General features: G+C 59.9%; 57 protein-coding genes and 2 tRNA genes (1 of these 59 cut by a window edge). 32 read left to right on the top strand and 27 right to left on the bottom strand.

Translation table 11 applies throughout. The annotated features are described in order from the left end of the window. The 20 genes from KGB25_RS14540 to recX all read left to right on the top strand — a co-directional run. Nucleotides 1-472, top strand: the 3' portion of a protein-coding gene (locus KGB25_RS14540) for a hypothetical protein (RefSeq protein WP_223435437.1). 53 nt of this gene lie to the left of the window's left edge; 472 of the gene's 525 nt are visible here — the last part of the coding sequence; the start codon falls outside the window, past its left edge; it ends in the stop codon at nucleotides 470-472. A gap of 3 nt (nucleotides 473-475) precedes the next feature. After that, nucleotides 476-1,087, top strand: coding sequence for a phage baseplate assembly protein V (locus KGB25_RS14535; RefSeq protein WP_223435436.1), 612 nt, complete (start codon nucleotides 476-478; stop codon nucleotides 1,085-1,087). A gap of 10 nt (nucleotides 1,088-1,097) precedes the next feature. After that, nucleotides 1,098-1,430: a phage baseplate protein gene (locus tag KGB25_RS14530; protein WP_223435431.1), complete on the top strand. Its 333-nt coding sequence runs from the start codon at nucleotides 1,098-1,100 to the stop codon at nucleotides 1,428-1,430. Beyond that, complete coding sequence (locus tag KGB25_RS14525) at nucleotides 1,427-2,422, top strand: baseplate J/gp47 family protein (protein WP_223435427.1); 996 nt, start codon at nucleotides 1,427-1,429, stop codon at nucleotides 2,420-2,422. Before KGB25_RS14530 ends, KGB25_RS14525 begins: the two co-directional genes overlap by 4 nt. Then, the gene (locus tag KGB25_RS14520; protein WP_223435426.1) at nucleotides 2,419-3,054 is read left to right on the top strand and encodes a phage tail protein I; all 636 of its coding nucleotides are present in this window, start codon (nucleotides 2,419-2,421) and stop codon (nucleotides 3,052-3,054) included. Before KGB25_RS14525 ends, KGB25_RS14520 begins: the two co-directional genes overlap by 4 nt. Then, complete coding sequence (locus tag KGB25_RS14515; RefSeq protein ID WP_223435418.1) at nucleotides 3,055-5,403, top strand: phage tail protein; 2,349 nt, start codon at nucleotides 3,055-3,057, stop codon at nucleotides 5,401-5,403. Then, nucleotides 5,400-5,780, top strand: a complete 381-nt coding sequence (locus KGB25_RS14510; protein WP_223435415.1) for a phage tail assembly chaperone — start codon at nucleotides 5,400-5,402, stop codon at nucleotides 5,778-5,780. Before KGB25_RS14515 ends, KGB25_RS14510 begins: the two co-directional genes overlap by 4 nt. Before the next feature lie 102 nt (nucleotides 5,781-5,882). Next, nucleotides 5,883-6,092: a hypothetical protein gene (locus tag KGB25_RS14505; protein ID WP_008029992.1), complete on the top strand. Its 210-nt coding sequence runs from the start codon at nucleotides 5,883-5,885 to the stop codon at nucleotides 6,090-6,092. Nucleotides 6,093-6,094: 2 nt separating this feature from the next. After that, nucleotides 6,095-7,261, top strand: a complete 1,167-nt coding sequence (locus KGB25_RS14500; RefSeq protein WP_008029994.1) for a hypothetical protein — start codon at nucleotides 6,095-6,097, stop codon at nucleotides 7,259-7,261. Next, the gene (locus KGB25_RS14495) at nucleotides 7,261-7,767 is read left to right on the top strand and encodes a phage major tail tube protein (RefSeq protein WP_008039308.1); all 507 of its coding nucleotides are present in this window, start codon (nucleotides 7,261-7,263) and stop codon (nucleotides 7,765-7,767) included. Before KGB25_RS14500 ends, KGB25_RS14495 begins: the two co-directional genes overlap by 1 nt. Nucleotides 7,768-7,931: 164 nt before the next feature. Next, nucleotides 7,932-8,516: a phage tail assembly protein gene (locus KGB25_RS14490; protein WP_008039304.1), complete on the top strand. Its 585-nt coding sequence runs from the start codon at nucleotides 7,932-7,934 to the stop codon at nucleotides 8,514-8,516. 128 nt (nucleotides 8,517-8,644) lie between these two features. After that, on the top strand, nucleotides 8,645-10,246 hold the full coding sequence (locus tag KGB25_RS14485) for a glycine zipper domain-containing protein (RefSeq protein WP_223435414.1): 1,602 nt from the start codon (nucleotides 8,645-8,647) through the stop codon (nucleotides 10,244-10,246). Beyond that, nucleotides 10,246-10,629: a phage tail protein gene (locus tag KGB25_RS14480; RefSeq protein ID WP_207285798.1), complete on the top strand. Its 384-nt coding sequence runs from the start codon at nucleotides 10,246-10,248 to the stop codon at nucleotides 10,627-10,629. Before KGB25_RS14485 ends, KGB25_RS14480 begins: the two co-directional genes overlap by 1 nt. Beyond that, nucleotides 10,622-10,834, top strand: coding sequence for a tail protein X (locus KGB25_RS14475; protein WP_223435413.1), 213 nt, complete (start codon nucleotides 10,622-10,624; stop codon nucleotides 10,832-10,834). Before KGB25_RS14480 ends, KGB25_RS14475 begins: the two co-directional genes overlap by 8 nt. 9 nt (nucleotides 10,835-10,843) lie before the next feature. Then, nucleotides 10,844-11,857: a hypothetical protein gene (locus KGB25_RS14470; RefSeq protein ID WP_008039296.1), complete on the top strand. Its 1,014-nt coding sequence runs from the start codon at nucleotides 10,844-10,846 to the stop codon at nucleotides 11,855-11,857. A gap of 60 nt (nucleotides 11,858-11,917) precedes the next feature. After that, on the top strand, nucleotides 11,918-12,481 hold the full coding sequence (locus KGB25_RS14465; RefSeq protein ID WP_192228514.1) for a glycoside hydrolase family 19 protein: 564 nt from the start codon (nucleotides 11,918-11,920) through the stop codon (nucleotides 12,479-12,481). Next, nucleotides 12,463-12,999, top strand: a complete 537-nt coding sequence (locus tag KGB25_RS14460) for a lysis system i-spanin subunit Rz (protein WP_223435408.1) — start codon at nucleotides 12,463-12,465, stop codon at nucleotides 12,997-12,999. Before KGB25_RS14465 ends, KGB25_RS14460 begins: the two co-directional genes overlap by 19 nt. 79 nt (nucleotides 13,000-13,078) lie before the next feature. Continuing rightward, nucleotides 13,079-13,579, top strand: a complete 501-nt coding sequence (locus KGB25_RS14455) for a CinA family protein (RefSeq protein WP_008039294.1) — start codon at nucleotides 13,079-13,081, stop codon at nucleotides 13,577-13,579. 83 nt (nucleotides 13,580-13,662) lie between these two features. Beyond that, nucleotides 13,663-14,721, top strand: coding sequence for a recombinase RecA (gene recA, locus KGB25_RS14450; protein ID WP_008030012.1), 1,059 nt, complete (start codon nucleotides 13,663-13,665; stop codon nucleotides 14,719-14,721). 8 nt (nucleotides 14,722-14,729) lie between these two features. After that, complete coding sequence (gene recX, locus KGB25_RS14445; protein WP_192228517.1) at nucleotides 14,730-15,197, top strand: recombination regulator RecX; 468 nt, start codon at nucleotides 14,730-14,732, stop codon at nucleotides 15,195-15,197. Nucleotides 15,198-15,242: 45 nt separating this feature from the next. Here the strand turns inward: recX and KGB25_RS14440 are convergent, their stop codons facing one another. Continuing rightward, nucleotides 15,243-16,361 carry a TIGR00730 family Rossman fold protein gene (locus KGB25_RS14440; RefSeq protein WP_008039292.1) on the bottom strand — a complete coding sequence of 373 codons (1,119 nt, stop codon included), beginning with the start codon at nucleotides 16,359-16,361 and terminating at the stop codon, nucleotides 15,243-15,245. Nucleotides 16,362-16,493: 132 nt separating this feature from the next. On the opposite strand from KGB25_RS14440, the gene KGB25_RS30400 reads away from it, so the two are divergent. Further along, nucleotides 16,494-16,619, top strand: a complete 126-nt coding sequence (locus tag KGB25_RS30400) for a hypothetical protein (RefSeq protein ID WP_259331695.1) — start codon at nucleotides 16,494-16,496, stop codon at nucleotides 16,617-16,619. A 108-nt stretch (nucleotides 16,620-16,727) separates the two neighbouring features. Further along, complete coding sequence (locus KGB25_RS14435) at nucleotides 16,728-16,922, top strand: hypothetical protein (protein ID WP_008030018.1); 195 nt, start codon at nucleotides 16,728-16,730, stop codon at nucleotides 16,920-16,922. On the opposite strand, the gene KGB25_RS14430 is transcribed toward KGB25_RS14435, so the two are convergent. Beyond that, nucleotides 16,923-17,351 (bottom strand): PA3611 family quorum-sensing-regulated virulence factor, encoded by a 429-nt coding sequence (locus KGB25_RS14430; protein ID WP_008030019.1) that lies wholly within the window; start codon nucleotides 17,349-17,351, stop codon nucleotides 16,923-16,925. Nucleotides 17,352-17,537: 186 nt separating this feature from the next. On the opposite strand from KGB25_RS14430, the gene KGB25_RS14425 reads away from it, so the two are divergent. From KGB25_RS14425 to KGB25_RS14415, 3 genes are all read left to right on the top strand, one after another. Further along, a complete protein-coding gene (locus tag KGB25_RS14425; protein WP_223435406.1) occupies nucleotides 17,538-18,281 on the top strand; it encodes a tRNA-uridine aminocarboxypropyltransferase in 744 nt (247 codons plus the stop codon). 209 nt (nucleotides 18,282-18,490) lie between these two features. Then, a complete protein-coding gene (erdR, locus tag KGB25_RS14420; RefSeq protein ID WP_008039285.1) occupies nucleotides 18,491-19,141 on the top strand; it encodes a response regulator transcription factor ErdR in 651 nt (216 codons plus the stop codon). Nucleotides 19,142-19,216: 75 nt separating this feature from the next. Next, entirely contained in the window at nucleotides 19,217-19,579 is a 363-nt protein-coding gene (locus KGB25_RS14415) for a diacylglycerol kinase (protein ID WP_008030027.1), read from the top strand. Here KGB25_RS14415 and KGB25_RS14410 read toward each other — a convergent pair. Next, entirely contained in the window at nucleotides 19,576-20,502 is a 927-nt protein-coding gene (locus KGB25_RS14410) for a LysR family transcriptional regulator (protein WP_008030029.1), read from the bottom strand. The two genes, KGB25_RS14415 and KGB25_RS14410, sit on opposite strands and share 4 nt — an antisense overlap. A gap of 122 nt (nucleotides 20,503-20,624) precedes the next feature. Between KGB25_RS14410 and fpr the strand changes: the two genes are divergently transcribed. Next, nucleotides 20,625-21,404, top strand: a complete 780-nt coding sequence (gene fpr / locus KGB25_RS14405) for a ferredoxin-NADP reductase (protein ID WP_003443014.1) — start codon at nucleotides 20,625-20,627, stop codon at nucleotides 21,402-21,404. Between the two features lie 185 nt (nucleotides 21,405-21,589). On the opposite strand, the gene tsaA is transcribed toward fpr, so the two are convergent. The 6 genes from tsaA to rimO form a co-directional block, all read right to left on the bottom strand. After that, nucleotides 21,590-22,288 (bottom strand): tRNA (N6-threonylcarbamoyladenosine(37)-N6)-methyltransferase TrmO, encoded by a 699-nt coding sequence (gene tsaA / locus KGB25_RS14400; RefSeq protein WP_008039281.1) that lies wholly within the window; start codon nucleotides 22,286-22,288, stop codon nucleotides 21,590-21,592. A gap of 201 nt (nucleotides 22,289-22,489) precedes the next feature. Next, entirely contained in the window at nucleotides 22,490-23,260 is a 771-nt protein-coding gene (locus KGB25_RS14395) for an SDR family oxidoreductase (protein ID WP_008039280.1), read from the bottom strand. A gap of 209 nt (nucleotides 23,261-23,469) precedes the next feature. After that, nucleotides 23,470-23,940, bottom strand: coding sequence for a DUF1456 family protein (locus KGB25_RS14390; protein WP_008030033.1), 471 nt, complete (start codon nucleotides 23,938-23,940; stop codon nucleotides 23,470-23,472). Nucleotides 23,941-24,015: 75 nt separating this feature from the next. After that, nucleotides 24,016-24,726: an rRNA pseudouridine synthase gene (locus KGB25_RS14385; protein ID WP_192228521.1), complete on the bottom strand. Its 711-nt coding sequence runs from the start codon at nucleotides 24,724-24,726 to the stop codon at nucleotides 24,016-24,018. A 188-nt stretch (nucleotides 24,727-24,914) separates the two neighbouring features. Continuing rightward, nucleotides 24,915-25,388 carry a GNAT family N-acetyltransferase gene (locus KGB25_RS14380; RefSeq protein WP_008030037.1) on the bottom strand — a complete coding sequence of 158 codons (474 nt, stop codon included), beginning with the start codon at nucleotides 25,386-25,388 and terminating at the stop codon, nucleotides 24,915-24,917. Nucleotides 25,389-25,501: 113 nt separating this feature from the next. Then, entirely contained in the window at nucleotides 25,502-26,839 is a 1,338-nt protein-coding gene (gene rimO, locus KGB25_RS14375) for a 30S ribosomal protein S12 methylthiotransferase RimO (RefSeq protein WP_008030039.1), read from the bottom strand. A 287-nt stretch (nucleotides 26,840-27,126) separates the two neighbouring features. Between rimO and KGB25_RS14370 the strand changes: the two genes are divergently transcribed. Continuing rightward, on the top strand, nucleotides 27,127-29,028 hold the full coding sequence (locus KGB25_RS14370) for a potassium transporter Kup (protein ID WP_223414436.1): 1,902 nt from the start codon (nucleotides 27,127-27,129) through the stop codon (nucleotides 29,026-29,028). A gap of 236 nt (nucleotides 29,029-29,264) precedes the next feature. On the opposite strand, the gene KGB25_RS14365 is transcribed toward KGB25_RS14370, so the two are convergent. Next, nucleotides 29,265-29,573: a DUF3077 domain-containing protein gene (locus tag KGB25_RS14365; protein WP_223435403.1), complete on the bottom strand. Its 309-nt coding sequence runs from the start codon at nucleotides 29,571-29,573 to the stop codon at nucleotides 29,265-29,267. A gap of 425 nt (nucleotides 29,574-29,998) precedes the next feature. On the opposite strand from KGB25_RS14365, the gene KGB25_RS14360 reads away from it, so the two are divergent. After that, nucleotides 29,999-30,289 carry a hypothetical protein gene (locus tag KGB25_RS14360; protein ID WP_008039275.1) on the top strand — a complete coding sequence of 97 codons (291 nt, stop codon included), beginning with the start codon at nucleotides 29,999-30,001 and terminating at the stop codon, nucleotides 30,287-30,289. 469 nt (nucleotides 30,290-30,758) lie between these two features. Here the strand turns inward: KGB25_RS14360 and KGB25_RS14355 are convergent, their stop codons facing one another. The 4 genes from KGB25_RS14355 to KGB25_RS14340 form a co-directional block, all read right to left on the bottom strand. After that, on the bottom strand, nucleotides 30,759-32,054 hold the full coding sequence (locus tag KGB25_RS14355; protein ID WP_008030041.1) for a virulence factor family protein: 1,296 nt from the start codon (nucleotides 32,052-32,054) through the stop codon (nucleotides 30,759-30,761). Then, on the bottom strand, nucleotides 32,054-34,696 hold the full coding sequence (gene mprF / locus KGB25_RS14350; RefSeq protein WP_008030043.1) for a bifunctional lysylphosphatidylglycerol flippase/synthetase MprF: 2,643 nt from the start codon (nucleotides 34,694-34,696) through the stop codon (nucleotides 32,054-32,056). The genes KGB25_RS14355 and mprF overlap by 1 nt, the downstream gene beginning before the upstream one ends. A 278-nt stretch (nucleotides 34,697-34,974) precedes the next feature. Beyond that, nucleotides 34,975-35,051 (bottom strand) — tRNA-Met (locus KGB25_RS14345). Nucleotides 35,052-35,445: 394 nt separating this feature from the next. Further along, nucleotides 35,446-35,522: transfer RNA gene (locus tag KGB25_RS14340), tRNA-Met, on the bottom strand. Between the two features lie 301 nt (nucleotides 35,523-35,823). Here KGB25_RS14340 and dinB point away from each other — a divergent pair. After that, entirely contained in the window at nucleotides 35,824-36,885 is a 1,062-nt protein-coding gene (dinB, locus tag KGB25_RS14335; protein WP_008030047.1) for a DNA polymerase IV, read from the top strand. Between the two features lie 115 nt (nucleotides 36,886-37,000). Here the strand turns inward: dinB and KGB25_RS14330 are convergent, their stop codons facing one another. The 4 genes from KGB25_RS14330 to KGB25_RS14315 all read right to left on the bottom strand — a co-directional run bounded on the left by KGB25_RS14330 (nucleotide 37,001) and on the right by KGB25_RS14315 (nucleotide 41,774). Then, nucleotides 37,001-37,954 (bottom strand): hypothetical protein, encoded by a 954-nt coding sequence (locus KGB25_RS14330; protein WP_008030049.1) that lies wholly within the window; start codon nucleotides 37,952-37,954, stop codon nucleotides 37,001-37,003. A gap of 17 nt (nucleotides 37,955-37,971) precedes the next feature. Further along, nucleotides 37,972-39,687, bottom strand: a complete 1,716-nt coding sequence (locus KGB25_RS14325; protein WP_008039270.1) for a proline--tRNA ligase — start codon at nucleotides 39,685-39,687, stop codon at nucleotides 37,972-37,974. Nucleotides 39,688-39,817: 130 nt separating this feature from the next. Beyond that, on the bottom strand, nucleotides 39,818-41,377 hold the full coding sequence (locus KGB25_RS14320) for an AmpG family muropeptide MFS transporter (RefSeq protein WP_008039268.1): 1,560 nt from the start codon (nucleotides 41,375-41,377) through the stop codon (nucleotides 39,818-39,820). A gap of 43 nt (nucleotides 41,378-41,420) precedes the next feature. After that, on the bottom strand, nucleotides 41,421-41,774 hold the full coding sequence (locus KGB25_RS14315; RefSeq protein ID WP_223435396.1) for an MGMT family protein: 354 nt from the start codon (nucleotides 41,772-41,774) through the stop codon (nucleotides 41,421-41,423). A 253-nt stretch (nucleotides 41,775-42,027) separates the two neighbouring features. On the opposite strand from KGB25_RS14315, the gene KGB25_RS14310 reads away from it, so the two are divergent. After that, nucleotides 42,028-43,035, top strand: a complete 1,008-nt coding sequence (locus KGB25_RS14310; RefSeq protein WP_008039264.1) for a DUF481 domain-containing protein — start codon at nucleotides 42,028-42,030, stop codon at nucleotides 43,033-43,035. Between the two features lie 183 nt (nucleotides 43,036-43,218). Here the strand turns inward: KGB25_RS14310 and KGB25_RS14305 are convergent, their stop codons facing one another. Then, a complete protein-coding gene (locus tag KGB25_RS14305) occupies nucleotides 43,219-43,428 on the bottom strand; it encodes a cold-shock protein (RefSeq protein ID WP_002554837.1) in 210 nt (69 codons plus the stop codon). 353 nt (nucleotides 43,429-43,781) lie between these two features. Here KGB25_RS14305 and dcd point away from each other — a divergent pair, with 353 nt between their 5' ends. Both dcd and KGB25_RS14295 read left to right on the top strand, forming a co-directional pair. Then, nucleotides 43,782-44,348: a dCTP deaminase gene (dcd, locus tag KGB25_RS14300; protein ID WP_008030058.1), complete on the top strand. Its 567-nt coding sequence runs from the start codon at nucleotides 43,782-43,784 to the stop codon at nucleotides 44,346-44,348. A 107-nt stretch (nucleotides 44,349-44,455) separates the two neighbouring features. Next, nucleotides 44,456-44,665, top strand: a complete 210-nt coding sequence (locus KGB25_RS14295) for a hypothetical protein (RefSeq protein WP_084321795.1) — start codon at nucleotides 44,456-44,458, stop codon at nucleotides 44,663-44,665. A 131-nt stretch (nucleotides 44,666-44,796) separates the two neighbouring features. Here KGB25_RS14295 and KGB25_RS14290 read toward each other — a convergent pair whose 3' ends face one another. From KGB25_RS14290 to KGB25_RS14255, 8 genes are all read right to left on the bottom strand, one after another. After that, nucleotides 44,797-45,561, bottom strand: a complete 765-nt coding sequence (locus KGB25_RS14290) for an ABC transporter ATP-binding protein (protein ID WP_008030062.1) — start codon at nucleotides 45,559-45,561, stop codon at nucleotides 44,797-44,799. A 13-nt stretch (nucleotides 45,562-45,574) separates the two neighbouring features. Continuing rightward, nucleotides 45,575-46,693 (bottom strand): succinylglutamate desuccinylase/aspartoacylase family protein, encoded by a 1,119-nt coding sequence (locus KGB25_RS14285; RefSeq protein WP_008039262.1) that lies wholly within the window; start codon nucleotides 46,691-46,693, stop codon nucleotides 45,575-45,577. 12 nt (nucleotides 46,694-46,705) lie between these two features. Then, nucleotides 46,706-47,416 (bottom strand): ABC transporter permease, encoded by a 711-nt coding sequence (locus KGB25_RS14280; protein WP_008030066.1) that lies wholly within the window; start codon nucleotides 47,414-47,416, stop codon nucleotides 46,706-46,708. Beyond that, nucleotides 47,413-48,141 carry an ABC transporter permease gene (locus KGB25_RS14275; protein ID WP_008030068.1) on the bottom strand — a complete coding sequence of 243 codons (729 nt, stop codon included), beginning with the start codon at nucleotides 48,139-48,141 and terminating at the stop codon, nucleotides 47,413-47,415. Before KGB25_RS14275 ends, KGB25_RS14280 begins: the two co-directional genes overlap by 4 nt. Nucleotides 48,142-48,197: 56 nt before the next feature. Continuing rightward, nucleotides 48,198-48,980 carry a transporter substrate-binding domain-containing protein gene (locus tag KGB25_RS14270; protein WP_008030070.1) on the bottom strand — a complete coding sequence of 261 codons (783 nt, stop codon included), beginning with the start codon at nucleotides 48,978-48,980 and terminating at the stop codon, nucleotides 48,198-48,200. Between the two features lie 320 nt (nucleotides 48,981-49,300). Next, on the bottom strand, nucleotides 49,301-50,989 hold the full coding sequence (locus KGB25_RS14265; protein WP_223435392.1) for an ATP-dependent DNA ligase: 1,689 nt from the start codon (nucleotides 50,987-50,989) through the stop codon (nucleotides 49,301-49,303). Further along, nucleotides 50,986-52,020 (bottom strand): ligase-associated DNA damage response exonuclease, encoded by a 1,035-nt coding sequence (locus KGB25_RS14260; RefSeq protein WP_223435387.1) that lies wholly within the window; start codon nucleotides 52,018-52,020, stop codon nucleotides 50,986-50,988. The genes KGB25_RS14265 and KGB25_RS14260 overlap by 4 nt, the downstream gene beginning before the upstream one ends. Before the next feature lie 200 nt (nucleotides 52,021-52,220). After that, nucleotides 52,221-54,671 carry a penicillin acylase family protein gene (locus KGB25_RS14255; protein WP_223435382.1) on the bottom strand — a complete coding sequence of 817 codons (2,451 nt, stop codon included), beginning with the start codon at nucleotides 54,669-54,671 and terminating at the stop codon, nucleotides 52,221-52,223. Nucleotides 54,672-55,177: the final 506 nt, after the last annotated feature.

Below are 55,177 nucleotides of genomic sequence, written 5' to 3'. Positions count from 1 at the left end.
GCTGCGTGCGGTTGGCCCGGGTTTGAAGGTCGGAGGCCGTCAGGACTTCGACGGCACGTTCGATCAGGCGTGGGTCCTGATCGCCATCGAACGCAATGCAGCCGGCGACCGCGCCCATGACGGGCGCATCGCCCATGTTTTGTCGATCTCGCTGCAAATCATTGTGCCGCCGACCCTGAGTAATCCGGGGTTGGCCGCTGGCGATCTGGCGAGCGTTCTCAAGGGATTGGCCACGGATAACCGCTGGGGCCTGCCGGGTAGTCAATGCGACCTGCCCATGAACATCGATGCCTTGCCGTCGACGCTCATCAGCGGTTCGCAGGAGTACCTCGCCTGGACCCTTTCCTTTACCCAGACGATTTACCTCGGCGCATTGCTGCTGGAGGACCCGTTGGGCATCCCGAAATTCGCCAAAACCTGGGAAGTCTCGAACATCGACGACCCGGACCAATACACCGCACTTGAGGACTGAGCCATGTTCGATGCGCTTTTACGTCAGCAGCTCGGCCCGATCATTGAGCGTCTGGCCGAGATGGAGGCCGAACTTGAAGACGTGCACCGGCGCACAGACAGCCTGTGTCGTATCGGCGTGTGCCAGGAAGTCGATGCGGCCAGCAATACCTGCCGGGTCAGCCACTCAGGATTGCTGACGCCCGCCATCCGTTTTTTCAACCCCAGCGCCGGGGCGCAAAGCGAGTCGCGGATCCCCTCGGTCGGCGAGCAATGCCTGTTGCTGAACCATGGCGGCGGCGAGGGCGGCGCTCAATCCGTGGCGTTGTTCGGGCTTAACGGTAATCGGTTTCCACCTGCCTCGACCCAGGCTTCGCTGACGCGTCGCCTCTATCTGGACGGTACGGAAAGCGGTTACGACGACGCCCTTCATGCCTTGCACTGGAAGAACGGCCCGGCGGCGTTCAATGGCTCACGCGAAGCGCTCGAGTTGAATCTCGGGCCGGCGAGACTTGCGATCACGCCTGAGGCCATCGAACTGCAACTGGGCGCGGTCGGCTTGCGACTCGACGCTTCCGGTGTGCACCTGAGCGGCCCGGTGGTGGATCACCAGGGACGCGTCATCAGTACCGCATAAAGAGTTTCCCATGATCGGAATCGAAAGAAACACCGGGGCGGTGGTCGATGACTGGCCGCAGTTTGTACAGCGCGCAACCCGAGCGCTGACCACGCCGTTGGGTACCCGGCAGAAGCGTCCTTTGTATGGCTCGCTGATCCCGGAACTGCTGGGCCGCAACCTCGGCGACGACTTGCTGATGCTTGCCCAGAGCCACGCGGCACAAGCGTTCTACAACCCGCAGAACGGCATCGATGATTTCCAGCCGCAGGTCATTGTGGCCAGCCGGCAAGGCGCCGGGCTGGTCCTGCGATTCGCCGGCACCTGGCAAAACCGCAAACAGACTTTCGAGGTGGTGACATGAGTATGTTGATACCCGGCCAGAACCAGTTGGCCGAACCATCGATCGTCACCGTCGAAGCGTTCGAGGATTTGCTCGCCGAGTTCAAGACGTTTGTCGTCGAGTACGTCGGCGCCCGCGCTCCCGAGTCGGCGGCAAAGATCAAGGTCAGCCTCGAAAACGAAAGCGAGTTGCTGACCCTGGCCCTTGAGGCCTTTTGTGTGCGCCTGCAAATCCACGAACGCAAATACAACGCCCGCATCAAGCAGATGCTGGCCTGGTGGGCGACCGGCAGCAATCTCGATGCCCGCCTCGCGGACATGGGGCTTGAGCGTCAGTTGCTGGACCCTGGCGACCCGGCGGCATTCCCGCCGATTGCGCCCGTGTACGAAAGCGACGACGACGCCCGGTTGCGTTATTACCTGGCGCCGCACGCACCGGCCGCCGGTTCACGCATGCAATATCGCCGCGAGGTCTTCACCCTCGGCGAGCGTCCAGCGGTGAAGGTGGACACCCATGCACCGGGCGAGGTGACAGTCACGTACACCTTCGACCCGGACGGCTACGCGGCGCAGGTCAAGGACGGCAATGGACGCCGCACCGCGCCCGGTGAGGTGATGGTCACGGTGCTGGCACGGGAGGGCGATGGCACCGCGTCCGATGAACTGCTCGACGGCGTGCGCCGGCACTTCGCCCGGCCTGACGTCCGACCGGAAACGGATCGGGTCACGGTGCAAAGCGCCCATATCAAAAACTACAAAATCCGCGTTGTCGCCCGAATCAACGCCGGCCCGGATTCGGGGCTGACCAAGGTGGCCGCGCAACAGCAACTGCAAGCGTATGCCCAGAGCTGTCATCGACTGGAAGGGCGGATCGATCCGAGCTGGATCGACTACACGCTGCATAACGCCGGCGCGGTTCAACTGGACATTCTCGAACCGGTCGAGCCGATTGTGACGACGGCGTTTGAAGCGCCTTACTGCACCGGGGTCGAGGTCGAGGTGCTCACGCTATGAGTGACCAGACGCCGCGCCCGAGCCTGTTGCCAGCCAACAGCTCACCGTTGGAAAAAGCCCTCGATATCGGCTTCGGTGCATTGCTTGACCGCATCGCGCCGCCGTTCCCCGAGCTGATGAACCCGACCTCGACCCCTCAGGCATTTCTGCCTTATCTCGCAGCGGATCGTGGTGTCAGTGAATGGAGCGCCGAGGCCGCCGAGGCGGAAAAGCGTTTGACCGTTGAACTGGCCTGGCCCACCGCACGGCAGGCCGGGACACGCCAGGCCCTGGAAAACGCCGCCAAAGGATTGCGGTTAATACCCGAGGTGCGTGCCTGGTACGAGCAGACACCGCCGGGCGCGCCTTACAGCTTTTCCGTCAGGGCATTTACCGAGCAACCCTACAGCGAAGAAATCGACGCTCGTCTCGACCGGCGTCTGGCGGACGCCAAAAGCGAGCGCGACGTTCTGTCGGTGTCCGTCGGCTTGAGCGCATTCGGCAGTCACGTCATTGGCGCGGCGACGGTGTGCGGCGAACTCACCACGGTTTATCCGATTGTCATCGAAGGGCTCGAAGCCTCGGGGCAGGCCTTCATGGCCGCCGGGCTCTACGCCGTTGAAACATCCACTATTTATCCTCAGGGGTCCTAAATGGCCGACTATTACACCCTGCTTACCAATGCGGGGATCGCCTACGAAACTGCCTGCAAGGCGGCGGGCGTGCCGATCAAACTGTCGCAGATTTCGGTCGGTGACGGCGGCGGCGCGGTTTACAACCCGGCGGCAACCGCTACGGCGCTTAAACGAGAAGTGTGGCGCGGGCCACTGAACGCCCTGTTCCAGGACGAGAAAAATCCGAGCTGGCTGCTCGCCGAAGTGACTATCCCGCCAGAAGAGGGCGGTTGGTATGTGCGCGAAGCCGGGCTCTGGACCGACACCGGCATCCTCTACGCCATCGTCAAATACCCGGAGTCGTTCAAGCCGGTGCTGGCAACGTCGGGATCGGGCAAAGAGTTCTACATTCGCTCGATTTTCGAGACCAGCAACGCGTCGCTCGTCACGCTGTTGATCGACGACACCGTGGTCAAAGCGACGCGGGCGTGGGTGATGGGTTATCTCGCCGACGAACTGGCGAAGCTCGATGGCAAGCAATCAGTTCGCGTGGCCACCACGGAAAACATCGTGCTCAGTGGCGCGCAGCAAATCGATGGCGTCGCGGTGCTGTCCGGGCAGCGTGTGCTGGTGACGGCGCAAACGCTGGCGAAGGATAACGGCCTTTATGTGGCGGCTAACGGTGCCTGGGTGCGGGCGACTGACGCCAACACCAGCGCCAAGGTGACGCCGGGCCTGACCGTGATGGTCGAGGAGGGCACGGCGAACGGTGATTCGCTTTGGCATCTGGTGACGAACGGGCCGATCACGCTGGGGACTACGGCGCTGAGCTTTGAAATGCTGGCCGGTAGAACGGGGATTCAGGCAGGGACTTACAAGAGTCTGACGGTTGATAAATACGGTCGCGCTACTGCGGGTGCTAATCCGGAAACGCTGGCTGGTTTTGGGATCAAGGACACTTACACCAAGCCTGAAATCGAAGCGCTGATTGCACAGGCTTCGGCACTACCCGTCGGGGCTGTTGTTGCCTTTCCAAAGACCGCAGTGCCAGCGGGCTTCCTTGAAATTGATGGCAGTGTGCAGAGCATCGCGACTTACCCGGATTTGTTCGCGTACCTGGGGACTTCGTTCAATCAGGGCAATGAAGGTACGGGCAATTTTCGTCTTCCCGAATCGCGCGGCGAGTTCCTGCGTGGTTGGGACCATGGTCGCGGGGTGGATGCTGGTCGGTCAATCGGTAGTTGGCAAAAAGGGACATTTCATAGTGTTGGTGCCGGGCCGATTGCTGACGTAATTGCGGACTATGACAATACGAGTGCTGCGCCAGGAGCTTCATTGGCGCACAAAAATTTTGGTCTGGATGATTGCCTGTTGTCGGACTACCCGACAGCAATGATGTCTGTCCAAAATCCGACAGCGATCGTTACCCCGACCAGAAACGATGCTAGCTATGGAGTCACTCGTCCACGCAACTTGGCGGTGATGTGGTGCATCAAGGCCTGGAACGCCCCAATCAACCAGGGGCAGGTTGACGTCGGTGAACTGGTCAAGGAAGTGCAAAAGCTGAAAGCCGCCGTTCCAGTGGGCGCGCTTGTGCCGTTCCCATCGGGCACCGTTCCTCCCGGCTACCTTGAGGCGGATAACAGCCTTTTTGTGGATTCTGTTTATCCCGAGCTGGCTGCGTATCTGGACAAAAAATATAACGTGGCAGGAGATCCCGTCGGATCTACCCGACTGCCTGAGACTCGCGGCGAGTTCCTGCGAGGCTGGGATCATGGACGCGGAATAGATTCCGGTCGCGCTATCGGCAGTTGGCAGAAAGGCACGATGGGGGTTGCTGACACTACAGGTTCCGCAGACGGACTCGTAATGGCCGGCCTAGGCGGTGTTGCTGCTTCTCCGATTTCAACTTATGGGCTTGATTCAATTGCAGTATCAGATTATCCATCGCAAGTTGTTGTGACCGGGTCTGGTGTAGTCACAGGCGCGCTGACCGGTGTTTTTGCGGGTTCTACAAGACCTCGCAACCTGGCGGTGATGTGGTGCATCAAAGCCTGGAACGCCCCGGTCAATCAGGGAACCATCGACGTGGCGGGCCTGGCGGCACAAGTGGGAGGCCTGGAAGCCAGACCACGCGGCGTAGGTGATGGCCAGACCTGGCAGAACGTCACCGCCAGTCGCGTGAGTGGCACCGTCTACACCAACACCACCGGTCGACCGATTCAGGTTCAAGTGGCAATCCAGTCCGGCTCGGTCACAGCCACCTGTGGTGGTGTAACTCTCACGACCACAGGCTTTCACGCCGCCTTCGTTGTCCCGGTCGGAACCACTTATTCCGTGACCCTCTCAAGCCCTGTCAATGCTGTCTGGTCGGAGCTGCGCCCATGAAGTATTTCCACAATCCACAGACCGGTAACGTCAATGCTTATGAAGATGACGCTCCCGCGCACTTTATCTCTGCCGGGTTGGTGCCTATGTCTGATGAAGAGGTTCAGGCGTACATCCAGAGCGCAACAGCGCCCACGACCACGAAAGCGGACGATGAGCGAAAGTGGCGCGATGCCGAACTGGTTTCGCTGATGTGGTTACGTGAGCGTCATCGCGATCAGCGTGAAATCGGAGGGCCCACCACGCTGACCGCAGAGCAGTTCGGTGAGTTGCTTGTGTACATGCAAGCCCTACGCGACTGGCCTCAATCACCGGACTTCCCCGATACCCAGCATCGTTCGGTCGCTCCGTCCTGGATCGCCGAACACACCCAATAAACGCCCCGCACCGCCGGGGCGTTTTCTTATCCGCAACACAAACACACACAACACCCGACAGCCCCTTACCCAAGGGGCTTTTTCGTTTATGGAGAAACAGAAATGGCAGAACGCCAAACGTACACCGTGCTCCTTCCATTCCCTACCGGGGGTGGCCACTGGTCGAGCATCGGCCAGGAACTGCAACTGCTCGATGTGGAGGCCAGTGCGCTACGCAGCGCTGGTCGTCTGGAGCTGAAAAAAGCCGAGGCTGCCGATTCGGCCTCTCCATCCACCGCAGCGAAAAAAGCTGCTGCCAAGAAGGCTGAATAACCATGGCTGAGGTTTTGAACTTCGAGCACAACGGCATTACCGTCAATGCCACCGAATCCCCCGAGGCCATGGGCGGCCTGGGTGATAACGTCATCGGTCTGATCGGCACCGCGCCGAAGGCAGACCCGTTGATTCCACGCAATGCGCCGTTCCGCATCAACAGCTTCACCACCCAGGCGCTGCTCGATCCGACCGGCACCGAGGCAGGCACGCTGTATCACGCGGTCTTCCAGATCCTGAAAGTGGTCAAGGTGCCGGTCTACGTGGTCATCGTCGAAGAAGGCGCGACCCCGGCGGACACGCTGAACAACGTCATCGGCGGTGTCGATCCGCTGACCGGCCGCAAGCTCGGCCTCGCGGCACTGGGCAGCGTGCCGGAAGACCTGACCATCATCGGCGCGCCGGGCTTCACCAGCACCAAAGCCGTGGCCGGTGAGTTCGCCTCGTTCGGCAAGCGCATCAAGGCCCGTGTGGTGCTCGACGGCAAGGATGCCGCGGTCGCCGATCAGGTGACGTACAGCCAGGAACTGGGCGGCGCGGAACTGGGTTTCGACCGCTGCCTGCTGGTGCACAACATGCCATCGGTGTACTCCAAGGCAGCGAAGAAGAACGTGTTCCTGTCGCCTTCGAGCCTGGCCATCGCGGCCCTGGCCAAGGTCAAGCAATGGGAGAGCCCGGGCAATCAGGTGACCTTTGCCGAGGACGTTTCGCGCGTCGTGGAATACAACATTCTCGACAAATCCACCGAAGGCGATCTGCTCAACCGCTACGGCGTCAGCTACTACGCCCGCACCATCCTCGGCGGCTTCTCGCTGCTGGGTAACCGTTCCATCACCGGCAAGTTCATCAGCTACGTCGGCCTGGAAGATGCGATCAGCCGCAAGCTGGTCAAGGCCGGCCAGAAAGCCATGGCCAAGAACCTCACCAAGTCGTTCATGGACCAGGAGGTCAAGCGCATCAACGACTGGCTGCAAACCCTGGTCGCCGACGAAACCATCCCCGGCGGCAGCGTGTACCTGCACCCGGAATTGAACAGCGTCGAGAAGTACAAGAACGGCACCTGGTACGTGGTCATCGACTACGGCCGCTACGCGCCGAACGAACACATGGTTTATCAACTCAATGCCCGCGATGAAATCATCGAGCAGTTCCTGGAGGACGTTCTCTAATGTTTACCAACCGCGTAAGACAGGCCATCGCGGCCACCCTGCAAGGCTTGCCGTTGTCGGCCACCGTGGAAGAGTTCACTCCGCCGAAGATCGAGTTCGATATGGAAGCGATGGCGGGCGGGCGCTTCATCGCCGAAGAAATGATCAAGAGCGGCAAAGTGCTGGGCGCGACCCTCATTTTGCAAGGCGTCGGTGCCGAAGTGATGCTCTCCCTCGGCGTGAAGCTGGGCGACGACATTTTGTTGAACGTCCGTGAAGCCGGTCAGGATCAGGATGGCAACACCTGGTTCACCTACCACACCGTTGGCGGCAAGCTCAAATCGCTGACCGAGGCCAAGCTGAAGATGGGCGAAAAACCCCTCACCACGCTTGAGCTGTCCTGCCGCACCTACAACCGCCTGGAAAACGGCATCCCGGTGATCGACATCGACGTGCGCACCCAGAAGTTCGTGCTCAACGGCGTCGACATTCTCGGCGACGCCCGTCGCGCGGTGCTGATCCCTTAAGTCGCACTGCGATCACTGAACTGTGGGAGCGAGCCTGCTCGCGATTGCATTGTGTCAGTCGACATCACTTTTGAATGTGAACCCGCTATCGCCGGCAAGCCGGTCTCGCTCCCACAAGGAGCATTGCTCAACGCCTTCCCATGATTCATCAAGGAATTCATTTCATGTCCTGGACTCCACCTGTTCACGCCTTGTTGTCGCCGATCACCGCCGACAATCAGTCGGAGATCGAACAGATTCAACTCAAACCGTTGTATTACGCCGCACAGAAAGAAGCCCTGGCCCGTGCCGGCGATGATGAGGACGATCAGTTCTTCGAGCTGGCGCTGCTGGCCACCGGTTTGTCGGTCAAGGAACTCGATCAACTCAAACGCCCGGACTACGTGAGCATCGCGCAGTACGTGCATGAGATGTCGACCTTGCCGACGTCGCATTTCCTTGAACAAGCGGACGAGGGTGAACAACCGTCGGCCGATCCCGACGAAGTGAGCTTGCTGCAACCGCTCACCGTGGCGGGTCGCACCTTGACCACGCTGACCCTGGAAATGCCGGTGCTGCGTGCGACCAAGGCGATGAAAAAACTCAAGACCGCCAAGGAACGCGCCGAATTCATCACGGCCCATTGCACCGGCCTGATGCTGCCCGATCTGGCCAGTTTGACCGTGCCTGACTGGACACAATTGCAGGTGCGAATCGACGATTTTTTAAACAAACCGGCGGCCTTCTTTCGGAGCGCGACATCGAAGTAATCCTCGATGTGGTGCCGCTCATTTACCCGATAAGTGAAGCGGACATTCTGGAATGGGACGTCGGCAAGGCCTTGCGCCGCTACGACATTGCGATCACTCGCCTTGGCGTCAAACAGGAGTAGAGGGGGATGGCAGACAGTCAATATTCACTGGCCAGTGTGACGGCCAATAGCGTTGGATCGCTAACAGTGGGCGCCGGAGTGGCAACTCTCGGATTGGCCGGTTTAATGGCCCCATTGGCGCAGCTCAACCAGGCACTGAACACAGTCAGCCTGGACATCCGATTACTGACCGCGGGGCAGAACAAGCTGGGTGAAGTGCTGATGTCGCTGACAGCGCTATTGTCTTCCACACGATCTGTACTCAAGTGGGGCGCAGAGGAGCCTGTCGCGGACAGCGAGGCACAATCCAGTCTCCCTGGCATCGCGGCGAATGACGTGACCCACCACTTGGGCACCGTAAGCCTGAATGTCAGTGCAGCTGACTTCCGTGGGATTGTTCCCGGTAGCGGCGAGGCCGGAGGGGCCGCGGGCACGACGCCGAAACAAATCGCAACGGCGAGCCCGCGCGACAACAGCGCAGCCGATCAACTGAAGTCCGATAACGCGCCTGTTGCGACTTCGAACCTCGAAGGCAACGTCGCGAAAGCGCAATCCGCCCAAGACACGGGGACCCCTTCGAAAACCGGCAGCGATGCCTTGAGTGCAAGTTTCAGCAGATTGGGCCGCGCAGTGACTCCGGACATTTCCGGTCCGCTGACGTCGCTTTCCGTTCAAGTCGACAAGCTCGGTACGTTTGCCGAGAACAATTCCACGCTTGCCACCGTGTTGGCAGGCGTTGCGGTTGCGTTGGGTTCTATCGCCTCTGTCGTGGGCGCTGCCGTTGCAACCGAAGCGCTGACCAACGTTGCCAAAAAAATTATCAAACGTGGTGCGCCGAAAATCCCGTTCGGCTTGGGCAAGCTGATCAGCGAGGACAATCGCGACGTCGATCAGGCCAAAAAAGATCCACCCCCGGAAAAACAAACGAAAGACAGTCTTGGGTACACAGGGGATCAGGCGCGTAAGCAATCCCGGGACGCCAAACGAGGCAAGGCCGGGGGGCGCAGCAGTGCCAAGGATCAATCGCCAATCGAGGTCACTGTGCAGTCTCGGACCGTCAGGCCTGTAATTGCCGAGGCTCAAAGTCTGGTGTCGTTCTCGGGCTCCGGGCAGGCCAGCCCGTTGCTCGGCAAAGTGGCCAAGGTCGGCACGTTGCTCCCTAAAAAAGCACCAAGGCGGAACGTGCTCGGCGCCGGGGTCGATCTCGCGCAAGGTGTCGCCAATGGTGATACCAAAGCCATCGCTTCCTCCGCCGGGATGATGGCCGGTTCTTATGTTGGCGCCGCGCTAGGCACCCTGATATTGCCAGGCGTGGGCACGGCCATCGGAGGTTTTCTCGGTGGTATCACCGGATCCTGGCTGGGGGAAAAACTGGCCACACCTTCCGATCAGCTCGGTGCTCCTGATCAGGTCAGTAAAGAACTGACCAGCGCGCCGACACAAAACCAGCAGATCAATTACTCACCGTCGATTCAGGTCACCTGCACCGGTGGGGAGAGCTCCGAGCACATCCGGACGATCGTGGCGCAGCAGCTGCAAACGCAGTTCCACGGCGAGTTTGTTCCACTGATGTCCACCAACGCCCTCGCCACCCGACGTGGTGCGGCCCTGACCGATGGAGGCAGGTAATGCGCCAGCAAATGATCCTGGGCAGTTTCATTTTCGGCCTGTCCCGCAACTTCGCCTACCACAACATCGTGCACACATCGGACGGTGGCTGGGTGGAACTGGACATTGTGACCGGCAAGCCGAAATCCAGTCAGACCGGGCAAAAAGCCCAAACGATGAAGATTACAGGGACGTCGATGTACGCGGTGGCCATGGAGCGGCTCGATGAACTGCGCACGTTGCAGGAACAGCGCAAGCCGGTGCCGTTGGTGGATGGCATCGGACGCAACTGGGGGCTTTGGCGAATCAACACGGTGACGGAAACCCAAAGCGTGATCATCGATGACGGCACGGCGATGGTCGTCGGTTGGGCAATAGACCTGTCGGAGTTCATCCATGCGTAGAGTTCGAAGTGTGGCCGGTGATTCGGTGAACCTGTTGCTGTACCGCGAACTGAGTCGCTGTGACGATGCCGTCGAAGAGGCACTGTGGCAGCTGAACCCTGCACTGGCGGAACAGGGGCCGGTACTGCCCGCGGGAGTCTGGGTAGTCCTGCCGGAAATTGACTCACAACCCGTTGTGACCACGCCGGTTTCCGCGTGGGATTAAGGAGGTTTCATGGCATTGGGTTTTACGCCAGAGGTAGAGATTTATGGGGCCAATAAGGACTTGATCAACAAGCGCCTGATCAGTTGGGAGCACATTGATGCCGCCGGTACCGAGTCCGATCAATTGACATTGACGCTCGATCTGGAAGGGCTTGAGGGGCTGCCGATCCTGGGCGGCAAGATTGGCCTGAAGGTCGGTTACGCGGAGTCCAGTCTGGTGGATAAGGGCCAGTTCACGGTGTCTCGCCTGACGCCGACGTTGTTCCCGCTGCGCTTGACGCTGGTGGCAACCGCAGCGCCGTTCAGTGCCGATGACAAGACCGGCTTCCTGCAGCGTCGATCGGCCAGTCATGGGCCGACCACCCTGGGTGCGCTGTTTCGCGAGATCGCTGAGCGGCATGGTTTTTCGCCACGGGTGGCACCCCAACTGGCACTGAAAAAAATCGACCACATCGATCAGTCCAACGAAAGTGACATGGCGTTTTTGACTCGCCTCGCCGGCATATACAAGGCCATCGCCAAACCGATGAATGAGCTGTATGTGCTGGCGCTCCCAAGTCAGACCAAGTCACTGTCGGGCAAGGTGTTGCCCCAGGTGAAACTGTCGGTGACCACCAACAATCGACCCGGCGATCGCGCCTTCATTTCCGCCACGCTCGATGACTCCGTCCGGGCGAAAAACCAGGGCTGCAAGACGAGTTGGTGGGACGCGGCAGCGGGGGTGGTGCGGGTGATTGAAACCGGTAGCGCGCCGTTCAAGGTCATCGGTCGGCTCTGCCAGAATGAAGCGGAGGCCAGGGATATCGGCGAGGGTGAAGTGCGCAAATTGCTGCGTGAAAAGCTCAAGGTGAAAATCAGTTGCCCGGGTAATCCGGCGCTGTCCGCCGAGGGTGTCTTGTTGCTCGACCAGTCCTGGCCGGATTTCCTGCGCGGGTACTGGTCGATCGAAAAGGTCATTGCCAGCGGTGACAAATATCAAAGCTATCGCTGCATGATCGAGGCGAAGTGTCCGGATGCCACGTAATAACGCAATCAAATGCACTGGCGCCGGTCTGGCGGATCAATGGCGAACGGAACATCACTCATGCCGCTTACTGTCCTGCAATTACAGCAAATACTTCCCAACGCCCGCAGCCAAGCGGGCGTTTTCATTTCTGCTCTCAATAGCGCCATGGATGGCCATGACATCAACACGCCCAAACGCAGCGCCGCTTTCCTTGCGCAAGTCGGTCACGAATCCGGGCAGTTGCACTATGTGCGCGAACTCGGCGGTGATCAGTATTTGAGCAAGTACGACACCGGCACGCTGGCCGTTCGTTTGGGCAATACACCCATGCCCGACGGTGATGGCCAAAGGTACCGAGGCCGTGGCCTGATCCAGATTACCGGCCACCATAACTACCAGCAGTGCAGCCTCGGATTGTTCGGCGACGAGCGTCTGTTGCAGTTGCCGGAACTGTTGGAGCAACCGCAATGGGCCGCCGAATCCGCCGCCTGGTTCTGGGGGCAAAACGGCCTCAACGAGCTGGCTGATCGTGACCAGTTCAACAGCATCACCCGCCGGATCAACGGGGGGTTGAACGGGTTGCAGGATCGTTTGCAACTCTGGGCGCGGGCGAGGGCGGTGTTATGCCAGCCTTCGGTTTGATCCCGGGGTCGTGGCGGGTTGTTGGCGTTGTTGTGTTGCTGGCTGTGTTGGCTGGTGGCTCGGCAACGCTGGCCTGGCGATTTCAGGATGGGCGTTATGGGCGGCAACTGGCGGAACAGGCCAGGGCGCACGCCGAGATGCTCAACCAACTGACCCTGGCGGCCGCCACTCGACAACAGACCGAGCAGGATAAACGGCTGGCGCTGGAACAGCGGCTATCGGCCAGCGAACAAACCCATTATCGAGCGCTTAGCGATGCCCAACGTGATCAAGGTCGCTTGCGCGATCGTCTTGCCACTGCTGATGTGCGGCTGTCAGTCCTCCTCGATGCCCATGACGCTGCCTCAGCCTGTGCAGTGCCAACCGCCGCCAGCACCGGCAACGTGGATCATGGTGCCGTTCGAGCCCGACTTGACCCGGCGCATGCTCAACGAATTATCGCCATCACCGACGCCGGCGACCGTGCACTGATTGCGTTGCAGGCCTGTCAGGCCTATATCAGGGCGCTCGGTCGCTAACATTTTGATCGATCCTGTAACTTGCAAGCGTGATCCGCTCGTGTACGGTAGTCCCATTCCGCCCGCTCAGGAGATGACCGTGAAAGAAATCACCCAACTGGCCGCTGAACTGGGCAGACGCCTGCAGCTTCTCAATGCTCACGTCACCGCAGCCGAATCCTGTACCGGCGGCGGCATTTGCGAGGCGATCACCCGGATTCCGGGGAGTTCGGCGTGGTTCGAGGCCGGTTATGTGACGTACTCCAACCGGCAGAAGACCGAGCAACTGAATGTCCCGGTCGGGTTGTTTGCGACGGTGGGGGCGGTCAGTCGCGAAGTGGTCGAGGCCATGGTCCGTGGCGCCCAGGAAAAAAGCCGGGCGTATTTTGCCGTGGCGGTCAGCGGTGTGGCGGGGCCGGATGGCGGTTCGCCGAACAAGCCGGTCGGCACGGTCTGGCTGGCCTGGGGGGTGGGGGAGCGGGTGTTCAGCGAGGTGCAGCACTTCCCCGGCAACCGCGATGAGGTCCGCCGACAAACGGTGAAGGCCGCGCTAGAGGGGCTGCTGCGCCATGCCTCGGGAGAAATCTCAAATCAGGGGTAGGCGATCCTGAATCGCTGTGGAATAATACTGGCTACTTATACAGGTGTTGGCCGTCAGGCCTTATTGATTACGTGAGGACTTTAATGGACGACAACAAGAAGAAAGCCTTGGCTGCGGCCCTGGGTCAGATCGAACGTCAATTCGGCAAGGGTGCCGTAATGCGTATGGGCGATCAGGACCGTCAGGCGATCCCGGCTATTTCCACTGGCTCTCTGGGTCTGGACATCGCGCTCGGCATTGGCGGTCTGCCAAAAGGCCGTATCGTTGAAATCTACGGTCCTGAATCCTCCGGTAAAACCACGCTGACACTGTCGGTAATCGCCCAGGCTCAAAAAGCCGGCGCGACCTGCGCATTCGTCGACGCCGAACACGCCCTCGATCCTGAATACGCCGGCAAGCTCGGCGTCAACGTCGACGACCTGCTGGTTTCCCAGCCGGACACCGGTGAGCAGGCCCTGGAAATCACCGACATGCTGGTGCGTTCCAACGCGGTTGACGTGATCATCGTCGACTCCGTAGCCGCCCTGGTTCCAAAGGCTGAAATCGAAGGCGAAATGGGTGACATGCACGTGGGCCTGCAAGCCCGTCTGATGTCCCAGGCGCTGCGTAAAATCACCGGTAACATCAAGAACGCCAACTGCCTGGTGATCTTCATCAACCAGATCCGTATGAAAATCGGCGTGATGTTCGGCAGCCCGGAAACCACCACCGGTGGTAACGCGCTGAAGTTCTACGCTTCGGTTCGTCTGGACATCCGTCGTACTGGCGCGGTGAAAGAAGGTGATGAAGTCGTCGGTAGCGAAACCCGCGTCAAGGTTGTGAAGAACAAGGTCGCTTCGCCGTTCCGTCAGGCCGAGTTCCAGATTCTTTACGGCAAGGGCATCTACCTGAACGGTGAGATGATCGACCTGGGTGTTCTGCACGGTTTCGTCGAGAAGTCCGGTGCCTGGTATGCCTACGAAGGCACCAAGATCGGTCAGGGCAAGGCCAACTCGGCCAAGTTCCTGGCGGACAACCCGGAAATCGCGGCGAAACTTGAGAAGCAATTGCGTGACAAGTTGCTGTCTCCGTCATCGGTAGCGGAATCCAAAGCTTCTGCGGTCAAAGAGACTGAAGATGACCTGGCTGACGCTGATATCTGATTGATCCGATGACCGCCGTACTCGATACACTCGTCGCGGTGCGGCGAACCGCAATGGACCTGCTCGCGCGACGCGAGCACGGTCGGGTCGAGCTGACGCGTAAACTGCGTCAGCGCGGCGCTCTCCCTGAAATGATCGACACAGCACTCGACCGCTTGACGGAAGAGGGCCTGTTGTCCGAATCCCGTTACCTCGAAAGCTTCGTTTCCTACCGTTCCCGTTCCGGCTATGGCCCTTTGCGTATTCGCGAAGAGTTGAGCCAGCGTGGCCTGCAACGCAATGACATCGAACTCGCACTGCGTGAGAGCGGTATCAACTGGCAGGAACAACTGGAAGATACCTGGCGGCGCAAGTTTGCCGGGCATTTACCGATAGACGCTCGGGAACGCGCCAAGCAAGGGCGGTTCCTCGCTTATCGGGGGTATTCCATGGAAATGATCAACCGCTTGTTCAGCGGTCGAGGAATGGATGATTAAACAAAAACGGCCCGCTATTTCGATAGCGGGCCGTTTTTTTTTGCCTCACGTAACCTTTGACGGTTCCCGCGTGCGTTGTTGCGCCTGGGGTTTGGACTGCGCCCAGTTTTCCGGCAGGTTGATGTAGTCCACCAGTTCGCGCAGTCGTCCATGATCACGGGCGTTAAAGGTGAAGGCCAGGCGAGCGAGGTGGCTGAACTGCGGTTCGTCGTGCTCCTCGCCGCTGTAGGCATGCTGATGGAAGTGATCGCTCAGGCACAGGTCGGCGAACGCTTGTTGCATGTGCTCGAGCGCAGCATCACTGAGTTTGTGGTTCATGCGGATCACGAACTGATGCTTGAGCCAGCGGCTGGAGTGGAAGTTGCTGTAGAACTGATTGATCTGCTCAACCGCCTCCTCGGCGTTGTAGACCAGGCTCACCAGCTTCATGTCGGTCGGCAGGATGTAGCGGTTCTCCTCCAGTTGATTGCGGATGAAATCCAGTGCGCCTTGCCAGAACGTGCCACCTGGAGCGTCCAGCAGCACCACCGGTACCAGCGGGCTTTTACCGGTTTGAATCAGTGTCAGCACTTCCAGCGCTTCATCAAGGGTGCCGAAACCGCCAGGGCACAAAACCAGCGCATCGGCTTCCTTGACGAAGAACAGCTTGCGGGTAAAGAAAAAGTGGAACGGCAGCAAGTTGGTGGTGCCGTTCACGGTGGGATTCGCATGCTGCTCGAAGGGCAGGGTGATGTTGAATCCCAGGCTGTGTTCAAGGCCGGCACCTTCGTGGGCGGCCGCCATGATGCCGCCGCCTGCGCCGGTGATCACCATCAGGTCGGAGCGCGCCAGTGCGGCGCCGAGTTCTCTGGCCAGGCCATACAACGGGTGTTCTATCGGTGTGCGGGCCGAGCCGAATACCGTGACTTTGCGCCGTCCGCGAAACTGTTCGAGCACACGGAAGGCGTGTTCGAGTTCGCGCAGGGCTTGCAGGGTGATCTTGGCATTCCAGCGGTTGTGATCGTCCTGGGCCATGCGCAGCACGGTCAGGATCATGTCGCGGTAGATCGGGATGTTCGGGCTGTTGGGTGAAACCAGGTTGAGTTGCTCTTCGACCTTGCTGATGAGGTCGTGGCCGCTTTCTTCGAAATGACGGCTGAGGAGGTCATTCGGTTGGTAAGGCATCAACTTCTCCTTCCGTACAGGCTCTGTTGTTCCTTTGGATGAAAGAAACATTCGCATCGGAAAACGCAAACCAGGCAGCCCCTTTTCTGCCCTGAAAAGTGAACGGGAACACTATGAATCTAGACCCTCTAGATGGTTTTCGCTGACTTGATCATTGCGCTGCAAAGTCTTTCCTGGCAACCGCTTATTGACGATTTGCAAGGTGATTTCACCGCTCGTCTGAACCTGCGCCAAGTGTCCGGCACTCTGATTTACTAAATTACAGACGTGACACGACAGCTTTGCGTCAAAGGCAGGGCGCACGGTACAAGCGGTTCAAGGATTTTGTCGCTCAAGCAAGGGCGAAGTGCAAGGAGGCGGGATGCTATGGCCAGAGTCATTCTGGAGATCGATACGCAACTGTATCGATTATTGAAGTCATCGGCTGAGACCAATCATTTGAGTCTCGAAGAGGAGTGTTGCCGGCGTCTGGAGGGAGCCGAGCGGCGTTCGCGCTATTTACAGGCGTTGTTGGCCGAACTGCGCGCCGAGGATGAACAGCGGCGCGCCAATTCCCATTGATTACTTTTTCTTTGCCGGCGGCGTGGCTTTCGGGCAATCCGATTCCTCGAAGCTGGCGGAGCCGACCGCGCGATTGGTTTTCACCTCGGTAAAGTCGTAACGCATGATCGCGCCCTTCTTCATCAGCTTGCGGAACCCCTCGTTTCTGCAGACGGAAGCGCCAAGCTGGAAGTACACCGCTTTCGGATCAGCCCGCATCTTGTTGGCGTGGCTGCTTTGCACGCTCAAGTGGTTGATCAGAACATTGCCTTCGGCGGTGTAGCCCTGATCGAGAATGTCTTCGTTGATCGCCCGTGGCGTGCCGACGCTGCTTTGTGCGGCGACGTTTCGCAGCTCTCTGTTGAGATTCTGCTCACTCAAGGACGCAGCCTGAGCGCTGAAGGACGACGCCAGCAGGATGGCAGCGGTGGGAACGATAAGGCGCAGCATGAAACTCTCCTGGTTCGGTGACTGGTGGTTCGACCAGCCACAGGGCTGTGCGTTCATTGGCGGCGAATTATAGGGGAGCCCGTCTGGACGGTACAGGCTTGTGCCGGCCGCTCTGGTAAACTGCCGGCCTTTATCGCCCTGAGTGCCGTTCGTGTCGAGTTTTCCTGTCTGCCGGTGTTGCCCACGATGAACCACGCCCCCAACGCCGTAGCCCGCTTGCGCGACCAGCGCGAAGAGGAGGGCATCAAGCCGATTCAGGCCCGAGGCTGGAGGGCGACGCGTTGCCGTGCCTGCCGCGTGATCGAGAGCCATTGCCTGTGTGCCTGGCGTCCGCAGGTCGAGACCCGCTCGGGCGTGTGCCTGATCATGACCAACAAGGAAGTGTTCAAACCGAGTAACACGGGGTGGCTGATCGCCGATGTGGTGCGCGACAACCATGCGTTCATCTGGTCGCGCACGGAAACCGACCCGCAGCTGCTGGCGTTGCTCGCCGACCCGCAATGGCAGCCGTATCTGGTGTTTCCGGGCGAGTACGTCGAACCTGAGCGCGTGACCAACACCGTCGAGGTGGATAGCAGCAAGCGACCGCTGTTCATTCTGCTGGACGCGACCTGGACCGAAGCCCGGAAGATTTTCCGCAAAAGCCCGTATTTTGAAACATTGCCGATCCTGAGCCTGCTGCCCGAGAAGCTGTCGCGCTATCGTCTGCGCCGGTCGACTCGCAGCGAGCATTTGTGCACGGCGGAAGTGGCGGCGTTGTGCCTCGATCTGGCGGGCGATGTCGACGCCGCGTCGGCACTGGACGCTTATTTCGACGTGTTCAGCCAACATTACCTCGATGCCAAGCATCAGCTGGAAATGAACGTCGCAACACCGGCACATGCCGAGCTGATGCCTTTCGTACCGAAAACGGCCGTCGTCACGGCCTGATTGTCGCCCATACTGCAAAGAACTGTAGCGGCCAGGCACCTTGACCACCCCGGTTTCGCTGGGCATGCTTGGCGCCGATTGGGGCGCGGCTGTAGTTTCAGACGCCGTATTCTTTACGTGATTGCCACGTCATTGGCGTTGAACGTGCCCTGTTGGTGCAGCTCCGTGGCTGCGCCTTGAGCTGTTAGAAGAACAGGATCATTTGAAAAATGGCCACATACGAAATCCTGATTGCCGATGACCACCCTCTTTTTCGTAGCGCCTTGCATCAAGCGTTGACCCTGGGCCTTGGCCCGGACGTCCGTCTGGTGGAAGTGGCGAGCATCGCCGAGCTGGAAACCCGCCTCGACGAAAAATCCGACTGGGACCTGGTGTTGCTGGACCTGAACATGCCGGGCGCCTACGGTTTTTCCGGGCTGGTGCTGCTGCGTGGTCAGTACCCGCAAATTCCGGTGGTGATGGTGTCGGCCCAGGAAGAAGCCTCGATCATGGTCAAGTCCCGTGAGTTCGGTGCCAGCGGTTTCATTCCTAAATCGAGTGACCTGAGCGTGATCCAGAAAGCCGTACGTTCGGTACTGGATGGCGATGTGTTCTGGCCGCCTCAGGCGTTCGAAGCGGTCAGCGTTTCCGATGAAGCCAAGGCCGCCAGTGAAGGCCTCGCCAGCCTGACACCGCAGCAGTTCCGGGTGCTGACCATGGTCTGCGAAGGCCTGCTGAACAAACAGATTGCCTACGAACTGAGCGTGTCCGAAGCGACGATCAAAGCCCACGTCACGGCGATTTTCCGTAAGCTGAATGTACGGACCCGAACCCAGGCGGCGTTGCTCCTGCAACAACTTGAGTCAATTTCAAGCCACTGAAGGTTGGCGTCTTCACGCTTTTTTGACTTTGGTTGATCTAGCTTTCCCACTCCTTTTTGGTCAGTTGCCACTTTTATGTCCCCTTTCAAAGGCCAGACCGGCCTGAAACGCATCCTTAACGCTTCCGGTTACTCGCTGGACGGCCTGCGCGCAGCCTTCACCGGCGAAGCGGCTTTTCGGCAACTGGTGTTGCTCAATGTCATCCTGATTCCGATTTCGTTCTTTTTGAACGTCAGCCGTGTTGAGCAGGCGCTGTTGATAGCCGTCTGCTTGTTGGCGTTGATCGTCGAGTTGCTCAATTCAGCGGTGGAAGCGGCCATCGACCGCATTTCCCTGGAGCTGCACCCACTGTCCAAGAACGCCAAGGACATGGGCAGCGCCGCGCAGTTGGTGGCGTTGACCATGATCGCGCTGGTGTGGGCGGTGATCCTGCTTTAAGCGATGGTGGGCAGCACGATCTCGTCGCTGCGCTGAACCCCGGCGGTGAAAGCGCGGCACAGGTCGAGGAATTCGCGCATCGCCGGCGTCTGAAATTTCTGTTTGTGCCAGATGAAATAGAACTGCCGCGCCAGATCGAGATCCGGCGTCTCCACCGGCACCAGGCTGCCGCGGCGAAACGCGTCGCGCAGTGCCAGCCGTGAAATGCAGCCAATCCCCAATCCTGATTCCACCGCGCGCTTGATCGCTTCGGTGTGTTCCAGCTCCAGGCGGATATTCAACGCGCTGCGATGATGACGCATGGCCTGATCGAAGGTCAGGCGCGTGCCCGAGCCTTGCTCACGCAGAATCCACGCCTCGTGGCTCAGTTCTTCCATGGTCGCCGTGCCGCGCAGGGCCAGCGGATGCTGCGGCGCGCAGAACACCACCAGCTCATCCTCGACCCAACTCTGCACTTCGATGTCCGGATGGCTGCAGTCGCCTTCGATTAGACCCAGATCAATTTCATAATGCGCAACTTGTTGCACGATGTTGGCAGTGTTTTGCACGTGCAGCTTCACCTGGCTTTCCGGGTGGCGCTGCATGAAGCTGCCGATCAGCAGCGTAGCCAGGTAGTTGCCGATCGTGAGGGTCGCGCCGACCGCCAGCGAGCCGAAACCGGATTTGCCGTTGAGCAGGTCTTCGATTTCCTTGGCCTGGTCGAGCAACGCCACCGCTTGCGGCAACAATTGCTTGCCGAGGGCGTTGAGGCTCAGCCGTTTACCGGCGCGGTCGAACAGCTGGCAGCTGGACTGGCGCTCCAGTTCGGTGATTGAAGTGCTTGCCGCCGATTGCGACAGGTTGAGCAGGCCCGCAGCACGGGATACGCTTTCCTGCTGGGCGACGGCGACGAAGACTTGAAGTTGACGGAGAGTAAATCGCATATCGATATAACCGATAACCCTTATCTTAATAATCCATTTAACAGATATTGTCGCTGCCATTAGAATGCGATGCAATTGCGCAGACCACAGGCGCAGGCAAAATCTCCAGGAGTCCCACGTACATGAGCAACATGAACCACGAGCGTGTCCTCAGTGTTCACCACTGGAACGACACTCTGTTCAGCTTCAAGTGCACCCGCGATCCGGGCCTGCGCTTCGAGAACGGTCAGTTCGTGATGATCGGCCTGCAACAGCCCAACGGCCGGCCGCTCATGCGCGCTTACTCGATTGCCAGCCCGAACTGGGAAGAGCATCTCGAGTTCTTCAGCATCAAGGTGCCTGATGGCCCGCTGACTTCCCAGTTGCAGCACCTGAAGGAAGGCGACGAGATCATCATCAGCAAGAAGCCTACGGGCACGCTGGTACTGGACGACTTGAAGCCTGGCAAACATTTGTACCTGCTCAGCACCGGTACCGGTCTGGCGCCATTCATGAGCGTCATCCAGGACCCGGAAACCTACGAGCGTTTCGAAAAAGTGATCCTGTGCCACGGCGTACGTTACGTCAACGAAGTCGCCTACCGCGAATTCATCACCGAGCACCTGCCGCAGAACGAATTCTTCGGCGAGGCCCTGCGTGACAAGTTGATCTACTACCCGACCGTGACCCGCGAGCCGTTCGAGAACGAAGGTCGCCTGACCGACCTGATGCGCAGCGGCAAGCTGTTCAGCGACATCGGCCTGCCACCGATCAACCCGCAGGACGACCGCGCCATGCTGTGCGGCAGCCCGAGCATGCTCGACGAAACCAGCGAAGTGCTGAACAGCTTCGGCCTGAAAGTTTCGCCGCGGATGCGCGAGCCGGGTGATTACCTGATCGAGCGTGCGTTCGTCGAAAAGTGACCGAAGGTCACTTGTGTAGGAGCCGGCTTGCCGGCGATGGACTTGAATGCACCGCGTTTACCCCGGTAAACATGCGTTATCGTTAACGACCATCGCTGGCAAGCCAGCTCCTACAGTAGATATGTAGCGCATAGAAAAGCCCGCATGACCCGAGAAGGTCATGCGGGCTTTTTCGTTTCTGGCGTTTAAACCTGTGCGGGAATGACCTCAAGGACGCAGATCGAATCCGGCGTCGGATAGTGCCACCGCACATCCACATCCCAGAATTGCGCCCCATATTCCCGCTCAGGCGCGGGCGTCTGATAAGCCGGCCGCGGATCTTGCGCCAAGCACTGCTCAACCAGCTCCACTAAAGGCTCTTCCAGCCGCTGAGCGTGCCCATGCGCCTGTTGCAACGCCGAGTCCGTCCACTGCACGGGAATCAGCTGCGGCGCAGCGCTGGCGATGCTATTGGACGCCGTGTCGATGATGTCGGCATAAGGCACGTAGGGTTTGATGTCGAGAATCGGTGTGCCATCCAGCAAGTCGATGCCGGATATCCACAGGCGATTGGCTTCGACCTTGTCCAGCTTCACCACGGATTGGCCGATGCCGTTGGGCCGGTGCGTCGCGCGGGTGGCGAACACGCCCATGGATTTGTTGCCGCCGAGGCGAGGCGGGCGGACTTTCAGGCGTGGCTTTTCTTCCAGGGCCTGATGAAAAAGGAACAGCAGCCAGACGTGGCTGACCTGCTCCAGACCCTGCACTGCGTCGCCCTGATCGAACGGCGCCACCAGTTCCAGCACGCCGCGAGCGGCGGGTGCCAGTTGCGGCTGGCGCGGGATGGCGAACTTCTCCTTGAAACAGGAGCGCACGAAGCCGATGGGGGAAACGCTGTAGGTCATTGGTTTAGGGTCGAAGCAGGATTGAGGCGAGCATGATACCCCGACGGGCCTCAAGACTGGTGGTGGCTGAGCGGGCCTATTCGCGGGCAAGTCGGACTGCCGCACCACTCGCTCCTACAGGGTTCTCGAGCGAACACAGAGTTTGTGTACGCCAAAGAACCTGTAGGAGCGAGGCTTGCCCGCGAAGGCCGCACCGCCGATCTAGAGACTGAACCCACCATCAAGAGGAATAATATTCCCGGTCATGTAAGCCCCCGCCGTACTCGCCAGACTGATCGCCAACGCCGCCATCTCTTCCTCCCGACCCCAGCGCTTCATCGGAATCAACGCCGTATCCTCCGCCAGCGCCTGCTCATCGTTCCCTATGTGCTGGGTCATCTTGCTCGGAAAGCGCCCCGGCGCGATCACATTGACGTTGATGTGCTGGCTCACCAGTTCCCGCGCCAGAATCCGCGACAATTGATGCAGGGCCGCCTTGCTCGGCCCGTAGGCATAAGCCTGTTCGCCGAAGGAAGAAATCCCCGCCACCGAGCCGATGTTGATGATCCGCGCCGGATTGGCTTCTGACCCGGCCTTGCGCAGCAGCGGCAAGAACTGCTGGATGCAGTTGAACACCGACGTCACGTTGAGCTGCATGACCTTTTCCCAGCCCTTGACCGGATAGCTCTCGAGCGGCGCCCCCCAGGTGGTGCCAGCGTTGTTCACCAGGATATCCAGATGGGTGATCTGCTCGGCCAACCCCGTGACCAGTTGCAGCACACCTTCTTCAGTGGCCAGGTTGGCGGCCACCGCGTGGCACGTTCCGAAGGCGCTCAACTCGTCAGCCGTTTGCTGACACGCTTCGGCATCGCGCGCGCAGACGTACACGGTGGCGCCGGCCTCGACATAGGCCTTGGCGATCATTTTGCCGATACCACGGGTGCCGCCGGTCACCAGAGCGGTGCGGCCTTGCAGGGAAAAGTACGGGTGCATGGCGAATCCTGAGAGCTGAGGGTGCATACACCCTAGTCGTCAGCCGCTGGAAGCGGAGCCACTATTTTTGCGCGGAATGAAGGTCTATAGAGCCTTCGGCTACTGCCACCCCTGTAGGAGCCGGCTTGCCGGCGATGGCGTCCTCAAAATCGCCATCGCCAGCAAGCTGGTTCCTACAGGGGGCGGTGGTGGCCCAAGGTCTGTGGGGGTTACTGCGGGCGAACGCGCAGGGTCAGGCCCTTGAGGAAGTTGCGCAGCAACTGGTCGCCGCACGGGCGATAATTGGTGTGGCCGAACTTGCGGAACAGCGCGCTCAGCTCAGGCTTGGACACCGGGAACTCGGCGGCCTTGAGGATCGCGTGCATGTCGTCTTCTTTCAGCTCGAAGGCCACGCGCAGTTTTTTCAGGATGATGTTGTTGGTCACCGGCACTTCGATTGGCTGCGGCGGACGGCTTTCGTCCTTGCCGCGCTTGAAGATCACCAGGCCGTCGAGGAAATGCGCCATGACCTCGTCCGGGCAGCGTACGAAGCCTTCCTCGTCCTCTTCTTTCTTGTCGAGGTAGGTCAGCAGGGCTTCCAGGGACACGTCCATGCCGCCGAGCTTGATGATCTCGATGACTTTCTTGTCGCTGATGTCGAGCATGTAGCGCACGCTGCGCAGTACGTCGTTATGAATCATGGTGTGCAATCCTGATAGTCGGCAGTGGGCGCCGCATAAACCGCGGCGCCAGAATGTGTGGCGGCGTGAAAAGTCTTAGAACTTCTCTTTGCCGGACAGGTAGCGCCATTGGCCCAACGGCACTTTGCCGATGGACACGCCGCCGATGCGGATGCGGCGGATGGCGACGACCTTCAGGCCGACGGCCTGGCAGAACAGGGCAATCACGCCCGGTTGTGGGTTCTTCATCGCAAAACGCAGGCGGTTTTCGTTCTGCCAGCTGGCCTTGACCGGCGGCAGTTCCTTGCCCTTGTAGGTGAGGCCATGGTTCAGGCGGTTGAGGCCGTGAGCCACCATCTCGCCTTCAACCTCGACCACATACTCTTGCTCGATTTTCGCGGAATCGGCGGTGAGTTTGCGCAGGATCTTCCAGTCCTGGGTGAACACCAGCAGACCGCTGGCGTTGGCCTGCAGGTCGGTGCTGGCGGTCAGGCGCTGGAAATGGCCCTTGAGCGGACGTTTGCTGAAGCGATGTTCTTCGCTCAGGGTTTCGGCGCTGATGGTGGCCATGGCCGTATCCGCGTCCATGCCTGCCGGCACGTTGAACAGGATGGTCACCGGCTCTGGCGCGGTGGCCTGGGCCTGCGGGTCGAGCTCGACTTTCTGGGTGTCGACCTTGAACTGCGGCTCGTCGATGACTTCGCCGTCCACGGTGACCCAGCCGCCCTCGATGAACAGCTCAGCCTCCCGACGGGAACAGCCGACGAGTTCGATGAGGCGTTTGGAGAGACGTATCGGGTCAGTCATGACAGGGCCGTAACAAAAAAGGGGTGGGCATTGTACCTGCTGGGCGCCGGTTAATCCCGGCTCCATTTACGCCGTACAGCTATTTGTAGGAGCTGGCTTGCCAGCGATGGAGGTCGGAACACCGCGTTTATCCAGAAAGGACGCGTTATCGTTCGGGTCCATCGCCGGCAAGCCGGCTCCTACACCGGTCAGCCGTTGCTCGACTGTTGCCGGGTTTGGCGCAGCCGCATATGCAACAACGGATAAGGCTGCCCCATACCGTCATGCTCGGTGCGGCCGATCACCTCAAAGCCCTGTTTGAAGTAGAACCCCAGCGCCTGCGGGTTCTGCTCGTTGACGTCCAGCTCATCGGCGTTCAGGTGTTCCATGGCATAACGCAGCAACTGCTTGCCCAGGCCCTGGCCACGGTGGGCCGGGTCGATGAAGAGCATTTCGACTTTGCCCGCTGCCACGCCGGCGAACCCGGTGATGCGCTGGCGCGAGTCTTTGGTACAGATCAGCATCACCGCGTCGAGGTAGCGCGTCAGCACAAGATTCTTCAGCAGTTCGATGTAACTGTCCGGCAGAAAGTCATGGGTGGCGCGCACCGAGTCTTCCCAGACCCGAGTCAGTTCCTGGTAGTCGCTCTGTTTCGGCGTGTGGATGACCGAATGTTGGCGCATGGCCGAATGCCCCTTTTGCAGTGGATGGCGCGAGTCCTTTCTCCCACAAAACGATAGACGTAAAAAAGCCCCGCATCTCGTCAAGAGAGCAGGGCTTTTCGTATTTTTTGCGTTTAGATCTGTTCAGCCCACAGGTCGTATTCGTCGGCGTCGGTGACCTTGCACCAGACTTTGTCGCCCGGTTTCAGGTTGCTGCCGTTGTCGATGAACACGTTGCCGTCGATTTCCGGGGCATCGAAGAAGCAACGGCCAACCGCGCCTTGCTCGTCGACTTCATCGACCAGCACTTCGATTTCACGACCGACGCGCATTTGCAGGCGTGCCGAGCTGATGGCTTGCTGGTGGGCCATGAAGCGGTCCCAACGGTCTTGCTTGACGTCGTCCGGGACGATGTCCAGGTCCAGGTCGTTGGCCGGTGCGCCTTCGACCGGCGAGTACTGGAAGCAGCCGACGCGGTCGAGCTGGGCTTCGGTCAGCCAGTTCAGCAGGTACTGGAAGTCTTCTTCGGTTTCGCCCGGGAAGCCGACGATGAAGGTCGAACGGATGATCAGGTCCGGGCAGATCTCGCGCCAGTTCTTGATGCGCGCCAGGGTCTTGTCTTCGAACGCCGGGCGTTTCATCGACTTCAGGACTTTCGGGCTGGCGTGCTGGAACGGGATGTCCAGGTACGGCAGGATCTTGCCGGCGGCCATCAGCGGGATCAGCTCGTCGACGTGCGGGTACGGGTAAACGTAGTGCAAGCGAACCCAGACGCCGAGGGTGCTCAGGGCTTCGCAGAGTTCGGTCATGCGGGTTTTCACCGGCGCGCCGTTCCAGAAACCGGTGCGGTACTTCACGTCGACGCCGTAGGCGCTGGTGTCTTGCGAGATCACCAACAGCTCTTTGACGCCGGCCTTGACCAGGCGCTGGGCCTCGTCGAGCACGTCACCGACCGGACGGCTGACCAGCTTGCCGCGCATCGACGGGATGATGCAGAAGCTGCAGCTGTGGTTGCAGCCTTCGGAAATCTTCAGGTACGCATAGTGGCGCGGGGTCAGCTTGATGCCTTGCGGCGGTACCAGGTCGATCAGCGGGTTGTGATCCTGACGCGGCGGCACGACGTCGTGCACGGCGTTGACCACTTGCTCGTACTGCTGCGGACCGGTCACGGCCAGCACGCTCGGGTGCACGTTGCGGATGTTGCCTTCTTCGACGCCCATGCAGCCGGTCACGATGACCTTGCCGTTTTCCTTGATGGCTTCGCCGATCACTTCCAAAGATTCTGCCTTGGCCGAGTCGATGAAACCGCAGGTGTTGACCACCACGACATCGGCGTCCTGATAAGTGGACACAACGTCATAACCTTCCATGCGCAGCTGGGTAAGGATGCGCTCGGAGTCGACCAGTGCTTTGGGGCAACCCAGGGATACGAAGCCAACCTTTGGATTGGCCGGCGCAGGAGTGGTGGACATGTCTAACCTCGGTATTTGTGACGCCTCCAGCCGAAGACGGCAAGGCGACAGACGGGCGCTTGTTGCGCCTCTGATCAAAAAGTGCGCAATTCTAGCGATGAGAGACGCACTTGACCAGCTTTATGGAGGGAAATACGACGAGTGCTGCGCTATGCTTCGCGCCGTTACGCGTTACCGATTTTTTACAGTCAACAAAACGTCTGTAACGTCATGTAAAACAGCGCATGCTGCGTGACAAAGCATAGTGCTTCTTCCAAGAAGTCCGGTCTGGGTAGTAGGAGTGTTGGATGGGTCAGGCAAGTAGTCAGGCGGCGGGTGCCGAGCATTCGGCGGCGAAGCCGATCGGTATGCTGGTCGCGGCGGTCGGGGTGGTTTACGGCGATATCGGCACGAGCCCGCTGTATACCCTCAAAGAAGTGTTTTCCGGTGGTTACGGCGTACCGGTCAACCATGACGGCGTGTTGGGCATCCTGGCGCTGATCTTCTGGTCGCTGATCTGGGTCGTCTCGATCAAGTACATGATGTTTGTCCTGCGCGCCGACAACCAGGGCGAAGGCGGGATCATGGCGTTGACCGCGCTGGCGCGGCGGGCAGCGGCGGGGCACAAGAGGTTGCGCACGTTGCTGGTGGTCTGCGGGCTGATCGGCGCGGCGCTGTTCTATGGCGACAGCATGATCACTCCGGCGATCTCCGTGCTTTCGGCGATTGAAGGTCTCGGGCTGGCCTTCGAAGGCATCGACCATTGGGTGGTGCCGCTGTCGTTGATCGTGCTGGTGGCGCTGTTTTTGATCCAGAGCCACGGCACCGCGCGAATCGGCATCCTGTTCGGGCCGATCATGGTCACCTGGTTCCTGGTCCTGGGCGCACTGGGCGTCTACGGCATCATGCAGCATCCGGAAGTGTTGCAAGCGATGAACCCGGTCTGGGGCGTGCGCTTCTTCATCGTTCACCCGGGCATGGGCGTGGCGATCCTCGGCGCGGTGGTGCTGGCGTTGACCGGCGCCGAAGCGCTGTACGCCGACATGGGCCACTTCGGGCGCAAGCCGATTGCCCGCGCCTGGTTCATCCTCGTGCTGCCGGCGCTGGTGCTGAACTACTTCGGCCAGGGCGCCTTGCTGCTCGGTGACCCGGAAGCGGCGCGCAACCCGTTTTATCTGTTGGCGCCAAGCTGGGCGTTGATTCCCCTGGTCGGCCTGTCGACCCTGGCCACGGTGATTGCTTCGCAAGCGGTGATTTCCGGCGCGTTCTCCCTGACCCGCCAGGCGATCCAGCTCGGCTACATTCCGCGCATGCACATCCAGCACACCTCCAGCGCCGAGCAAGGCCAGATCTACATCGGTGCGGTGAACTGGGCGCTGATGGTCGGCGTGGTCCTGCTGGTGCTGGGTTTCGAATCTTCCGGCGCCCTGGCCTCGGCTTATGGCGTTGCGGTGACCGGGACCATGCTGATGACCAGCATTCTGGTGTCGGCAGTGATACTGCTGCTATGGAAATGGCCACCGGTCCTTGCGGTGCCGGTCCTGTTGGGATTTTTGCTGGTCGATGGCGTGTACTTCGCCGCCAACGTGCCGAAAATCGTACAGGGCGGGGCCTTCCCGGTGATCGCCGGTATTGCGCTGTTCGTGCTGATGACGACCTGGAAGCGCGGCAAACAACTGTTGGTGGAGCGCATGGACGAAGGCGGGCTGCCGCTGCCGATTTTCATCAGCAGTATCGCCGTGCAACCGCCGCATCGCGTCCAGGGCACCGCCGTGTTCCTCACCGCGCGGCCAGACGCCGTACCCCACGCGTTGTTGCACAACTTGTTGCATAACCAGGTGCTGCACGAGCAAGTGGTGCTGCTGACGGTGGTGTACGAAGACATCCCGCGAGTACCGACGACACGGCGCTTCGAGGTGGAATCCCACGGCGAAGGGTTCTTCCGGGTGATCCTGCACTTTGGCTTTATCGACGAGCCGGACGTGCCGCAAGCGCTGAAGCTGTGCCATCTCGATGACCTCGACTTCAGCCCGATGCGCACCACCTACTTCCTCAGTCGCGAGACGGTCATCGCCTCGAAGCTTGAGGGAATGGCGCGCTGGCGCGAGGCGTTGTTTGCGTTCATGTTGAAGAATGCGAATGGCAATTTGCGGTTCTTTAATCTGCCGCTGAACCGGGTGATTGAGCTGGGGACGCAGGTCGAGATGTAATCCCGCGACATCAAAAAGCCCCCGTTGCCGTGAAGGCAGCGGGGGCTTTTTATTGCCCGACGCCTGACGTTGGCTGACAACGATCCCCTGTGGGAGCGAGCCTGCTCGCGATGGCGGACTAACATGCACCATTAATGTTGCCTGACAGATCGCTATTGCGAGCAAGCTTGCTCCTACAGGGACCGTGTTGCTGGCTTTTTTGTGAGTGTGGCCCGTCGTTTTTAGTTGCGCTCAGGTCATTGTTTTTTAGATTCGGTCTTTGTCCAAATTGGCCGCTCCAGCACCTTCACTGCATCATCAACCACGGCCTTGCTCATCGCCGTCAAATAATGCGCGGCCCAGGCGTGTCGGTCGGTGTCTCGGGCGTAGGCAGCATCTTTGGTCAGCTCCTTGGCCAGGTACAGGAAATCGGACGCCATGGCTAACGCATCGCTGAGGGGAACGTCTCGCGTGACATGGAATAGGGGTTGGTTTGAGCAGTAGAGGACGGGGGTGAGGCCGATGGTTTTTAGTTCTGAGGCTTCGGACTGTTTTGTATTTGTCATGGTTTACTCCAGGGTTCGAGGAGCTGCCACATTCGTTTCCAAGCGAATGGGTGGCAGCTATGCGCAGGTTGGAAACCGGGAACCATGGAACCGGCACGCCCGAGGGCGTCCCACGCACAGCCGCCATTACTCAAGAATACTGCCGTGAAATCCGCTGCATTCATGAAGGATGGCGTAGCGTTCGATTCGACGGGTTTCCAAGCCCGATCGCTGAATGGTCAGCGACGTCCGGAGACTATCCCGTCAAAGAAAAGCGCAACAAGGCATCAAAGTGCCCAAAAAACACGATTCGGAGTTTGCCTACAAGGTCTGCGGGCGTCATCCGATATCGCGCCATCTGAAACAAACAAAAACTAAACGCCGCAAGTGATTCTACGAGCCGAGGACATGGGCGCAAAAAATTAAATGAGTGTCGGGGGAAAAACATGATGGCGTTACTAGAACGTGCTGAACAGGCAATATCAGTGGTCGCGATGGTCAAGGACTTCAGTACCAGGCTCACTGAAATCTCCACCCGAGCCATCGAGCGCCTGGTTATTTTCAAAGACAATCAACCGGCAGCGGTCATCATCAACGTTGAGGCGTATCAAGAAATGCTCGACGAGCTGGATGACCTTCGGATTGAAGTAGCTGTTCTGGAACGCCTGACCGGCTTTGATGAGACCAGCGCAATCGACCACGACGATATGCGGGGACGGCACGCCAGGAAAGGCTGAAGCAACAGGGGGTGGCGTGTTTCTAAGAAGCTTCCGACAAGTATCGATTGATATTGACGACTCGATATTTTCATTGAGACAAGTGTCCACGTTTTATGGAATGTGGACACTTGGGTTTTCAGCATCGTGGAGAGTCAAGACATTTTGCATTGTTCAAACTGGCCAGCCTGCACGCCATAAAATCCTTCTAGCCGTTAGTGCTTCATGTCTGTACGAACCTTTTTTGGGGACTTTCTTTGACTTGAAGAGCAATTCATTTTCAACGTTTACACGGTCCATTGTAGGAGCCGGCTTGCTGGCGATGGACTCAAGTGCACCGCGGTGAACCAGTCCGTACGCGTAATCGTTAACGACCATCGCCAGCAAGCTGGCTCCTACAGGTTCTGTGTTTCCCGGTAATCCGTGAAGAACCATAAAAAAGCCCCCGCTACCGTAAGGCAGCGGGGGCTTTTTTGTGGGCGGGTTCAGGTCACTCCTGAGCCGCCGTCTCCTTCGCCTGGCGCTTCTCGATCACATCCACCAAGCGTTGGGCCAGTTTCGGGTAGTTCTCGTCGAAGTGGTGGCCGCCAGGCAGTTTGATGGCTTCGCCTACGGCGGTCTTGTCGGTGCAGCCGCTTTCGTCGATTTCTTCTTCACCGAAGATGCACACCACTTTCTCCGGCGGCAGCTTGGCCATTTCCGGGCCGGTGGCAGCTTCTTTGCCGGCGTTGCCGAGCCAGCCTTCGACTTCGATTTCGAAGCTGCCGGTGCGGGCGAAGGCCAGCAGGATGATTGCGTCGACGCGTTGCTGTTCCGAGGCTTCCAGGCGGTTGTAGATTGCCGGCAAGACGTCGGCGCCGAACGAGTAGCCCGTCAGGATGAAGCGCTTGGTGCCCCATTTCTGCCGGTAGTGCTGCATCAGTTCAGCGAGGTCCAGGGCGCTTTGCTCCGGGCTCTTGTGCTGCCAGTAGTAGCGCAGGGTGTCGATGCCGACGACCGGGTAGCCGATCTTGGCCATTTCGCCCGCTACGTCGCGGTCGAGGTCGCGCCAGCCGCCGTCACCGGAAAGGAACAGGGTGACGGTGTCCTTGGCCTGGCCGGCCGGGACTTCAACCACTGGAATTTGCAGGCCGCCAGCGGCTTTGTCGCCACCGACGAGGAGCTTGCGCAGTTCGTTGTTCAGCACTTGCGGCAGGTTGATGTCGTAGTCGCTGATGCTGGTTTCGGCGTTGGGTTGGTCGCGCACGAAGCCGGCGCTGGTGTCGTCCGGGTTGTCGTTCCATGCCACCAGCCAGTGACCGTGAGCGGCGCTTTTCGGCAGCAGGTGGGTGCAGCCGGGTTTTTCCAGGGCCAGGTCCACCGACACGGCCTGGGACTTGTCGTCCTTCTGCTCGGACAACCAGCGCCATGCCAGTACGGCGCCAGGGCCGATGCCGCTGACCAGCGTCGCCGGGCCTTTGAGTTCTCTCAGGCCGGATTGCAGGGCGCGGCTTTGCAACAGGCAGTCCTTGGGCAGGATCACCTGAACGATCTGCGCCGAGCCGCTGCGGCTCAGGGTCATCAATTGTTTGTCGCTGAGCTTCTGGTCGTCATTGACCGCCACCAGCACCTGGGCGCGCGGCGTGTTGCCGGGGATGACGCGGGTCATCGCGGCGCCGTCGGCCGGTGTCAGCCGTTCGAGCGTCGGTTCTGGCGCCGGGCGTTTGAGGTACCAGTAACCGCCACCGAGAATCAGGGCCAGCACTACCAGTGTGCCCAGTACGTACCGCAAGGAGCGTTGAATCATCAGCGTTTCACCAATCCAGTCAAGCCGCCCGCAATCAGGGCAGCAGTGTCGGCCAGGGCAACCAGCGGATCGAGTCCGGCGGGCACAGCCATATAACGGGGTTCCCAGTCAGGCTGGAACTTGTCTTTGAAGCGGCGCAAGCCTTGGAAGTTGTACAGCTGCTCACCACGGCGGAAAACCATCGAGCCCAGACGCTGGGTCAGTGGTGCGCCACGACGGGGTTGCAACCCCGACAGCGGCACCATGCCCAGGCTGAAACGCGCGTATCCATGATTTTTATAATGTTGAATCAGGCCGACCATCATGAATTCCATGGTCAGTTTGGGGGCATCCGGGTGTGCGCGCATCAGGTCGAGGCTGGCCAGGTCATGACCGAAAGTCTCGAGCAAATTGGCAAACGCCACCGGGCGCCCTTCGAAACGGATGACAGCGATGCGGAAATGTTTGAGGTAGTCATCACCGAAACGACCGAGGGAGAAGCCTTTCTCGCGCACGTTCTTGCCGGTCAGCCAGGCATCGGAAATCACCTTGAGCTCATCCATCGGCGCATGCCCTGGCTCATGGATCTCCAGCGACAGGCCATCACGGGTGCCACGGTTCCAGGTGTAGCGCAGGTCTTTCATCTCTTTGCCCTTGGCTTCGAGATCAAAGCGCTGCAGATCGACCCGGGCTTCTTCGCCGAGCTTGATCGCAGTCAGGCCGATGTCCATGTAGTACGGCAGGTTCTCGGCGCGTACTTGATAGAACACGGGGCGGGCGTGGTGGATGTCACAGAGGTCGCGGAACTGCCAGATCATTTCCGCCCGTTGCTGGGTCGGGCCGATCGGGTCATACAAGGCCACCAGGCTGCGTCCACGGCGTGCGTACATCAGGAACGCTTCGTCGTTAGGGTGGAACAGCAGCGCCTTGTCACCGGTCAGGGCGAGGCCACCGTCCGGTTGGGCGGAAGCCATCAGGATTTTTACCGCGCGGTCCAGTTCGTCCGGCGTGGGCAGGTGGATCACCGGGCGTGCGGTGCGCAGCAGCCAGGTCAGGGACACCACCACCAGCAGCACGGCGGCGCCGAGCAGCGAGCGCAAGCCGCGCGGGGCGTCGGCGTCGAGGGTGAACTGCCACCAAAGTTGATGGCTGTAGGGAACGTCCTGATAAGCGAACAACAGCAGCCAGATCGACGCACCGAGTACGCAAAGGCTCGACACCAGATACAGCGGCGAAAACGGCAGTTCGGTCAGGCGGCTCGGGCGATAGAACGAGCGCCGGAAAACCCCCAGCAGGCTCGCGGTCAGGGTCATCAGGCAGGCTTCTTCCCAGTCGAAACCCTTGAGCAGCGAAAGCACGGCACCGACCAGCAACAGAATGGTGGTCAGCATCCACGCGGCCGACAGGCGCCGACGCAGGCCTTGGGCCAGCAGCAGGCAAAGCACGCCGACCAGGCTAGCGCCGAAGTGTGAAGCGTCGACCAGTCGATGAGGAATCAGGAAACCGATGTGTTCCAGGCGCGTATCGATTTCCGGGGTCACGCCGGAAAACAGCAGCACCACGCCGGACAGAAACACCAGCACCGCCAGAATCGGCGCGGCCAGGCCGGAGGCTGCACGCAAAGACTGACGCGTCTGAAACAAACGCTGGCCTTCATTGACCAACAGCAGCAAGCACGCGACCAGCAGCGGCAGCACCACGTAGATCAGGCGATAGAGCAGCAACGCGGCGGCCAGCGGCGCGGCCCCGAGCTTGTCGGCGAAGGCGGCCAGCAGAATCGCCTCGAACACGCCGACGCCACCGGGAACATGGCTGAGCACACCAGCGGCCAACGCCAGCAGGTACACCAGCAGGAATGCACCGAAGGGCGGTGCTTCCGGTAGCAACAGATACAGCACGGTCGCGGCGGCGGCTACGTCGAGGGCGGTAATGACCAGTTGCAGGAACGTCAGGCGACGGCCAGGAAGGCGCAAGGTGCGACGGCCGACCTTGACCAACAGGTTGTCTGCATAAGGCTGCTCTGGCAGGCGCCGGCGATAGATGCCGACGGCCAATACGGTAAACAGCAGCAATACAGCGGCGGCAATCGCACCCAGCAGCATCTGGGAGAGGCCCAGGGCGGCAGAGGCGGCAGGCAGGTTGCTGAGTGTGGCGAGGGCGGCCAGCGGGGGCAGGGCGCAGCCGAGCGAGAGGCTGGCGAACAGCGTCATGTGCGCGACATCGGAAGCCCCCAGGCCATGACGCGCATATAAACGGTAGCGAACCGAGCCTCCCGAGAGCATCGACAGGCCAATGGCATTACCGATGGCAAATGCCGTGAACCCGCCCAGGGCAAGAAGCCGCGGCGCCAGGGTCACGCCGGCATAGCGGCTGGCCGACCATTCGTAGCCAAGCAAGATGATGAAGCCGACCACCGTTGCGGCCAATGCGCCGAGCAGTGCCGGTTTCGGTACGTCGAGAATGGAGTCGTGCAGAGCGTAAAGATCGAGTTCGCTCAGCAGGTGGCGACAGGCAATCAGCGCGATAGCGAACAACAGCAGGGTGACCGCCAGGCCAATGGGCTGACGGTACTTGCTGACCAGATCAAGCAAGCGCAGACGCTCGGCCTTGATCGGTTGTGTCGCTGTGACGGTGTCTTGTGAATCAGACGAGTTGGCGCGCATCAATCACCTCTTGGATTGTGCGCGACAGGATGGGGGTATCCAGCCAAGTTACCAATCCCTGTAGAAAAAAATAATCACAAATATTAACGCCTCTCACCGATCAGCGGCGATGGCATGGCATCCGTCGTAGGGGGTTCTGTCTGCGATTCAGCATAGTCTGAACTCAGAACTCAGGTGATCCCGAACGCTTCCCTACACAGTGACAGGTCATTGTTGCGAAAGGACTTTTTCAACAGATACAAAAAAGGCCACTCTTTCGAGTAGCCTTTTTTGATGTTTGGTTGCGGGAGCCGGATTTGAACCGACGACCTTCGGGTTATGAGCCCGACGAGCTACCAGACTGCTCCATCCCGCGTCTGTGTGGCGGCATTCTATAGAGATACGCCAGTGTGTCAACCGTTAATCCGGCGCCGGGTCAAATAAGCGTAAATAAGCGGCGAACGGTCGCAGGGGAGCGTTAAGTTTCGGAATCAGAACGATTTCTCCGTGCTGTCAAAAAACAAATTACTCACGGAATGTTGGGGGACGCACCGATGCGCATTACCTGTAGGAGCCGGCTTGCTGGCGATGGACTCGAGTGCGCCGCGTTGATTCAGGCAGCACGCGTTATCGTTAACGACCATCGTCGGAGCGCCGCCCGCAGACAAGCCGGCTCCTACAGGAAAGCGTGCATGAATTGAAATCGAATCGCATGGCAAAACACGCGCGCACAAAAAAGGCCACTCTTTCGAGTAGCCTTTTTTGATGTTTGGTTGCGGGAGCCGGATTTGAACCGACGACCTTCGGGTTATGAGCCCGACGAGCTACCAGACTGCTCCATCCCGCGTCTGTGTGTCGGCATTCTACAGAGGATCGCCGGGCTGTCAACCTTCAATCCAGATAAAACCTGTTCTGGTTCAATCGCTTAGCTCTGAAAGAGGGCGGTGTGATCGGCTGTGAGTCAGGCCTGGCAAGGCTTGCAGCTCTATCGCAGGGGCACTTTCGATTGAGAAAATAAATTCATCTGTAACTTTTCCTACCATTGGGTAAGAACATTCAGACTACTGGTGCTATATACAGGTGTCGGTGAGATACTGCAGATCCGGCACGCCTTGACTCCAATTCTACGCCATGAACACCGCTTTTATATGAGCCAGCGAAAAATCATCCACGTCGATTGTGACTGCTTCTACGCTGCCATCGAGATGCGCGACGACCCGCGCCTCGCCGGAAAACCCCTGGCGGTGGGTGGTTCGGCGGATCGGCGCGGGGTGATTGCCACCTGTAACTATGAAGCGCGGGCGTATGGCGTGCGTTCCGCGATGTCGTCGGGGCACGCCTTGAAGTTGTGCCCTGACCTGACCATCGTCAAGCCGCGCATGGACGCCTACCGGGAAGCCTCGAAGGAAATTCACACGATCTTTCGCGATTACACCGACCTGATCGAACCGCTTTCCCTCGACGAGGCTTACCTCGATGTGTCGGACAGTGCGCACTTCGGCGGCAGCGCCACGCGAATTGCCCAGGACATCCGTCGTCGGGTGTCCAATCAATTGCACATCACGGTTTCCGCCGGCGTGGCGCCGAACAAGTTCCTGGCCAAGATCGCCAGCGACTGGAAGAAGCCCAATGGCTTGTTTGTCATTACGCCGGATCAGGTCGAGGATTTCGTCAGCGGTTTGCCTGTCAGCAAGCTCCATGGCGTTGGCAAAGTGACTGCCGACAAACTGGGCAGGCTCGGTATTGTCGATTGCTCGCATTTGCGCGAATGGGACAAGTTGGCGCTGGTGCGTGAATTCGGCAGTTTTGGCGAGCGATTGTGGAGTCTGGCCCGTGGGATCGATGATCGGTTGGTGCACAACGACAGTCGGCGGCAATCGATCAGTGTCGAAAACACCTATGACGTGGATCTGCCGGATCTGGTGAGCTGTCTGGATAAATTGCCCGAGTTGCTGGAAACCCTGGCGGGCCGCATGGCGCGAATCGACAACAGCTATCGGCCGGGCAAGCCGTTCGTCAAAGTGAAATTCCATGACTTTACCCAGACCACGCTGGAGCAGGCCGGGGCAGGGCGGGATCTGGGGAGTTATCAGTTGTTGCTGACCCAGGCGTTCAATCGCGGCGGGAAACCGGTGCGGTTGTTGGGGATTGGGGTGAGGCTGGAGGATTTGCGCGGAGGGTTTGAGCAGATGGAGTTGTTTGAGCGCTAGATTTGCGGTGAGCGTGAGGGCCTCTTCGCGGGCAAGCCTCGCTCCTACAGGTCTCGCATAGTCCCTGTAGGAGCGAGCGGTGCGGCGATCCGACTTGCTCGCGAAGCTTTTGCTTTTAGTTCGGTCCCGGATCCGCCACCAATCGCCCTGCATCCTTGGTCAACGACTTGAGGAATTCGGTCTGCAACTCAGGATCGTTACGCGTCAGCTCAATCAAACTCTGTTCAAGCTCACTGGCTTCTTCTTCCAGACCCAGTTCCGACAGGCGCTTGACCCGGTGTACCCACTGGCTCACTTCGTCGTCTTCAAGATCGTCGTAAATCAGCCCGTGGGCTTCAAGCAATTTGCCGCGCAACGAGCTGCTGACCGCCAGGGTCGAGTCCGTGTGCACATCGTCCTGACTATCTTCGACCTTGATCAGCAGGCGACTCAGGTGATTGATGTCATGTTCAGCGAACGGGCTGTCCAGCAGGTTCAAGCGCAACACACCGTTTTTGTCGGTGCTCAGCTCGAAGGTTTCCTTGCCGGCCTTGACCTCCACCGGGCGCTCGCTCCAGGGCAGGCTCGAGTATTCGGTGCGCTTGTCGAGCTGGACTTCGTCGATACCGGCGAGGTTCTGCTGCGCACGACCGTGAGACGGCGCGTTCATGAACGGGTTGAGCCCGGCGAAACCGTAGCTGAACCAGTCCTTGGTCACGCTATCCGGCAGGTTGCCGAGGGCGAACACGTTGACCACGTTCGCGCCGACACCGGCCACCACGGCCACCGCGCCCAGCGGGATCTCGTAGACCTCCCGCCAGGGTTGGTAAGGCGTGTAGCGATCGTAATGACGGGTGACTTCGAACTCGGTGACTTCGAAGGTCTTCTGCTCGTGGATCTTCACCCGACGTTGCGGCAGCTCAAGCACCTTGGGCTCACCGACATCGATCTGCAGGCTGTGATCGAGCAATTTGCGCTCGACACGAGCCTCGTGCTCGCTGCGTTGCGACATGTGATTGGCGCAGCCGCTGACCAGCAGGGTGCCGCACAGGGCGGCACCACCGAGGCCTAAGGTGTTTCGCTTGAACATGACTTCTCTATCTGGTGTCAGCGGCGGATACGGGCCTGGAGGAAGGACAGCACGTCAGCGACCGGCAGCGCTTGCGCCTCGGGCTCGGTGCGGCTCTTGTATTCCAGATTGCCTTCGGCGAGGCCGCGGTCACTGACCACGATCCGGTGAGGAATGCCGATCAGCTCCATGTCCGCGAACTTGATGCCCGGGCTGGTTTTCTTGTCGCGATCGTCCAGCAGCACTTCGAAGCCGGCCGCAGTCAACTCTGCGTACAGCTTGTCGGTCGCTTCGCGAACCTGTTCGGTTTCGTAGCGCAGCGGCACCAGCGCGATCTGGAATGGCGCCAGTGTGTCGCTCCAGATGATCCCGTTGGCGTCGTTGTTCTGCTCGATGGCCGCAGCTACCACGCGGGAAACGCCGATGCCGTAGCAACCCATTTCCAGGGTGACCGGCTTGCCGTTCTCGCCCAGCACTTCGCACTTCATCGCTTTGCTGTACTTGTTGCCCAGCTGGAAGATGTGCCCGACTTCGATGCCGCGTTTGATTTCCAGGGTGCCTTTGCCGTCCGGGCTCGGATCACCGGCCACGACGTTGCGCAGGTCGGCAACGGTCGGAACCGGCAGGTCACGCTCCCAGTTCACGCCGAAGTAGTGCTTGTCGTCGATGTTCGCACCGATACCGAAGTCGCTCATCAGCTCGACGGAACGGTCGATGATGATCGGCAGCGGCAGGTTCAACGGGCCGAGGGAACCGGCGCCGGCGCCAATGGCGTCGCGCAGTTCGCTTTCGGACGCCATGACCAGCGGGCTGGCAACGCCAGGCTGGTTGGCGGCCTTGATTTCGTTCAGCTCGTGGTCGCCACGGATGATCAGGGCAATCAGCTTGCCTTTCTCTTCAGCGTGAACCACGAGGGTCTTGATGGTCTTTTCAATCGGCAGATTGAATTTTTCCACCAGTGCGGCGATGGTCTTGGTATCTGGCGTGTCGACCAGGCGCATCTCTTCAGTCGGTGCGGCGCGGGAGGTTTCACGCGGTACCGCTTCGGCTTTTTCGATGTTCGCGGCGTAGTCGGAACCGTTGCTGAAGACGATATCGTCTTCGCCGGATTCGGCCAGCACGTGGAATTCGTGGGAGCCAGCGCCGCCGATGGAGCCGTTATCGGCTTCGACAGGGCGGAACTTCAGGCCCAGGCGGGTGAACACGTTGCAGTACGCCTGGTGCATGCGGTCGTAGGTAACCTGCAGCGAAGCCTGGTCGGCGTGGAACGAGTAGGCGTCCTTCATGATGAATTCGCGGCCGCGCATCAAACCGAAGCGTGGGCGGATTTCGTCACGGAATTTGGTCTGGATCTGATACAGGTTGATCGGCAGCTGTTTGTAGCTGCTCAACTCGTTGCGCATCAGGTCGGTGATCACTTCTTCGTGGGTCGGGCCTGCGCAGAAGTCGCGACCGTGGCGATCCTTGAAGCGCAGCAATTCAGGGCCGTATTCTTCCCAGCGACCGGATTCCTGCCACAGCTCAGCCGGTTGTGTACTCGGCATCAACACTTCAAGAGAGCCTGCGGCGTTCATTTCTTCACGAACGATGGCTTCGACCTTGCGCATTACTCGCAAGCCCATCGGCAGCCAGGTGTACAGGCCCGAGGCGAGTTTGCGGATCATGCCGGCGCGCAGCATCAGCTGATGGCTGATGACGACCGCGTCGGAAGGCGTTTCTTTCTGTGTGGCGAGCAAAAATTGACTGGTGCGCATGGTTGGCCGTTGTCGGTTGCTGATGACGAGAAATGACGGAGCATTGTACGGGCGAGATCTGCTGGCGTACAGGCGCGCGGTCGGTGGTGTGGCAGGAGGGCGGGAATCTCCACGCCCTTTGCGATGCTTTCTACGATTCTTCCGCGACCTGGGCTGGAACCGGCTCAGGCTTTGGGGTTGGGCCTTCGCGGCGGCTCTCCTGGAACCAGTGCAAGGCGATCAACACCAGCGTCGGAACGCCCAGCAGCGCGGTGATCAGGAAGAAATCATGGTAGCCGAATTTTTCCACCATGACCCCGGAATAGCCACCGATCAGGCGCGGCAGCAGGAGCATGATCGAGCTGAGCAGGGCGTATTGGGTGGCGGAAAACTTGAGGTTGGTCAGGCTCGACAGGTAGGCGACGAATGCGGAGGTCGCCAGGCCCGAGCTGAAGTTGTCCAGGGAAATGGTCAGGATCAGCATGTTCAGGTTGGCGCCCATGTCGGCGAGCATCAGGAACAGCAAATTGGTGCCCGCTGACGCCACGCCGCCGATGAACAGGATCGGCAGGATGCCGAATCGCACGATCAGCAGGCCGCCCATGCCGGCGCCGACCAGCGTCATGATCAGGCCGAAGATTTTGCTGACGCTGGCAATCTGATCCTTGGTGAAGCCCTGGTCGATATAGAACACGTTGGCCATCACGCCCATCACCGTATCCGACATCCGATACGTGGCGATCAGCCCGAGCAGCAGCAGCGCTTGCCAGCGGTAACGCAGAATGAAGTCGTTGACCGGTGTCAGCACCGGCGCCAGGCCACGACGGCCTATGGCCGACAGGCACATCGCGGTGAGCGAGGTGTAGAGGATCGCCCGCAGGAATGCGCGGTCCTGGAGCAGCAGGTCGAGCAGGCTGACGCCGTCAAACAGCACGCTGGCGAAGTCGGTGTTGTAGAGCTGGGTGAACATGGCCGGCACGGAAACCAGCAGCACGATCAGTACGAACACCGAGGCCAGTTGATGAACGAAGCTGTAGCGCCCGGCCTGCAGTTGCGTGCGCAATGGCACCGGCGGTTCGCGCATGAAGAAAGAGGTCAGTAGCGCCGGAACCATCAGTGCGCCGAACAGCAGGTAAGTGCCGGCCCATGCCGAATGCTTGTAGTTGAAACCAGTGGAGCCAAAGCCTTCGGCGAAGAACAGGGCGCCGGCAGTGGCCAGCAGTGCCGCGATCCGATAGCCGGACATGTAGCTGGCGGCCAGGGCAGCCTGGCGGCTGTCCTCGGCGATTTCCAGGCGATAGGCGTCGACCGCGATGTCTTGCGTTGCCGAGGCGAAGGCCACGACTACAGCAATGGCGATCAGCCAGGACAAGTGTTTTTGCGGGTCGCAGAAACCCATCCCGATCAAGCCGAGGATTACCAGTGCCTGGGAAAGTACCAGCCACGAGCGACGGCGACCGAGCTTGCCGAGAAATGGCAGGCGCCATTGGTCCAGCAACGGTGACCAGACCCATTTAAAGGCGTAGGCCAGACCGATCAGGCTTGCATAGCCAATGGTTTCGCGAGCCACACCGGCTTCACGCAACCAGACTGACAGTGTCGAAAACACCAGCATGTAGGGCAGGCCGGCGGCGAAACCAAGCAACAACAGCACAAGTGTCGATGGGCTGGCATAGGCGGCGAGCGCGGCGCGCCAGGTTTTACGGGGCATGGGCTGAAGTCTGCCTCAAGATTACGGAAACAAAGCGCGCACTCTAACCGCTGTGCTCTACCGGGCGCCAGCCATGGCGCTGAATATCAACACGATTGTTCAGGACACTGACGCCTTCGGAGCGCAATCGTGCGCGTTGCTCGTCCCCTGAAGGACTGCCCGCGGGCAGGCTGATCCGACCGCCGGCACCGAGCACCCGGTGCCAGGGCAGTTTGGTGTCGCCGGGCAACTGGCTGAGCGTACGCCCGACCCAGCGCGCGGCGCGACCCAGTCCTGCGAGTTCGGCAAGTTGACCATAACTCACGACTTTGCCCTCGGGCACCTGCGCCAGAGTGAGGTACAGCGCCGTGCGTCGGATTTGCGCAGGGCTTTCGGTTTCTGCATCGGCGTCGGTCACATCCGGGATCCCTTTAGGAGCCAGCCAGCTCGCGATGGTCGTTAACGATAACGCGAGCTGTCTGGGAAAACGCGTCGATCCTGAGTTTATCGCGAGCAGGCTCGCACCTACAGTGGCTGACCGTCTGTAGGGTAAATCCTCGATCAGTAATTGAGAAATGAACTCAATAGAGATGGGCGGGTCAGTCCTTGTTAGGGCCTTATTCCTATGGATAATGCCGACTTTTTTCGCAAACTTGAGTCTGTCTTTGCTTATGGTGTCCAGAACCCTGTTGTGCCTCGCTGTCCTGAGTGCTTCCACGCCCTTGCTCGCCGATACCGTGTGGTTAAAGAACGGTGACAAGCTGAGTGGCAAGATCACTCTGTTCGACGGCGGCAAGCTGGTGATCCAGACCGAATACGCCGGTTCGGTTCCGATCGACTGGAAGCAGGTCAAAACCCTGGAGAGCGATCAGGAGTTGCTGGTCAAGCAGGATGCCTACAGCGGCGAGAAGGCCAAGTCGCTGCACGCGGCGGACGACGGCAAGGTGACGCTGGAAAACGGCGAGGCACCGAAGACCGTCGAGCTGGCGAGTATCCAGCAGATTCTCAAGCCCAAGCCGGTGGTTGAAGATCTGGTCTGGAAAGGCAATATCGATGCGGCGCTGGATTACCAGCGGGCGGAAAAGGACACCGACGACTACGATGTCGACTTCAAGACCACTGCGCGCCATGGCAGATGGCGGCATATCGCCGAAGGCGAGTACAACCGTGAATTCCAGGATGACGTGGTCACCACCGACAACTGGCGGGGCGAGTACTCGCTCGACCGCTTCCTGACCGAGAAGTGGTTCTGGCAGGGCCGTGCGGTTTATAAGCGCGACAAGGTTGAAGAGCTCTCCCGTCAGCGCACCGTCGGTACCGGTCCGGGTTACCAGTTCTGGGATGACGAGCTAGGCGCATTCTCGCTCGGCTCGCTGTTCAACCACACGGACTACCAGTTCTCCGACGGCAGCAAGGACAACTTCTATTCCCTGGCGATGAAGTGGGATTACAACCGCTACCTGATCGGCAAGAAGGTGGAGTTCTTCACCAATGGCGAAGTGGGCAAGCCGTTGTCGGGTGTGGCGGATTATGCGCTCGATGCCGAAATGGGCTTGCGCTACAAAGTGACCGAGTGGGCGTCGCTTAACCTGAAGGCCGAGCGAGACATCATCAGCGGTACAGACGATGCTGATCTGGACAAGACCCGCTACACCGCAGGGTTTGGTGTGGCCTGGTAAATCCATTCGCGGGCAAGTCGGATCGCCGCACCGCTCGCTCCTACAGGTCCTAGTGATCTGTAGGAGCGAGGCTTGCCCGCGAAGGCGTCAGTACTGTCCATAGCGTTTGGATCACTACAAAACACCCGCCCACAAAAAAGCCCCGCTTTTAAGGGCGGGGCTTTTTACTAAAGCAAGTACAAGTTAGATAACTTGAACTTCTTCAGCTTGCATGCCTTTCTGACCGCGGGTAGCGATGAAAGAAACCTGTTGGCCTTCTTTCAGGCTTTTGAAGCCGTCGGATTGGATAGCTTTGAAGTGAACGAACAGGTCGTCACCGGATTGTGGAGTGATGAAGCCGAAGCCTTTTTCATCGTTGAACCACTTAACGGTACCAGTTTGGCGATTAGACATGGTGTAACTCCTTGAACAAAGATAACTGCGACTCAGGAAGAACCCTGGCCGAGACTGAGTGCAAAGAGCAGGAAAAATTCTTGTAGATGGTTGGATCGAAATTCAACATATCGTGTAGAGATTCTCAGTGACACAAGCAGCACAGTGGCGCCACCTTAACCCTTTTTCCGGAACGTGCCAATGCTTCCAGCGAAGGTTTCTCTGTTTTCGTGACTGACGGTGCATTGTATTGCCGTCGAGGTCCGGAATTTAAGGGGGATCGCCAAGAATTGTGCCCCGGACTTTGAACCGGCGGCGCGCCCCGGTAAGATGCCGGACAGATTTTTTCCACCTCGCTATTCAGGACACCCGCCATGAGCATCAAATCGGACAAGTGGATTCGCCGCATGGCGCAAGAGCAGGGCATGATCGAACCGTTCGTCGAGCGCCAGGTGCGCGGCAGCGACGATAGCCGAGTGATCTCCTACGGCGTGTCGAGTTACGGCTACGACGTTCGCTGCACCAATCACTTCAAAGTGTTCACCAACATCAATTCGGCCATCGTCGACCCGAAAAACTTCGATGCCGGCAGCTTCGTCGATATCCACAGCGACGTCTGCATCATCCCGCCGAACTCCTTCGCCCTGGCCAGCACCGTCGAGTACTTCCGTATTCCGCGCAACGTATTGACCATTTGCCTGGGCAAAAGCACCTATGCCCGCTGCGGCATCATCGTCAACGTCACCCCGCTTGAGCCTGAGTGGGAGGGTCACGTGACCCTGGAATTCTCGAACACCACCAACCTGCCGGCGAAGATCTACGCCAACGAAGGCGTGGCGCAGATGCTGTTCCTTGAGTCCGACGAAGAGTGCGAAGTGTCCTACAAGGACCGTGGCGGCAAGTATCAGGGCCAACGCGGCGTGACGCTGCCACGCACCTGAGTCAACCGTCTGACAAACCGTGGGAATTCCTGGGCGAGCGTACACTCTATGGGGTGTACTGCTCCGATCTGCGCAAGGCGGATCGGGCCATCGCTCAGGAGTGCTATATGAAGATCGACCCGCGTATAAGTGCCGAACTGGCAAGGCTTGAGCCCAATCAGGTTGGCGTTTTGGCCTGGTCGTTGCTGGCACATCCGCCTATCAGCATGGCGGGGGGCATCCCCGGCCAGCCTGATCCCGATACCCCCAACGAACAACCGACCGAACCCGGTGAGCCGACCCTGCCGGATGAGCCGCCTCCCGCGCCGGTTGTGTGATCAACCACGCGAATGAATGGCTTGTATTGGTAGGAGCGAAGCTTGCTCGCGAAGACGGTGGGTCAGCCGACATCTTTCTTTCCTGACCCACCGCTTTCGCGAGCAAGCTTCGCTCCTACAAGGGCTGCGTGTTACTTGAGGTTGCCGCTGAGGAACTGCTTCAGCCGTTCACTCTTCGGATTGCCCAGTACGTCTTCCGGCGCGCCTTCTTCCTCGACCAGGCCCTGGTGCAGAAACAGCACCTGACTCGACACTTTGCGGGCGAAGCTCATTTCGTGGGTCACCATGATCATGGTCCGGCCTTCTTCGGCGAGGCCCTGGATCACTCGGAGCACTTCACCCACCAGCTCCGGGTCGAGCGCCGAGGTCGGTTCGTCGAACAGCATGACTTCCGGCTCCATGGCCAATGCGCGGGCAATGGCGACCCGCTGTTGCTGGCCCCCGGAAAGAAACGCCGGGTACTGGTCGGCCACGCGTGCGGCCAGGCCAACCTTGTCGAGGTAACGACGTGCGCGGTCCTCGGCTTCCTGCTTGCTGCAACCCAGCACCCGGCGTGGAGCCATGGTGATGTTTTCCAGCACGGTCATGTGGCTCCACAGGTTGAAGTGCTGGAACACCATGGCCAGGCGGGTGCGGATCCGTTGCAGTTCATCGGCGTCGGCCACGTGCATGCCGTGGCGATCCTTGATCATGCGGATGTTCTGGCCGTCCAGGCTCATGGCGCCGTCGTTGGGCTGTTCGAGAAAGTTGATGCAACGCAGGAAGGTACTTTTGCCCGAGCCGCTGGCGCCGATCAGGCTGATGACGTCGCCGGTGTTGGCCTTGAGTGAAACGCCTTTGAGCACATGATGATCGCCATAGCTTTTATGCAGGCCTTCGATGGTCAGTTTGTACATGGGGCATGCATCCTCAAGGCGAAAGTAGGTAGCCGCTGCGATAGGCTTCGGTGCCCGCGACGTGGGCGATCACCATGCCGGCAGTGGCCATGCGCCGTAGCGAGCGGGCGTACATCAGCCCGGCGACAGTGCAGTGAACGGGGGTGACGAGATCGTTGATCGGGTCGACGATTTCGGCGATCAGTTGCCCGGCCTCCAGGTATTCCCCCGGCAGCGCGGTGAACACCAGCAAACCGCCCACGGGCGTGGCCACCGGTTCGACGGCCGCCAGCGGCGTGGCGGGATACGGCAGCTCCGGCAGTGGCGCCGATTCGCCGGCAATCGCGCCGAAGTGAATCAGGTAATCGATCAACGCCTGGCAGTCGAGGCTGGCCAACGGGTGATTGACGTCGCCCTGGCCACGCAATTCGACGGTGACCGAGAAGCTGCCGAGCGGAATGTCGAAGTGTTCGCCGAAGCGCTCTTTCAACTGCCACCAGAGCAGGGTGAAACATTCGTCGAACGACTGACCGCCGGAATCGGTGGCCAGCAGACTCGCTTCGGCACCGATGTAGCGGGCCAGCGGCTCGACCTGTGGCCAGGCCTCGGGCGTGGTGTAGAGGTGCGCGACCGCTTCGAAATCGCAATGCAGGTCCAGCACCATGTCCGCGTCACAGGCCAGTCGTTGCAGGATCAGGCGCTGGGATTGCAGTTGAGTGCTGGCAGTCTGTCGCGCCAGAGCCTGGCGCAGGCTGTTGCGGATCAGTTCGAGGTTGCGCTGCGGATCGTCGCCGAGCTGGCCTTCGATCTCATTGCCGACTTCCTCGCTCAAATCGACGAACCAGCGATTGAAGTTCTGCCCGCTTTCGAGCTCGTAGCGGCCCAGCGGTACATCCATCAGCACTTGTTCGAGGCCGACCGGGTTGGCAATCGGCACCAGCACGATTTCGCTGCGCAGGTGGCCGGCGGCTTCCAGCTCGGCCAAGCGTTGTTTGAGGTGCCAGGCGACCAGCATGCCGGGCATTTCATCGGCGTGCAGGGACGCCTGGATGTAGATCTTGCCCTGGGCCGACGTCGGGCCGAAGTGGAAGCTGTGAATCTGTCGTGCGGTCCCCGGCAGCGGGGCCAGCAAGTCATGTATCTGGTGGCGCATGTGCGAAAAGTCCTAGTGGGTCGGCCCGAGGAAGGCCAGCCATCGGCGTTCGGCGAGGCGGAACAGGCCGACCAGCGCAAAAGTGACGGTCAGGTAGATCAGCGCGGCGATGCCGAACGACTGGAAGGTCAGGAAGGTCGCCGAGTTGGCGTCCCGCGCGACTTTCAGAATGTCCGGGATGGTCGCGGTGAACGCCACGGTGGTCGAGTGCAGCATCAGGATCACTTCGTTGCTGTAATAAGGCAGCGAGCGACGCAGGGCTGACGGCATGATCACGTAGGCATACAGCTTCCAGCCGGTCAGGCCGTAGGCTTTGGCCGCTTCGACTTCACCGTGGGCCATGCTGCGGATTGCCCCGGCGAAAATCTCCGTGGTGTAGGCGCAGGTGTTCAGGGCGAAGGCGAGGATGGTGCAGTTCATCGCGTCGCGAAAGAACGCATCGAGTATCGGCTGCTCTCGCACGGCGGCCAGGCTGTAGATGCCGGTGTAGCAAATCAGCAGCTGGATATACAGCGGCGTCCCGCGAAACAGGTAGGTGTAGAACTGCACCGGCCAGCGAATGTAGAAGTGCGGCGACACCCGGGCGATGGACAGCGGGATCGACACCAGGAAACCGATGAAGATCGACGCACTGAGCAGCCACAGGGTCATGGCCAGGCCGGTGATGTTGTAGCCGTCGGTGTAAAGGAAGGGTTTCCAGTATTCCTGCAGGAGTTCGATCATCGTACGGCCTCCCGGGAGCCAGCGGCGTAGCGGCGTTCAAGCCAGCGCAGGATGACGTTGGAGGCGCTGGTGATCAGCAGGTAAATCAGCGCAGCCAGCACCAGGAAGTAGAACAGTTGATAACTGCTTTTGCCGGCGTCCTGGGCAGCCTTGACCAGGTCGGCAAGGCCGATGATCGACACCAGCGCGGTGGCCTTGAGCATCACCATCCAGTTGTTACCGATACCCGGCAGGGCGAAACGCATCATCTGCGGGAACACCACGATCCAGAACCGCTGCCCACGCTTGAGGCCATAGGCGGTGGCCGCTTCGACCTGGCCCCGTGGCACCGCGAGAATCGCGCCACGAAAGGTTTCGGTGAAATACGCGCCATAAATGAAGCCCAGGGTGATGACCCCGGCGCTGAACGGGTTGATCTCGATGTATTCCCATTCCATGAAATCGGTGAACGACGTCAACCAGGTTTGCAGGCTGTAGAAAATCAGCAGCATCAGCACCAGGTCCGGCACGCCGCGAATCAGCGTGGTGTAGACCTGCGCCGGGACGCGCACGAGTTTGACTTTTGACAGTTTGGCACTGGCGCCGAGCAGGCCGAGCAACACGGCCACCAGCAGCGACAACGCCGATAATTTGATGGTCATCCAGGTGCCTTCCATCAGCAACGGACCGAAGCCCTTGAGGCTGAAGGCTGAGAGCCCCAGATTTTGTAATAGGTTTTCGAACATAAATCAGCAACCTGATCGGATGAAAAAAGCGCCCATCGCGAGATGGGCGCCGGGCATTATTTGCCGCTGTACAGATTCAGATCGCCAAAGTGTTTCTTCTGAATGGTGGCGTAGGTGCCATCATCGTGTAACGCTTTGATACCTTTATCCAAAAGTGCCTTGAGGTCTTTGTTACCTTTAGAGATACCGATAGCTGTTTTGGCTGGCAGCAATTCGCTGTCAACCGGCTTGCTGACTTCGTAGCCTTCGCCCTTTGGCGACTTCAAAAAGCCCAGTTCGGCTTGCAACATGTCCTGGATCGCGGCATCGAGGCGACCGGACATCAGGTCCGAATACACCTGATCCTGGTTCTGATAGGCCTGGGTTTTCACGCCAGCCTTGTCCAGCACGGCCTTGGCATAGGCTTCCTGGATGGTGCCTTGCTCGTAGCCTACGGTCTTGCCTTTCAGGGACGCGACGTCTTCGGTCAGGCCGGAACCTTTCTTGAACACATAAGCGGTTGGGCCGGAGAACAGCTCGCTGGAGAAGTCGATGACTTTTTCGCGGGCCGGGGTGACGGTCATCGAAGAGATCACACCGTCGAATTTGTTGGCCTTCAGGCCCGGAATCATGCCGTCGAAATCGCTTTCGACCCATTTGCACTTGACCTTCAGCTCGGCACAGATGGCATTGCCCAGATCGATATCAAAGCCCACCAGGCTACCGTCGGCCGCTTTCGACTCGAACGGTGCGTAGGAAGGGTCAACGCCAAAACGCAGTTCTTTGTATTCCTTGGCCAGCGCGGAGCCGGCAGCCATGCACAACGCCAGTGCAGAAAGGGTCAGCAATGCTTTTTTCATTATTCAATCCCTAAGAACCAATATGAGCGCTTGTGGCGCAGAATTATTGTTACTGGAAAGCGTAAGACCTATTGAAAGTAGCAATTTCCGAACCAGAGTCCCGAACAAGCGTTTTAAAAGGTGATTCAAGAAATGGCTGGACGGGATTTATGCACGAAAACGGGCGCCGGGAAATAGCTGCACCGTCATTGAGCGCACGGTCCTGCTTTTTGTAGGAGCTGGCTTGCCAGCGAAGAATTTGAAAGCGCCGCATTTATCCAGCAGAAACGCGTCATCGTTGACGTCCATCGCCAGCAAGCTGGCTCCTACAGGGGGTGCGTTCAGCCGAGTAAATTCTGCAGGGTGGCGAGATTGTCAGCCTCGTCAACGCTCTTGTCTTTGCGCCATCGCAACATCCGCGGAAACCGCACCGCAATCCCGCTCTTGTGGCGCTTGGACAAGGCGATCCCCTCAAACCCCAATTCAAACACCAGGCTCGGTTTTACACTGCTCACCGGACCGAATGTCTCCACCGTGGTCTTGCGCACGATGCTGTCGACCTGGCGCATTTCCTCGTCGGTGAGGCCTGAATACGCCTTGGCGAATGGCACCAGCGTGCGCTCGCTGGCACCGGGCGGGCTGTCCCACACCGCGAACGTGTAATCGCTGTACAGACTGGCTCGGCGACCATGGCCGCGTTGTGCGTAAATCAACACGGCGTCGATGCTGAACGGGTCGACTTTCCACTTCCACCAAACGCCCATGTCCTTGGTCCGGCCGACGCCATACAGCGCATCCCGGGCCTTGAGCATCATGCCTTCGACGCCGAGGCTGCGGGAGGCTTCGCGTTGGTGGGCGAGGTCGGGCCAGTCTTTGCCGGTCAACACCGGGGAGGGCAGTAACACCGGGTTGTTGCACTGGGTGATGACCTGTTCCAGTTGGGTGCGCCGCCTGGCTTGAGGCTGGTTGCGCCAGTCTGCGCCTTGCCATTCCAGCAAGTCGAAGGCCAGTACAACCACCGGCACTTCATCGAGGATTTTCTTGCCCAGGGTCTTGCGGCCGATCCGCTGTTGCAGCAGGGCGAACGGTTGCACCGCCGGTAGGTTCGGCGCCAGTGGATCGAAGGCATCTTCGGTGCTCGGTGGTGCGGTTTTCCACGCAACGATCTCGCCGTCGATCACCGTACCGTCCGGCAGGCCGTGAACCAGACTGTCAAATTCGGGAAACCGCTCGGTGACCAATTCTTCGCCGCGCGACCAGATCCACAGTCGTCCATCGCGCTTGACCACTTGGGCGCGGATGCCGTCCCACTTCCATTCCACTTGCCAGTTGCTGGCGGGGCCGAGCAGGGTTTCGAATTGCTCCACCGGCTGCGACAACGCGTGAGCGAGAAAAAACGGATACGGCTGGCCGCCCCGTTGTGAGTGTTCATCGGCCGACTCGGCGGCGATCAGTTTCAGGTAACTGGCTGCGCTGGGACGGCTGGAGAGGTCGGTGTAACCCACCAGTCGCTGGGCCACGCGTTTGCTGTCGAGCCGCGCCATCGCTGCCAGGGCGCGGGTCACCAGCAACTTGGAGACGCCGACGCGGAAACTGCCGGTGATCAGTTTGATGCAGAGCATCAGGCCGGGGCGGTCCAGTTGCGACCAGAGTTCGGGCAATCGCTGGGCGAGCACGTCGGGAGATTCGCCGCGCAAGGGCAGCAGTTTGTCTTCGATCCACACCGCCAAACCGTCGGTGGAACTGTGGGGCGCTTCGGGCAGCACCAGCGAGATGGTTTCCGCCAGGTCGCCCACCGCCTGATAACTCTCTTCGAACAACCACGGTGACAGGCCGGAATACGCCTCGGCGAGTTCACGCAGGATACGCACCGGCACCAGTTGCCGAGGTCGCCCGCCGGACAAAAAGTACACCGCCCAGGCGGCGTCTTCCGGGGCGGCCTGAGCGAAGTAATGTTGCATCGCCGCCAGTTTGGCATTGCTGGACGTTGTCGCGTCGAGCTCGGCGTACAACCGGGCAAAGGCCTTCACGGCAGCACCTCGGCGCTTTGCGGTTCGGTGTCGGTGATGTCTTCCTCGTCGTCGCCGTACTCGGTGGTGAACTCCTGGGCGTCGAGACCTTGTTCGCGCAAATGGCGCACCAGGACCGCGACCGAACCGTGGGTGACCATCACGCGCTCGGCACCGGTCTGTTCGATTGCCCAGAGCAGGCCTGGCCAGTCGGCGTGGTCCGACAGTACAAAACCCCGGTCCACTCCCCGTCGCCGACGCGTGCCACGCAAGCGCATCCAGCCACTGGCGAAGCCATCGCTGTAATCGCCGAAGCGCCGCATCCAGCTGCTGCCGCCCGCCGAGGGCGGGGCCAGGACCAGCGCCTTGCGCATCATCGGGTCGCTCTTTTTCACCTCGCCAGCGTGGATCGTTGGTGGCAGGTAAACGCCGCTTTCTCGATACACCCGGTTGAGCGGCTCGACAGCGCCGTGCACCAGAATGGGGCCGAGGCGCGCGTCGATACCGTGGAGAATCCGCTGTGCCTTGCCGAAGGCATAGCAGAACAGCACGCTGGTCTTGTCTTCGGCGGCATTGGCTTGCCACCACTGATTGATTTCGGCAAACACCTGCGCCTGAGGCGGCCAGCGATAGATTGGCAGGCCAAAGGTCGATTCGGTGATGAAGGTGTGGCAGCGCACCGGTTCGAACGGCGCACAGGTGCCGTCGGGTTCGATTTTGTAATCCCCGGAGGCGACCCAGACTTCGCCACCATATTCCAGGCGCACCTGCGCCGAACCGAGCACATGGCCGGCAGGGTGGAAGCTCAGGGTGACGCCGTGATGCAGCAACCGCTCGCCATAGGCCAGGGTTTGCAGATTGATGTCCTGGCCCAGTCGCGCGCGCAGGATGCCTTCGCCGGGCGTAGCTGCCAGATAATGCTGGTTGCCACCTCGGGCATGATCGCCGTGGGCGTGAGTGATGACCGAACGTTCGACTGGCCGCCACGGGTCGATATAGAAATCCCCGGCCGGGCAGTACAAACCTTCGGGACGCGCGATAACAAGATCCATGTTGTTACCAAAATGGAGGGACTTGTTAGCTATGAGGTTTGGGCGAGGTCAGAAGTTCTATCGAAACTTCACAGGAAAACGACGCTCCCTGTAGGAGCCGGCTTGCTGGCGATGGACTCACATGCACCGCGTTTAACCAGGCAGTGCGCGTAATCGTTAACGACCATCGCTGGCAAGCCAGCTCCTACAGGGGGATTGCGTTATTTGCCGGGTGTCAGCGTCAACCGCTTGGTCCCGTAGACCTTGTCGAAGTTTTGCGGCTGCATCGGCAGACTCACGTATTGCCCCTTCAACCACGGATCAACGCTGTCGAGGTAATTCGGGCTGGCCGGGTTACCCGACTGGCCGGTGCCGTTCTGGCCCATCAACGGTTCGGCCTGGCCGAAATCGACGATGAAGCGCATGGCCGGTGCCAGCGTGGTGTTGAAGTCCTGGCCCCAGGCGAACGCCGCCGTGTTCAACGTGGTGTGATCGCCGCCGGCCGCGAGCGGACCGCGTACGGTCTGGCCACTGGCGTTCTTCCATTCATAGCGGTGCAGTTTGCCCCACTGCCAGGCTTTGTGATCGCCGCCCAACTGACTGTCGCCTGCGGTGATGGCCGCCGCGAGGCTGCGGGCGAGAATCGCCGGTTTGTCTTCTTTCTGCGGCGTGCGTGCGTCATCCCAGAACGGGCTGTCTTCACGCCCCAACAGATGATCGGCCTGCGCCGCGTAGGACAACTTGCCGTTGGCGATAAAGGCTTTCCACGCTGGACTGCTTTCCGGGCCCAGTTCGTCGAGGAAGGTTTGCTTGGCGCTTTCCTGCAGGAACAGCTCGTAAATCGCTGCATCGGCGGAGGTCGCGGCGAGTTTGCCGTCGAACGCCATCAGGCGGGTAAACGCTTCGTTCGCCTTGCCGCGATCGGCTACCGGCAGGGCTTCAATGGCCTGCTTGAGCGGCTTGGCCATGCCCGGCGCTGCAAACATCTTTTTCAGTTTGGCGGCGAACGTGGTGGTCTGATCGTATTGCATGGCGATCACACTGCGTGTGTCGTGTTTGCCCACGCCGGCCAGTTCGGCCATGCGCTCGCCACGCTCTGGTGCCGACCACGAATTGGACAGCTGCATGCCGTAACCATGGGGAATGACCCGCTGGTTGGCGGTGCCGAGCCAGCCTTGCGCCGGGTCTTGATCGTACGGGTGCAGCATCGCGTCGGCGTAACCGTCCCAGTCATAACGACCTTCCCAGCCCGGCGATGGCAGCAGGCCTTCGCCTTCGCGGCGGTTCGGGTAACGACCGGTGACTTGCCAGCCAATATTGCTGGCGTCGGCAAAGACCAGGTTCAGCGTGATCGCACGGATTTCACGGCTGGCGTCCGAGGCTTTCTCCACGGTTTGTGCGCGAGACAGGTCGAAAAACGCGTCCAGGGATTTGTCATCGGTGAAGTTCGGTGTCTGCAACGCCAGGCCCAAACCGTTGCCCAGCGCCGTGCCTTTGGCGCTGTTGAGCAGCGGCCCGTGGCGCGTTTCGTACACCGCTTCGCGAATCGGCCGCTGGCCTTTGACGAAATAGGTTTCGTTGCGAACGATAACCGGCTGCCATTTGCCGCCGACTTCGTAGGAAAGACCGTTGCCCTGGCGTTGGATTTTTTCCAGGAACAGGTCCTGGTTGTCGCCCATGACCGAGGTCATGCTCCACGCCACTTTGCCGTTGAAACCGCCCAGCACCATCGGTAAACCGGCGATGGTCACGCCGGACGCCTGGTATTTCGGCGCACGAATCTGCACGTAACTGAACAGCGACGGCACGCCCAGCGGCCCATGGCTGTCGCTGGCCAGCAGGCTTTTGCCGCTGCGACTGCGTTGCGGGGCAATCGCCCAGTTGTTCGATGATGTGGCGCCCAGCAGATTCAGGTCGGACAGTTGGCCGGTGGCTTTGCTGGTTTCGGCGAGACCTGGAATCGCCCCGTTGAGCTTGAGACCCTGAAGTTTTTCGGCTTCGGCCACCGGCAGTTTTTCGTCGGGGGCGGACGGTGTCAGCCACGGGAGCTTGTCGGTGGTGACCGATTGGGCCAGCACCAGCGAGGAGATTTCCTCGGGCAGGTTCGCCGATTGGCTGAAATTCAGCAGGCAGAAAATCAGCGCCGAATCTTCCGGTTTCCAGTATTCGGGCTTGTAGCCGGTGGCGGTGAGATCGGCCGGCAACTTGTCGCGGTAGCGGAACAGGTAGGCGTTGACCCCGCGCGCATAGACTTCGAAGAAGCGTTTGAGGCGCGGCGAAGAGGCCTTGTACAACTCGCCGGCGCTTTTCTTCAGGTTGACGGCGCGCATGTAGCGGTCGGCGTCCAGCAGGTCCGAACCGGACATCTCCGACAACCGGCCTTCGGCCAGCAGGCGCAGGGTGACCATCTGCGTGATGCGGTCGCTCGCGTGTACATAGCCGAGGGTGAACAGCGCGTCGTGGAAGCTGCTGCTTTCGATCAACGGCACGCCCATGGCGTTGCGGCGCACCGAAACGTTTTGCGCCAGACCTTTGAGCGGCTGCACGCCGGTGGTGGGCGGGAGCGTGTCTTGGGCGTTCCAGGTCTGACAACCGGACAGGCTCAAAACACCGGCCACTGCTGCGGCAACGCCGAACCGGGGAAGAAAATGTGTGAGGGCTGGCGAGGCCATGGCAAAGCTCCTGCGGGGGGGTAGCGTCAGTAAAGGCGCTACGTTAGAGAGCAGGAGGTGGCCGCGCAAGCAGGGTAGGGGGTTATTTCAGGATTTGTCGGATAAACCGTGATGGTTGGGGGGGATGCTGTTGTTTTTTGGTTCGGAGTACATATCCATTCGTGGGGTTACGGCTTCTATCGGTTTCGCCCTTACGGCGAGTCACTTGGAGAAGCGCCAAGTAACCAAGCGCTCTTGCCCCTTTCGTTCGGTGCCTCGCTGTGGCTCGGCATGCCCTCGCTCCGGTCCTGCTCCGTGGGCCCGCCGCCATCGGCCATCCCTGGCCGGGGGCGGCTAACCCGGCATCCATGCCGGGTTGCCCACTGCGCAGAACCTGCGCTCGGCCTCTCGAGGGGGCGACTACCGCCACAGCCGCCGAGGCGGCCTGAAAGCCGACCTGGCTCTTTGGGGGGACGCGTTGTCCTTCTCTGCTGCGCTCACCCATTCCGGACATGTACACCGATCCC

This window comes from Pseudomonas sp. BF-RE-21 (assembly GCF_019947305.1).
GTDB classification, from domain to species: Bacteria; Pseudomonadota; Gammaproteobacteria; order Pseudomonadales; family Pseudomonadaceae; genus Aquipseudomonas; species Aquipseudomonas migulae.
This window is presented reverse-complemented; position numbering and strand designations above follow the sequence as displayed.

Excerpts from the sequence above, each read along its gene's own strand:
- KGB25_RS14535 (WP_223435436.1), top strand. The coding sequence starts at position 476 with ATGTTCGATGCGCTTTTACGTCAGCAGCTCGGCCCGATCATTGAGCGT.
- KGB25_RS14530 (WP_223435431.1), top strand. The coding sequence starts at position 1,098 with ATGATCGGAATCGAAAGAAACACCGGGGCGGTGGTCGATGACTGGCCG.
- KGB25_RS14525 (WP_223435427.1), top strand. The coding sequence starts at position 1,427 with ATGAGTATGTTGATACCCGGCCAGAACCAGTTGGCCGAACCATCGATC.
- KGB25_RS14520 (WP_223435426.1), top strand. The coding sequence starts at position 2,419 with ATGAGTGACCAGACGCCGCGCCCGAGCCTGTTGCCAGCCAACAGCTCA.
- KGB25_RS14515 (WP_223435418.1), top strand. The coding sequence starts at position 3,055 with ATGGCCGACTATTACACCCTGCTTACCAATGCGGGGATCGCCTACGAA.
- KGB25_RS14510 (WP_223435415.1), top strand. The coding sequence starts at position 5,400 with ATGAAGTATTTCCACAATCCACAGACCGGTAACGTCAATGCTTATGAA.
- KGB25_RS14505 (WP_008029992.1), top strand. The coding sequence starts at position 5,883 with ATGGCAGAACGCCAAACGTACACCGTGCTCCTTCCATTCCCTACCGGG.
- KGB25_RS14500 (WP_008029994.1), top strand. The coding sequence starts at position 6,095 with ATGGCTGAGGTTTTGAACTTCGAGCACAACGGCATTACCGTCAATGCC.
- KGB25_RS14495 (WP_008039308.1), top strand. The coding sequence starts at position 7,261 with ATGTTTACCAACCGCGTAAGACAGGCCATCGCGGCCACCCTGCAAGGC.
- KGB25_RS14490 (WP_008039304.1), top strand. The coding sequence starts at position 7,932 with ATGTCCTGGACTCCACCTGTTCACGCCTTGTTGTCGCCGATCACCGCC.
- KGB25_RS14485 (WP_223435414.1), top strand. The coding sequence starts at position 8,645 with ATGGCAGACAGTCAATATTCACTGGCCAGTGTGACGGCCAATAGCGTT.
- KGB25_RS14480 (WP_207285798.1), top strand. The coding sequence starts at position 10,246 with ATGCGCCAGCAAATGATCCTGGGCAGTTTCATTTTCGGCCTGTCCCGC.
- KGB25_RS14475 (WP_223435413.1), top strand. The coding sequence starts at position 10,622 with ATGCGTAGAGTTCGAAGTGTGGCCGGTGATTCGGTGAACCTGTTGCTG.
- KGB25_RS14470 (WP_008039296.1), top strand. The coding sequence starts at position 10,844 with ATGGCATTGGGTTTTACGCCAGAGGTAGAGATTTATGGGGCCAATAAG.
- KGB25_RS14465 (WP_192228514.1), top strand. The coding sequence starts at position 11,918 with ATGCCGCTTACTGTCCTGCAATTACAGCAAATACTTCCCAACGCCCGC.
- KGB25_RS14460 (WP_223435408.1), top strand. The coding sequence starts at position 12,463 with ATGCCAGCCTTCGGTTTGATCCCGGGGTCGTGGCGGGTTGTTGGCGTT.
- recA (WP_008030012.1), top strand. The coding sequence starts at position 13,663 with ATGGACGACAACAAGAAGAAAGCCTTGGCTGCGGCCCTGGGTCAGATC.
- recX (WP_192228517.1), top strand. The coding sequence starts at position 14,730 with ATGACCGCCGTACTCGATACACTCGTCGCGGTGCGGCGAACCGCAATG.
- KGB25_RS14440 (WP_008039292.1), bottom strand. The coding sequence starts at position 16,361 with ATGCCTTACCAACCGAATGACCTCCTCAGCCGTCATTTCGAAGAAAGC.
- KGB25_RS30400 (WP_259331695.1), top strand. The coding sequence starts at position 16,494 with ATGGTTTTCGCTGACTTGATCATTGCGCTGCAAAGTCTTTCCTGGCAA.
- KGB25_RS14435 (WP_008030018.1), top strand. The coding sequence starts at position 16,728 with ATGGCCAGAGTCATTCTGGAGATCGATACGCAACTGTATCGATTATTG.
- KGB25_RS14430 (WP_008030019.1), bottom strand. The coding sequence starts at position 17,351 with ATGCTGCGCCTTATCGTTCCCACCGCTGCCATCCTGCTGGCGTCGTCC.
- KGB25_RS14425 (WP_223435406.1), top strand. The coding sequence starts at position 17,538 with ATGAACCACGCCCCCAACGCCGTAGCCCGCTTGCGCGACCAGCGCGAA.
- erdR (WP_008039285.1), top strand. The coding sequence starts at position 18,491 with ATGGCCACATACGAAATCCTGATTGCCGATGACCACCCTCTTTTTCGT.
- KGB25_RS14415 (WP_008030027.1), top strand. The coding sequence starts at position 19,217 with ATGTCCCCTTTCAAAGGCCAGACCGGCCTGAAACGCATCCTTAACGCT.
- KGB25_RS14410 (WP_008030029.1), bottom strand. The coding sequence starts at position 20,502 with ATGCGATTTACTCTCCGTCAACTTCAAGTCTTCGTCGCCGTCGCCCAG.
- fpr (WP_003443014.1), top strand. The coding sequence starts at position 20,625 with ATGAGCAACATGAACCACGAGCGTGTCCTCAGTGTTCACCACTGGAAC.
- tsaA (WP_008039281.1), bottom strand. The coding sequence starts at position 22,288 with ATGACCTACAGCGTTTCCCCCATCGGCTTCGTGCGCTCCTGTTTCAAG.
- KGB25_RS14395 (WP_008039280.1), bottom strand. The coding sequence starts at position 23,260 with ATGCACCCGTACTTTTCCCTGCAAGGCCGCACCGCTCTGGTGACCGGC.
- KGB25_RS14390 (WP_008030033.1), bottom strand. The coding sequence starts at position 23,940 with ATGATTCATAACGACGTACTGCGCAGCGTGCGCTACATGCTCGACATC.
- KGB25_RS14385 (WP_192228521.1), bottom strand. The coding sequence starts at position 24,726 with ATGACTGACCCGATACGTCTCTCCAAACGCCTCATCGAACTCGTCGGC.
- KGB25_RS14380 (WP_008030037.1), bottom strand. The coding sequence starts at position 25,388 with ATGCGCCAACATTCGGTCATCCACACGCCGAAACAGAGCGACTACCAG.
- rimO (WP_008030039.1), bottom strand. The coding sequence starts at position 26,839 with ATGTCCACCACTCCTGCGCCGGCCAATCCAAAGGTTGGCTTCGTATCC.
- KGB25_RS14370 (WP_223414436.1), top strand. The coding sequence starts at position 27,127 with ATGGGTCAGGCAAGTAGTCAGGCGGCGGGTGCCGAGCATTCGGCGGCG.
- KGB25_RS14365 (WP_223435403.1), bottom strand. The coding sequence starts at position 29,573 with ATGACAAATACAAAACAGTCCGAAGCCTCAGAACTAAAAACCATCGGC.
- KGB25_RS14360 (WP_008039275.1), top strand. The coding sequence starts at position 29,999 with ATGATGGCGTTACTAGAACGTGCTGAACAGGCAATATCAGTGGTCGCG.
- KGB25_RS14355 (WP_008030041.1), bottom strand. The coding sequence starts at position 32,054 with ATGATTCAACGCTCCTTGCGGTACGTACTGGGCACACTGGTAGTGCTG.
- mprF (WP_008030043.1), bottom strand. The coding sequence starts at position 34,696 with ATGCGCGCCAACTCGTCTGATTCACAAGACACCGTCACAGCGACACAA.
- dinB (WP_008030047.1), top strand. The coding sequence starts at position 35,824 with ATGAGCCAGCGAAAAATCATCCACGTCGATTGTGACTGCTTCTACGCT.
- KGB25_RS14330 (WP_008030049.1), bottom strand. The coding sequence starts at position 37,954 with ATGTTCAAGCGAAACACCTTAGGCCTCGGTGGTGCCGCCCTGTGCGGC.
- KGB25_RS14325 (WP_008039270.1), bottom strand. The coding sequence starts at position 39,687 with ATGCGCACCAGTCAATTTTTGCTCGCCACACAGAAAGAAACGCCTTCC.
- KGB25_RS14320 (WP_008039268.1), bottom strand. The coding sequence starts at position 41,377 with ATGCCCCGTAAAACCTGGCGCGCCGCGCTCGCCGCCTATGCCAGCCCA.
- KGB25_RS14310 (WP_008039264.1), top strand. The coding sequence starts at position 42,028 with ATGGTGTCCAGAACCCTGTTGTGCCTCGCTGTCCTGAGTGCTTCCACG.
- KGB25_RS14305 (WP_002554837.1), bottom strand. The coding sequence starts at position 43,428 with ATGTCTAATCGCCAAACTGGTACCGTTAAGTGGTTCAACGATGAAAAA.
- dcd (WP_008030058.1), top strand. The coding sequence starts at position 43,782 with ATGAGCATCAAATCGGACAAGTGGATTCGCCGCATGGCGCAAGAGCAG.
- KGB25_RS14295 (WP_084321795.1), top strand. The coding sequence starts at position 44,456 with ATGAAGATCGACCCGCGTATAAGTGCCGAACTGGCAAGGCTTGAGCCC.
- KGB25_RS14290 (WP_008030062.1), bottom strand. The coding sequence starts at position 45,561 with ATGTACAAACTGACCATCGAAGGCCTGCATAAAAGCTATGGCGATCAT.
- KGB25_RS14285 (WP_008039262.1), bottom strand. The coding sequence starts at position 46,693 with ATGCGCCACCAGATACATGACTTGCTGGCCCCGCTGCCGGGGACCGCA.
- KGB25_RS14280 (WP_008030066.1), bottom strand. The coding sequence starts at position 47,416 with ATGATCGAACTCCTGCAGGAATACTGGAAACCCTTCCTTTACACCGAC.
- KGB25_RS14275 (WP_008030068.1), bottom strand. The coding sequence starts at position 48,141 with ATGTTCGAAAACCTATTACAAAATCTGGGGCTCTCAGCCTTCAGCCTC.
- KGB25_RS14270 (WP_008030070.1), bottom strand. The coding sequence starts at position 48,980 with ATGAAAAAAGCATTGCTGACCCTTTCTGCACTGGCGTTGTGCATGGCT.
- KGB25_RS14260 (WP_223435387.1), bottom strand. The coding sequence starts at position 52,020 with ATGGATCTTGTTATCGCGCGTCCCGAAGGTTTGTACTGCCCGGCCGGG.
- KGB25_RS14255 (WP_223435382.1), bottom strand. The coding sequence starts at position 54,671 with ATGGCCTCGCCAGCCCTCACACATTTTCTTCCCCGGTTCGGCGTTGCC.